This is a genomic window from Streptomyces sp. f51 (assembly GCF_037940415.1).
GTDB lineage: Bacteria > Actinomycetota > Actinomycetes > Streptomycetales > Streptomycetaceae > Streptomyces.
This window is the reverse complement of the sequence record NZ_CP149798.1, coordinates 5,436,496-5,494,166: the sequence shown is the minus strand read 5'-3', so window position 1 is coordinate 5,494,166 and position 57,671 is coordinate 5,436,496. Positions and strand designations below refer to the sequence as shown.

The following is a 57,671-nucleotide window of genomic DNA, read 5'->3' as shown; positions in this document are numbered from 1 at the left end:
TCGTCGGCCTTCTTCTCGCCCTCGAGCAGGTCGCGCTCCCACGCGGCGAGCGGCTCGCCCGCGGCCTTGTCACCAGCGGCCTTGCCGGCGCCGGAGCGGGCGATGAGGCCCTCGGCGACGGCGTCGGCGATCACGCGGGTGAGCAGGGTGACGGAGCGGATCGCGTCGTCGTTGCCCGGGATCTTGTAGTCGACCTCGTCGGGGTCACAGTTGGTGTCGAGGATGGCGACGACCGGGATGTTGAGCTTCCGGGCCTCGCCGACCGCGATGTGCTCCTTCTTGGTGTCCACGATCCAGACGGCGCTGGGCACCTTCTGCATCTCGCGGATACCACCGAGGGTCTTCTCCAGCTTGGCCTTCTCGCGCGAGAGCACGAGAAGCTCCTTCTTGGTGAGACCCGAAGCGGCGACGTCCTCGAAGTCGATCTGCTCGAGCTCCTTGAGGCGCTGGAGACGCTTGTAGACGGTCGAGAAGTTGGTGAGCATGCCGCCCAGCCAGCGCTGGTTGACGTAGGGCATGCCGACGCGGGTGGCCTGCTCGGCGATGGCCTCCTGCGCCTGCTTCTTCGTGCCGACGAACATGACCGTGCCGCCGTGGGCGACGGTCTCCTTGACGAACTCGTAGGCGCGGTCGATGTACGACAGCGACTGGAGCAGGTCGATGATGTAGATGCCGTTGCGCTCGGTGAAGATGAAGCGCTTCATCTTCGGGTTCCAGCGACGGGTCTGGTGACCGAAGTGGACGCCGCTTTCCAGCAGCTCCCGCATCGTGACGACGGCCATGGCCGTTCTCCTCGGTTTTCTCGGTTGTGCCGCGTGTGCCGGACGGCACTCGCGCCTGACGCCCGCGACGCGCCTTGCCGCAAAGGACCGAGAGGCGCTGACACCGGTGGTGACCGGATGTCGGGGCGTGCGAAGTCGACCCGATGACCCGGGTCGCCATCAGAAGTGTACGGGACCCGAGAGGGCGCAGGTGACGCCGCTGTCCACAACCGGCCGGTACTCCACAGATCCCGGCCAAGATCCGTCCGATGCGGGACGGTTCCCGCATGCGAGTGAACCGATGTGCCCGTATCCGACGGTGCTTCCTGCTGTGCCTGGTCCTGACCGTCCTCGGCGCCCCGGCCCCGTCCGCCCTGGCCCGTGCCCCGAGCCCCGCGCCGAGGGCTCCTGCCTCCCCGCCGACGGCCGACCCTTCCGTGCCGGCCGTCGCCCGCGTCTGGCCCGTGGGGGTCAGGCCCTTCGTCCTACGGGGCTGGGAGCCGCCGGCGACGGCCTACTCCCGGGGACATCGCGGGGTCGATCTCGCGGCCGTGCCCGGAGACCCGGTGCGGGCGGTCGCACCCGGCCGGGTGTCCTTCGCGGGCCGGGTCGCGGGCCGCGGGGTCGTCTCGGTGGAGCTGTCGGGCACGGGGACGCCCCCGCTGCGGACGACGTACGGCCCGGTGCGGGCCTCGGTGCGCAAGGGCGACGAGGTCCTCGCGGGCCAGGTTCTCGGCACGCTGGAATCGGCGGACAAGCACTGCGGGCCGGCGCCCTGTCTGCACTGGGGCCTGCTCAGAGGCACGGTCTACCTGAACCCGCTGTCCCTGCTTCCCGCCCGGCTCCTGCGCGCGGGCCCCTCCCGCCTGCTGCCGCTCGACGGCACCGGTCCCCCGGTCCCGGGTCGGCCGGAAACCGGCGGGACTCAGCCCCGGACGCCCCGGAGGGCCATCGTCACGGCCGCCTCCGTGATGGCGGAGGGATCCTCGGCGGCGCCCAGTTCGATGCGCCGCGCCGCGGCGTCCACCACGCCCTGGAGGAGCATCGCGGCCAGCCGAGGCTCGGCGTGCCCCATCTCCGCGAGGGCCTCACCGATCATCGTGACCAGACCGCCGTGCGCGGCCCGGATCTTGTCCCGGGCGCCCGCGTCGAGTTCACCGGCGGAGATGGCGACCACGGCCCGGTGCCTGCGGTCCCCTACGAGGGCCAGCTGCCGGCGCACATAGGCCTCGACCGTGGCCTCGGCGCCGTCCGCCGCAGCCATCGCGGCCGAGACCTCGGCCGCCCAGACGGGGAAGTCGACCTCGCACAGTTCCTCGACGACGGCCGCTCTGGACCGGAAGTACTCGTACACGGACGACCGCGCGAGGCCCGTGCGCTCGGCGAGCGCGGGGAAGGTCAGCGCCTCCGTCCCGCCCTCGGACAACAGGGACCGCGCCGCGTCCAGCAGGGCGGCTCGCTGCATCGACCGGTGCTCGGCCACGGAGGCCGCTCGAATCCTTGGCACGTCAACCACTGTACGGACGCGGTGCCGCCGACGGGAACCACTCCGGCCGGCCCGCCGCGGTGGCGTCGGCCGCGCCGGTTCCGTCGCCGGGACGCCGCGGCGACCGGGCCCGATGTCGGGGCGGGGCCCGCTTCAGCGTCCGAAACTGGCCAGCTTGGCGCGCAGCTGGAGCACCGACTTGGTGTGGATCTGGCTCACGCGACTCTCGGTCACCCCGAGCACGTTGCCGATCTCCGCGAGGGTGAGTCCTTCGTAGTAGTAGAGGGTGACCACGGTCTTCTCGCGGTCGGGCAGCGTGTTGATCGCCCGCGCCAGCAGCCTCCGCAGCTCCCGGTCCTCTGCCACCTCGACCGGATTGTCGGCGGCGGTGTCCTCCAGCGTGTCCATCAGGCTCAGCCGGTCGCCGCCCTCGCCGCCTGCGTGCAGCAGCTCCTCCAGGGCGACCACGTTGGCCAGCGACAACTGGCTGAACACCGCGTGCAGTTCCTCGACGCCGATCCCCATCTCGGCGGCCACCTCACCCTCCGAGGGGGTGCGCCGCAGCCGCGCCTCCAGCGTCGCGTAGGCGCGTTCCACATTGCGCGCCTTCTGCCGCACCGACCGCGGGATCCAGTCCAGCGCCCGCAGTTCGTCGATCATCGCGCCGCGGATACGGGTGATCGCGTACGTCTCGAACTTGATCTCCCGTTCGATGTCGAACTTCTCGATCGCGTCGATCAGCCCGAACACCCCCGAGGAGACGAAGTCGGCCTGCTCGACATTGGCCGGCAGACCCACGCTGACGCGGCCCGCGACGTACTTCACCAGCGGCGAGTAGTGCAGGATCAGCTGTTCCCGCAGCCGTTCGTCACCGGTCGACTTGTACGACCGCCACAGCTCGTCGAGCGTCGAGGGCGCGGGCGGGCGCACGCCGCCGCCGTCGCGGGCGGCTGGCGGGATCGCCGTCCGGTCGGTCCCGGAGGTGTGCTGGGGCATTCGTCGCCTTGTGCCGTTCTGCCGTGAACTGGGATTACCTGGGCGTCCTGTCGGCGTCATGCCGAGATCGCGGGTGTGCTTCGGATTCATGTGAGCGTAGCGTGACTGGGCTGTCGCAGTGCGCGAAGAGCGGGCTGTCACCCGCACGCGAAACCTTTCCCCGGGACGTCTCCCGGAGTCACGGCGGTCGCCGTGCGTGACCGCCGTCAGGCGCCAACTGCGCTGATTCGCAGGCGTGTCGGCGTTCCCCCGGACGGCCGAACACGCTCGGTCAGCATCTCTCCCGACCACCTCGGACGGGGCTCGTCGCCTGGCGTGTCAACTTCCAGCCGTCGCCGTGTCGTTCGACGTATCCAAGTGCTCGGAGTTCGTACAGTCGCCCGACCGCGTCGTCCGTGCTGGTCGCCGCCCGCCGGGCGATCTCCTCCGTCCCCGCCGGATCCCGGGCCGGGAGGGCGGCCAGGACCCGCCCCGCACCCGGTTCCAGCAGATCGCGCGGCAGGACGGGACCACGCCGCTCCGGGGCCAGCTCCCCCATGCCGCCCACCAGTTCGGCGACCTCCGCGGCGTCGGACACCAGGACGGCCTCCCCGCGCAGCAGTTCGTGCACTCCGGCGGAGAGCGCGCTGGTGACGGGTCCCGGCACGCCCATGGTGAAGCGGCCCAGCCGCTGGGCCGAGCGGGCGGTGACGAGCGCGCCGCTGCGGTACGCCGCCTCCACGACGACGGTTCCCCTGGTGAGGGCCGCGATGACCCGGTTACGGAGGACGAACCTGCTCGGGGTCGGATGCTCGCCCGGCGGCAACTCCCCCACCACGAGACCCTGTTCCGCGATTCTGGTGATCAGCTGGGTGTGTCCGCTCGGGTAGGGGCGGTCGACGCCGCAGGCGAGCACCGCGACGGTGGCACCGCCCGCCCCAAGGGCTCCCCGGTGCGCGGCGCCGTCGACGCCGTAGGCGCCGCCGGACACGACCACCCAGCCCCGTTCCGCGAGCCCGGCGCCGAGGACGGCGGCCATGTGCGCGCCGTACTCCGTGCAGGCACGGGCGCCGACGACGGCGACGGACCTGAGCGCCCACAGCCGCAGGCCGGCGCTTCCCCGTACCCACAGTCCGACGGGCCGGGCGTCCCCCAGGTCGTCCAGCTGGGCGGGCCATTCGGCTTCCGTGTCAAGTCTGTGGGTGTTGCTGCGTAGCGCGTCAGGCCCCGCGCTCTCTGGAAGCAACGATGGTTATCTAGGGCGCGAATTGAGCGTCAGGCACATCTGTTCGGACGAAACGGTGCCGGTCGCGGTCTGCTTTGGGGGTGTCCTTGGGGAGTTCTAAGGCCATCAGCAGGGCGATAGCGAGGAGCATGACGGCGCCGAACCAGGCCAGGGCCCCGGAGGCGCGCAGGCGGTACCCGAACAGCGCCCAGTACGAGGTCAGCAGCCCCCCGTTCACTGCAGGGAATGTCGCTGGCGTAGCGGCGCATCTCCATCTCCCCCGTATTAGAAGTCCGCAGCCCCGGGCTCGCGCTTGCCCTCTTCGAAGGCCTTACGCAGCGCTCGGTACACATCGGCGCCAGCTGCAACGGCCCGGCCCGCCCGGCGCCAAGGACCGCCACGTTCCAGGCCGCCCCGCGCCAGGCCGGCTGGCACGCCAGTGGTGTTCCTCAGCCAGGACACGCCTCGCGGTGAACCGCACGGGTGGCCAACGCCGCCAGTGCACGGCTGGCGGCGCCGTGTCGAAGGTGCAGGCCCCATCACCGACGGTCTGCCTGCCGCCTCTTCGCGCGTCAGTACTTCCACATCAACTTCCCGGGGCCGCTACAGTTTCGGCCCAACCCTCCCAGGCGCCGGAGCCTTACGGCTCCTGCGTGTCACGGACGACGCCGGGGACCCAGATACAGACGACGTATAGGCGCCGCCAGGCATAGGCCCAGACCGAAGAGGGCCGCAGCAGGTTCGCGGACTCACCGACAGTGGCGTGGTTTCTGCGGGTTTGCTCCAGGAGAAAAACAGATACGTCCCCTCCGAAAAGCAGCGGAGGGGAGATGACAAGAGGGGGATCGTGATGGGCAGCGTAAGCGGTTCGGACGAAGAGTGGATGGACCTGGCGGACGCCATCGCCCTGTTGCGGGACCAGATCGCCGAGGCCCAGGACCGGATCGCTGCCCCTGCGGGCGCCGGCCACCGGGGGGTGCTGTTCACGCTGGGGGAGATCACGCTGGACCTCGGCCTGGAGCTGACTGGCACCAAGGGGGTCAACGGCGGCCTGAGGTGGAGCGTGATCAGCCTGGGTGGCAAGAAGGATAGCGGCAGGAAGACCACCCATACGGTGACCGTGAAGCTGCAGCCGCACCGGCCCGGCGGCAGCGACATCGACGTCAGCGACGAGGAGTAACTCAGTCCACGACCAGCACAACGCACGGCAGGAAGCGAAAACCGGGGGACCGTCGTGGAGTTCGACCGCCGGGTACAGATCCGGATACGCAAATCAGGCGGAGACAAGCAGGGCTTCGGCTCGGGCTATCTGATTGCGCCGCGGCTGGTGCTGACTGCCTCCCACGTTGTGGACGGCATGAACCACGCCGACCCCGACGCGCTGAGGGTGAGCCGCCCCGGTGCTAGCGGGCAGGAGTTTCCCGCCGCCGTACGCTGGCGGCGCTTGGACGAGATGGTGGACGCCGCGCTGATCGAAATCTGCGACGGCCACGACTGGCAGGCGCCGGAGTCCCTCAGCGATCGGCTTACCCAGCCGCCGCAGCGGTACGGCCTCCTCATCGGCACCCAACCGCACCCGGTCGCCCTCACCGGTTTTCCCCGCATGCAGAAAGACCTCGACGACGGCCGGCGCCTGGACGAACAACTCACCGGCCGCATTACCCCAGGTACCGGATCCCTCGCCGGCCGCTACGAGATCTCCAGCACCGACCCCACCCTCCCCGCCGGACTGCCTGCGGGCATGCCAGGGAGCCGCTGGTCGGGAATCTCCGGAGCCGCCGTCCTCACCAACGACGGCTTCGGCGGGGACATGCTGTGCGGCGTCGTACGCCGCGACCGCCAGGCCGAAGGTGGCACCCGCCTGACCGCCTCCGCCACAGCTCATCTCCTCGCCGACCCAGAGTTTCGCAACCTCATCACTCAGCACACCGGCTGGGAACCAATCCTCGAACCCATCGAACCTGCTGCACTGCTCACCTCCGCCGCCGTCGACCGCACCTTCCGCTCCCCGGCCGCGCTGCTGCGCGCGGACGCCGAGGCCGTCGCCTTCCAGGGCCGTGACGCCGAACTCTCCGACCTGCGCGACTGGTGCGAGAACAAGCCGGACGCCTTCGCGATCCGGGTCATGACCGGACCCGGCGGGCAGGGCAAGACCCGCCTCGCCCGCCGCCTTGTCGACACCCTCGGCCGGGAGGGCTGGGCCACTGGACACCTGCGCTCCGACCTCACTGACGACCCTCCACTCGACGGCACCCCACCGGACTTCACCACCCTGGCCACGTCCCTGTCCCTGCTCCTGGTCATCGACTACGCCGAAACTCGCCCCCGCCTGCTGCGCCGCCTCATCACCCACCTGCACCGCTGCCGGAACCGGGTGCGACTGCTGTTGCTCGCCCGCTCCGACGGCGAATGGCGCACCGGATCCTTCCAGGCCGTCCCCAGCGTGCGGGACCTATTTGAGGAAGCCCAGGTCGTTCCGCTCGGTCCGCTCGTGCCCACGAGCAAGATTGCTCAGGACCGGCACAACGCCTTTCAGCGGGCCGTCGGCGATCTCGCCCGCCTGTTGCCCAAGGTACCCACCCTGCCCGACCACGACTGGCAATCTCTCGCCACCGTGCTCCGGCCCCCCAACGACCTGGACCACCCGCGCTACGACAACGTCCTCACTCTGCAGATGACCGCTCTAGTCACGCTCCTCCAGCATGGCCCCCGCCCCGCCGACGCACCCCCCGGGGCCCCTCCGGAGCGCACCCTGCTCCAACACGAAGAACGCTTCTGGGAAGCCAGCGCGAGAACCCCCGCCTACAAACTCGACCTGCCCGCACCCACCCTGAGAGGCGCCGTCGCAACAGCGGTCCTGTGCGGGGCCAACACCCGAGACGAGGCCATGGGGGTCATCACCGCTCTGCCAGGCCTGGCAGACCATCAGCAGGCATGCGCCGCCGCCTGGCTCGCGTCCCTGTACCCAGGCGGCCCAGACCTCTACTGGGGACCACTGCAACCTGACCGCGTCGCCGAGTACCACGCCTCCCAGGCCGTCGAGGAACACAGCATCGCGCTGCCCTCCCTCCTTGCCGCGAGCAGCCCCAACCAACAAGCCCAGGCTGTCACCGTACTGACCCGCGCCGTTATCGCCCACTACAACGCTGAACGGACCACCGACAGCGCTCGCGTCCTGCACATCGTGGACACAGTCCTGGACACCACACCCCTTGCGTACGAAGCCCTCCAGACCGCCACAGCTGCACTCCCCTATCCATCTCGCCTCATCACCCCCCTCGCCCTACGGCTCACCGGCACCCTCGCACGTACCAACCAGCAACTCCTGCAGAACAACTTGCTTGATCACGAACCCGAGCTTGCACGCTCCTTGTCGAACTTCGGCATCTGGCTGTGCGAGGCGGGACACCGCGACCAAGCTCTCACCACAACTACGAAGGCGGCTGAGCTCTACCGTCGGCTGGCGGCCGATAACCCGGCTACCCACGAACCCGACCTCGCACGCTCGTTGGTCAACCTCAGCCAGATCCTGGCGGACGCGGGGCGCCACGATCAGGCTCTCGCCACAGTCGAGGAAGCAGTGGAACTCCACCGTCGGCTGGCGGCTGGCAACCCGGCCGCCCACGAACCCGGCCTCGCCGCATCACTGTTCAACCTTGGCCTGCGGCTGACGGAGGCGGGGCGCATACGTGAGGCCCTCAACGCTGTTGAGGAAGCCGTGCGGCTTTACCGCCGGCTTGCGGCCGAAGACGCGGTCGGCCACGAACCTCAGCTTGCAAGCTCGTTGGTCAACCTCGGCAACGGATTGGCGGAGGCGGGGCGCTTGGACGAGGCCCTCCCCACAACTGAGGAAGCCGTAGGAATCTGGCGCCGGCTAGCGGCCGACAACCCAGCCGCCCACGAACCCGGCCTCGCCGCATCGTTGTCCGATTTCGGCGTCCGACTGTTGGAGGCAGGGCGTCCCACCGAGGCCTACCTCACAACTGAGATAGCGGTGGCGCTCTACCGCCAGCTGACGGCCCACAGCCCGACCCGCCATGAACCCGGCCTTGCACACTCGTTGGTCAACCTCGGCAACGGATTAGCGGAGGCGGGGCGCTTGGACGAGGCCCTCCCCACAACTGAGGAAGCCGTAGGAATCTGGCGCCAGCTAGCGGCCGACGACCCAGCCGCCAACGAACCAAAACTGGCCATCTCGTTGTCCAACCTCGGAAACCGACTGTCGGAAGCCGGGCGACATGCTGAGGCCCTCACCGCCGAACAAGAAGCGGTCGAAATCTCACGCCGCTTGGCGGCAGGCAACTCTGCTGCTCACGAACCCGGCCTCGCCGCGTCGTTGTCCAATCTCGGCGCCCGGCTAGCGGAGGCGGGGCGCTTGGACGAGGCCCTCCCCACAACTGAGGAAGCCGTAGGAATCTGGCGCCAGCTAGCGGCCGACAACCCAGCCGCCCACGAACCCGGCCTCGCCGCATCGTTGTCCAATCTCGGCGCCCGGCTGTTGGAGGCAGGGCGTCCCACCGAGGCCTACCTCACAACTGAGATAGCGGTGGCGCTCTACCGTCGACTGGCGGCCCACAGCCCGACCCACCATGAACCCGACCTCGCGCGCTCGTTGGCCAACTTGGGCGCACAACTGGCAGAGACTGGGCGGCCCACCGAAGCACTCCCCAAGGTCAAGGAGGCCGTGGAGCTCTACCGTCGGCTGGCGGCCGACAATCCGGCCGCCCACGAACCCGGCCTCGCACACTCGCTATCTATCTTGGCCATGCTTCTCTCGACCGGGCCCGATAAGGTGGAAGCGCTGCATGCGACTGGGGAAGCTGTGAATCTCTACCGCAGCCACGTTGCCACGATGCCCTCCGTTTTTCCGCAGCTACATACGATCCTGAGTCTGCAGGCGAATCTACTTGAGACGCTCGGGCGCAACGATGAAGCGCGACAGGTCCGTCGCTGGCTAGAAGGTGCGTTGGGTCCTGACATGACAGGTCCACCCCGTGCCGCGCCGTAGCAGCCACGTGGGGCTAGCTCTCCGGCTGCCTGATGCGGCACTGGACAACGACCGACTCGCAGAACGCTCTGTACCTACTCTTCTGGAGTACGCCAGAGGGGATGCTGTCGGATGGTGGGGAGCCACTGAGAGGGCAGCGCCTGGTGCTCCCGGAACACCGCCGCTAGTTCAGTGGTGCTCATCGTTTCTGGGCCACGGGCCCGCGCGTCTTGCCAGGCACGCGCGAGCGTGTCGAACAGTGCAAGAACTCGAGGCGGCCGTACCCAGTAGAGGTTCTCTTCGGCAACGTTGTACGCGCCATCGTTCACCTTCTTCTTGGGGGAGGTCAGGACACAGATGGAATCTCCTGGTGCCACAACGCCTTCCACCTTCTCCGTGGTTCGCCGGTGGCCGCCAGCCTGCCGCGCCTGGTCAGCACCGATCTCACCGGATTCCGTTGCTTGGTTCTTCGCTTCCCAGATAACCCACCGGGCACTGTCAAAGACCCACACGGCATCCGGCTTGGCGGCGCTGCCGTCGCGAGGATCTCCATAGCTCTTACTGGCGCCGGCAAGGCGCCCGAGGTGGACCAAGCCGTCCTCGTACGGGTCGGGATCCGTCTGCTGGAGTCCCGCCCTGGTCGAAAGCGCCGCTTGGAAGGCTTCAGGACGCCACAGGTCCTTCGCAGCCAAGATAGTGCTCATGGCTGCTTCGTCCGTCGGATCAAGTTCTTCCACCCCGGCTGCGAGAGGGGTGACAACTGGGGCGACACGATCAAACCATGTTGTGCCGAGGCTGTTCCGCCGCGCTTCTCTGAAATAGCTGGCTGCGGTTGCCTGGAACTGCGTCTCTCCGGTTGCCTCAGCCAGACGGTGTGCCACGCAGAAACCAAGGTAGCTCCACAGCGAGCTGTACCGCTTCGGCGTTTGAGCGTTGCGCAGTTGGTCGGTCACGCTCTTGATAGAAGCGAGTGCGAACTGGTGGTCTCTGGACCAGAGAGCGTTGGCAGCCGCGACCTCACTACGGACGGCTTTCTGGAGCGCTGCGGCACCAGGCCCGTCCTGCCGGTCATAAGTTTCTCGATTTCGGACGATGTCCTCTTCGACCCCCTGCCAGTCAGGGCCCTGGTTGTTGAAGATCGCCAGGTTGCCCCACACGTCGTCCGAGGACTGGCCGAGTGATGCATCGACTCCGACTTCCAGCTCAGCGTGGATTTCGGGATGCATCGACGCCTGGATGTCCCGGCGGGCCAGATAGGACGTCAGGCTGCTGCCGAGAACGAGAACTGCAGCGTGATCGCGGAGGTTGCGTGTGGCCCGGCCAGCACCCTGTTGGATACGCGCACGAATGCGTTCGCGAAGCACTTCATCGGCGCCGACGGATTCATGGAGGAAGCGCTCCTGAAGGTCCCCCTTGGCCGGTAGGCCGTTGAACACCACCAGTCGGCAGTCCTCGTCCGGGAGGTCTACTCCGTCGTAGCGGTTTGTCAGAACCAGCGCGGCTGCAGGTTGTGACGTGAAGGCAGCGAGGTCGTCCTCGACCTGCTTTGCGGTGAAGGTGCGGTAGTTCTCCGGCAGGTAGTGCTCGCGGAACCTATCGGCCACTCGGGTCTCGGGGGTCAGCACAACTGCGCGTCCCGCCTGCTCGATGACTCGCCGAACGAACAGCGTGAGTGCCTCCGGATCCGATGCCAGGTCCCGGGCGATCTCTGGGAAGACGAAGAACCTCCGCCCGGTGCCTTCCTTGTCCCACCCTGCGGGCACAGGAATGCGATGGATCCTAGGCCGCCCGAATGCGCGCTCGAGCTCTCCGCCGGCCCCCAAAGTGGCGCTCATGAAAATGCGCTGCTTCGGACCGTTGAATGCCTCGTGTTGGAACGTAGGGACGATGAGTGGGCGAATGAGGATCTCGCGGTACGACACGTACGCCATGCAGTCGGCCACGTGGGTCTCTAGAAACTTCCAGGCGTACGAGGCGTCGTCGCTGACCTTGCGGTGAGCAACAGCATCCCGGATGACCGATTCGACGTGGTTAGCCCGGGCAGCAACAGCCGCGGGGGAGGCCAGGTAGATCCCCGTTCGATACTGGTCCCCGGGATTCTCGGACCGCAGGTGCGGTAGCAGGAGAGGGTCCAGGGCGGGGCTCAGAGCTGCAAGCACATCCTTGTATGCACTCTCGTGGAAGCGTCGGCGGATCCGCAGGCTCCATGGCTTGGCAACGTAACCCTCGGCCGCATGGGCGTCGTCAAGGATCAGGACGTCGGCGACATCAATCCTCGGCCGCGCGTTGAAGACGTGGCTGTAGGTGCTAACGGCGATCGAGCCCCCGGCCTCAAAGCGCGTACGGTCGACTTGGTCCCAGTCCTTCGACTGGCCGATGAGAAGCGACGGCGGGATACCGTAGTCGTCCAGCTTCCGCGCCGTCTGTACAGCCAGCTGCCGCGTGGGACACAGGTAAGCGACTCGCCGCCCTTCCGCCCGTCGCAGATACTCGGCAATAAGACCGCCGACAAGGGTCTTGCCCGCACCGGTCGGTAGTTCAAGCGCCACGTCACTCTTGTCGCGGAACTCCTTGTGCCAGTGCTCCATGACCTTCGACTGGTGCCCCCAGACAGACGCTGGCCCACGGTTCCCGCGCGCCAGCAGCCGGTACAACTGCTCCGGATCGCTCGGAGCTCCAACCGAGTCCGTCTGCCCTCGCTTGAATGCCACGCCGCCCCTCCGCCCCATGACTCTTGTCGGGAGATCAGACTCCCGCTGAACCGCGGCCCATTCATAGCAGTTCGCATGGCTACCGCATGAGGGACTCGTAGATCTCCCACCCGCCTGGGCACCCCAGGCCCACAAGACGCCAGCGGGAGCAGCCACCATCTCGGTGGGTGCACTGGACCTGTCGACTGGTCGACAACAGGACCTCCTCCACCTTGAGACAAGCCACCGTCACGCTGCTGCTGCGTCAGGCGCCCGCATGCCGCATCGACTTCGGAATATTTTAGGGCGTTAGGACGAGGAATGATCGTGTGTATACTGGGCGGACAACCTGAGGATGGGGGGTGGCCGATGAAAGCCCACGAGGACCTGGTAGCCGTACCCGCCATGCTTGCGCTGGCTCGCGAATCCCGAGGGATGACGCAAGCAGACCTCGCAGTCGCGATGTCGCGACTTGAAGGCGTCAACCGGGTCTCCCAGGGCTACGTGAGCCGAGCCGAGGCTGGCCGCCTGCAGGTGAAGGATGATCGCCTCGTCCTGTACGCGGAAGCTCTCGGATATACACCTGAAATGCTATGCCGCACCACTGACACTCACGGCGTAGGCGTTGGCCTGGTCCACCACCGGAAGCGTGCCTCGATGGGGGCCACAAGCCTCCGCCGCGTCCACGCGACACTGTCGTTGACCCGCCTGCAGGTCGAGTCCCTCACGGCGCCGCTCACGGACCTCGGCAACCACGGGTTCCGACATATCGACGTTGACGACCTGGACACCCCCGAGGACGCGGCTGCCACGCTGCGTGAAGAGTGGGGTACCAGCCGCGGGCCCATCGATGACCTGGTGTCGGTGATAGAGGGCGCCGGCGCCTCGGTGGTCGTCCGGGACTTGGCGACGGCGGATCTGGACGCAGTTAGCCAGTGGCCGGTCGGTAGCCCGCCACTTTTCCTGCTCAACTCGACCGCGCCCGGTGACCGTTTTCGCTTCAGCCTGGCGCACGAGCTTGGGCATGTCGTGATGCACACCGAACCCGGGGATGGGCGCCTCCAGGAACAGCAGGCTGACCGCTTTGCGGCCGAGTTCCTCATGCCGCACGATGCGATCTTCCCCGAGCTCAAGCCGGGCGTTGACTTGCAGCGACTCATGGAGCTCAAGAGCAGGTGGGGCGTCTCGATGGCAGCACTCATCAGGCGAGCGCTCTCCCTCGGGGTCGTCAGCGAGTGGCAATACCGCAACCTCATGGTCGAGATGTCGGCGCTCGGCTACCGAACCGTCGAACCCGTCACCGTTGAGCGCGAGACTCCGCGCCACATTGCACAGGTCGTAACCCGGCTTGAGCAACAGCACCACCTCGACCTGACCCATGCGGCCCATCTGGCCGGACTGGGTCACGAGGAGTTCCACGAGATCTACTTGTGCGCTTCCTCTTCGTCCGGGGCCGTTGTGACTCCGGCCCACCTGTGAGGTGACCTCTTGAGCAACCCCGCACCCTTCGGACAGCGCCCGCCTGCTCTGCGGGTACTCGATGCCAGCGTCCCTGCCACTCCGATCCTTGCGGGGCGGGTGTTGCTGCACGAGCACTCACGCTTCATTCCGCGCCAGCGCGAGGCGATCGACAACGACCTCGGTGGCGTAGTGATGACTGGCGACAACGCCGAAACCCGGGCGTTCAAGCTCCGCACCGAGGCTGGCTTCACCGGCACCATGCTGATCGACAGTGCCCCATACACAACCTATACGGCGACCGAGGACGAGCCCTTCCTCCTGCCTCACGATCTGATCTTCGCAACCCTCGATGACACGCTCGGCTTCCAGAAGGCCGCAGGGGCTAGCGCCGCTCTGACGCCCACGGGCTACATCGCACCCGGTGCCTCCAAGCCGCTGAAAGCGGTGATCCGTGTAGCGCAAAGCATTGAGCGCGTTGACACCGTCGTGACCCTGCCCGTCGACGTCACCTGGCTCGGCAATGAGCGTGTCGGCCAGCTCATCGCCGCTTGCCAACGCATCAACCAGCCCAAAGCCCTGGTACTGGTCGGCCAGTTCGATCCGCTGCAGCACGCCAAGGTCATCCCAGCGAACCTCCGCCGCGTCATCTCCGAGGTCGAGGACATGATGCTACTGCGGACAGACCTCGCAGCCCTCGACGCGATGACCCACGGCGCCCTCTGCGCTGGTATCGGCGTCTCAAGCTCCGTGCGGCACAGCGTGGCACCCGGTGAGCGAGCGAAGGTCAGCAAACCAAACGGCCCGGTATACCCGAACGTTTTGATGCCTGAGCTCATGTGCTTCAAGGGCGCCGAGTCGCTCGCGAACCGCTATGCAAACGCGGAGCCGGCGACGTGCCCCTGCGAGGTTTGCAACGGGCGTGGGCTCGACCGCTTTTTCAAGACCGATGGTGAGACACGTGTCGAAGCCGAGGACCACAACATCCTCACCTGGAGCACGTGGGTCGGCGAGATGGCCAGCTACGAAGCTGGGCCAAAGCGGAAGTCTTGGTGGCAGGAAAAGTGTGCAGCTGCCATCAACCGCTACCCACTCGAGAACCAGCGAATCGAGCTCTCAACAAAGCGGGGTTTCCAGCCGCCGCCGCCCTTGACGGCATGGGCGACGCTGCCTGCTTCATAGCTCGGTCACTCCGACCGTGCGCGAGTCCCGGCCCTGCACTCCCGAAGCTGCGGCGAAGTGACAAGTAGCTGAGAGTGAGGCTCTAGGCGCCGCTCCCCTTGGTCGGGTTTTCTCCCCTATAGCCTGCTGCCAGAAGACCTGGCAGCAGGGCGGAACAGTGGCGATGCGGTGGGTCCGGCCGACTCCCTGCGTTACATCGCCGTGCCCGAGGACCTGGTGGCGAAGTGGGCACGCAGGGGGCGGCTGGCGTCGACAGGCCAGTACACCGCGGCCGAGCCGAACGGATGGCCCTCGGAAGCCGTTCAACACCCTCCCCCGGGTTGGATCGTTCCCAGCTACGGTAGACGCCCATGAACGCCTACGACCGAGCCGTGCAACGCGCCCTCGCCGCCACCGGCCACACCCACCTCACACCCCGTCAGCTCGCCGCGCTCCTCGACCGCACCGAGGAAGCCACCCCGAACGCACAACACCTTCAACGTCTCCACCCCGGACACGCCACCACCCGCAACCGCCTGCACGCCGCCGGCATGACCTGTGCACAGATCGGCCTCCACGACGACGGCGACCCAGAGTTCCTCGACGCGCTACTGGAGGAACTCGCCCACTCATAAGCCCGGCAACAACCCAACACGGCCCGGCACTCCCGGAGCTGCGGGAGTACCGGGCCGTCACGCGGGAGCCGCTGCGCTAAGCCAGCTGGGCGTACAGGTCTTCGAGGAATTTCCAGCCAGCCACCGTGTGCCGACGCTTCACGAAAGGCCGCGGCGGAACCAGGACGTCCAACTCATTGCCGATCAGAGCCAAGAGGCCGATACCGTAGAAGTCCGCCTGCAGTATCGCGTCATCCTTGCGGCGCAAGGGGCGCTCCACGAGAACTGCACGCGCGCAGAACGGGGTGAAGAGCTCCGCCTTCTCCATGGCCGATTCCCAGCCTCTGCCAGGCACGATGGCAAGATCAACACGCAGGGGCTGGACGACCCGCCTGGTCACGGTTCCACCGCTTCGAACGACCACACCATTCGGCGCCGCCTTGAGCGCGCGCCGTTCGGGTGAACTCAAGGTATTGACAGGCACAGCCTCACCCACGGGCAGCCCCATGAGGAGATCCAGCACGTCTGGCCGGGTCAGCGGGGGCGTACCTTCAGCAGCACGCCTCTCACACTCGGCAGCGTCGCGTCGATAGGCGACGACGGCCTGCACGCCGAACGCGTTCACGGCTTGCACCTTTGACTCTCGCGGAATCAACGTTCCAGACGGGACTGACTTCGAGAGCACATCGACTGGTCCTCGCGACGCAACCGCCATGACTCACCCCGTCCTCACCCGAAACTCTGTCCCCATGAGGGGCTCTGACTCACGCACCGGAAGGGCAGAACCGCCCTCAGGCACTGGATCCGAGCCCCGGCCCTCTCGTAACTCCCCAGAAGCCCGCCTGGGCCGTTCGGCAACATAGCCCTAACCGAGCCAGCCCGCGCAAGGACACGGAAATTGAGCGCCAGGGCTCGCCAGCAGGCTAGAAACGAAGAGGCCCTCACCAGACCAAGATCGCCACGACGACCCTAGTGCGGCCAGCATCTACACCGCAATGCTCGCGCTCGACCGGTCGCCAACCTGACTGCGACACGTCCGATCGTAAGGCATCCGATCGCGATTGACTCACATGTTCGATTCTTGACTGGATCCCGTTGTCCCTAAACCGCGCTACCCCCGTAGGCGCTGCGACACTCCGTGACCCATGGCAGCGCCCAAAGGCGTGACCTACCTGAACAGATGAACTTGCTGGGGGAAGGAGGTGCCGATGCGTCCCGAGCCGGCCTTGCACCCCCGAAGCTGCCGCGAAGTGTCAAGTAGCTCTCTGTAGCCAATCTGGCGACCCGCATCTGGATCATGATGCTTTTTCAGGATTCATGAAGAAGCATCATGATCCAGACAGCCGCACTACCCCGCTCCAGCCCATCGGCCTGCGGCAACGTGCTGCGGCCACGGCGGAACGAACCCACGGGGAATCGCGCACAGGCATAAGCGGAAGAGGCAAGCCGATCTGGGTGGAACTGGGGATGCGGCAGCACCCGACCACGGTGGCCGCCGTGGTCGGGACGTTGACCGACTACGAAAACAACGGCCCGATCTGGGGCCGCTGGGGTCGGGGCCTGTTGAGCAGAGCGCGCCTCACAGAAACGTGCGCCGGCTGACGCAGAAGAGTGTCGTCGCCCAGCTGGAACAGGTGGATGGGCCACTTCTCTCCACGCTTGGCGTAGGAGGGGAAGTCGACCAGTTTCCCGTCGGAGCGCCGTCTGGGGTCCGCGACGCGCTGGATCAAGCCGAGGCGGTCAAGCATCAGGTGGGACTCGTAGACGTCCCGGGTCAGGAAGTACTCGGAGGTTCGCGCCTCCGGGGAGAAGTAGGCGCCCGCCCTCCTCAGGTAGCGCTTCTCCAGGTGGCGGAAAGCGAAGTAGAACCTGATCTCGGCGGGAGTCAGCAGGTAGAGCCAGCCCTGTGTCACGAACTCCGTGGGGATCGTGATGACGCTTTCGAAGGGATCAGGGACGTGGTAGTAGGCCGTCTCCTTGCGCTGCTTACCGGACTCGTCGAGCGCCATCACCGCCCGGGGTGGAGTGCCGACGTTGCGCTGGATCAGTCCCTCGTCGGCCAGCCGTTTCAGGGCGGAGCGGACTTGGCGCTCACGGTTGGCCCGAGCGGAGATGGGGGCTTTGAGCCCGTCGTTCTGCGTCGCCTTCGAAAACGTGAGGCTGGTCCAGGAGTGAACTTCCTCGCGACTGTTAAGGGGAAGCGGGCTGGGCCCAGCGAAGCCGTTGCGCTTCCGGCACTGGGCCTCGAAGAGGATCAGCAGGTACAGCTGGAGGTTGACCCCCCGGGGTGCGGCGATTCGAACGATGGGGGGTGTACCTGTCTCGTCGGGCTCGGTGAAGAAGAAGCTGCTCCGGATCATGAACTTGTTCAACCGATGTGTCGCGGCAGTATGCAGCGATGAGCACAGGCGCGTCGTCCGCTCCAAGTGCGACTCCATCTCCTCCAGGTCCGCCAGGCGCGCCGCTCGCCGGTCTGCGATCCTCGGCACCACAACCCCCTATTTCGACCCTTTGGCCGCATGCTCACGTCTCGTTGACCTGCAGAAATGGCTTAGCAACAGAAGGCTTTATGCGGGCCAAAGGGTTCTCGGCCCTGACGGATCGACCATCGACCCTTTGGCCGCATGCTCACGTCTCGTTGACCAGCAGAAATGGCTTAGCAACAGAAGACTTTATGCGGGCCAAAGGGTCGCCCACGGCGACTTCGATTGCTGTCCCAGATGGAGAAATCTAGTGGTGCCGGGGTGCTCCCGGTGCCGGCCTGGGCAAGGTCGGCGAGATCAATCGAGGGGAAACCGTTCCAGTGGCCAAGAACAGGAAGAAGAGCAACCGCCCAGGACGGGCTCCTGCGGGCCGTGCCGGGCGTCGGCCGAGCATGAGTCGCTCGACGGCCCGGAGGCCCGAGGGCCGCCGCAACGACAAGATCACTATCGTTTCCACCGTGATCCAACTCCTGCGGCTGGTCTGGGAGATCAGCCAGAAGATCAACTGACCAGCGCCCGATGACCTGCCCGGCCGGGGACCTGCTTGCCCGCGGCCGGGCTGGGCGCTGAGGCCTCAGATGCCGCGGCCGTCGAGTACCCTCTGGCGCCCCAACTGAAATGTTGGCTTTCCCTCGCTGGAGTCACCGGCGCGGCGGGCCCGGCAGACCATCGACTACACAGAGCTACCTGTCACTTCGCGGCAGCTTCGCGAGCAGAGGGCCGAGCCGGAGCGCTCCTTCTTCCTGGATGACGAGGACTGGGACCTCATCGCGCCGCGGAGGACGGACAGACACCGTCTCGGAATTGCCGGGGCCAGATCGCCCGCCCTGCGGCTACCGGTCACCGGGGGCTTCTGTTCAGGCGTCCTGCGCCGCGACCGCCAGGCCGACGGCGGCGGCACCCGCCTGACCGCCACCCCCGCCCGCCCACCTCCTCGCCGACGAAGCCTTCCGCGCCAACGCCGAAGCCGTCGCCTGCAGGTGTTGCCCGGCGCTGAAAACGCCAATGAAGCAGGCGTTCACGGTTGTCGACGAAGATTCCGGCGAAACGAACGTGATCGGCAAGGTGTCGCGGTAGAAGAAAGCTCCATGCGACCCGGAGCGGTTCAGCCACCGCTCCAGCCCTAACTGTCGAAGACCGCAAGGAGCGTGGATGGCTCGGCCTGCAAGCCGCGGGCAAGCTTGATCAAGGTGGTCAAGCTTGGGTTGCGACGTCCGTGCTCGATGTAGACCACTCCGCGGAAGCTCATACCACTTCTACTGGCGAGCTCCTCAAGAGTGAGCCCACGAGCCTCACGCAACCGACGCACATGCATGCCGAAGGTGTGGAGTTGAGGGTCAGGCGAATCAAGGCGAGGCACGAACTTGACTTGACATCCGCGCTCATTTGACTGCCATGAACAGTTGTGCATAATCGGCGCTAAGTGCTGTACTTCAGTCTTGTCGAGTCCAGAAGCGACCGTCGACAACGCCAGGTTTCTTGGAGAGGACGCCGCTATGCCGGCCCCGAGGAAGTACCCGCCAGAACTGATTGAGCGGGCAGTCCGGATGGTCATTGAGACGAGGTCGACCAGCCCTGGACGCTCCAGCCGCGTGCGACAGGTGGGGGAACTATTGGGGGTCCACCCAGAAGTACTACGGCACTGGGTTAAAAAAGCCGATGCGGAAGCTGGTCGAAAGGCTGAAACTTCCGCTGGCACCACTGCCCGAATTCGTCAGCTTGAGAAGGAGAACGCTGACCTGCGCCGCCTCAACGGAATCCTTAAGGCAGCTGCCGTCCTGTTCGCGGCGGATCTCGAACCGAGACAATGAACGGCTATACCGGTAACCCCTAATACTGCACATGAGCCCCGATGTTCCGTCGGTTACATGCCTTACGCGTCAGAAGCGAAACAGAGAAACCTGACAACCACGGGAAATTATCGTCACCACCTTGCGGGCGCCCGTCGGTCCATCTCCCAAGCGAGTGCACCATGAAAGGCCAGCCAGTTTCGCACGCGACCCAGTGGGTGATTCCGGGCGGGAGCAGCAGCCGTCAGCGGTTAACACTGAGATTGGTCATGCGTCCGGCTTCGAATCTCCGTGTTCAGGGGGCTGGGTCTGGAGGTCCTCACGGAAGTCGGCCTCCTCGAGGATGAGCAAGTCCTCGGGCCGACGGATGCGCACGGGTTTGGGCCGTAGCTGCCGGCCGTCGTCCACCGCGGCGGTCTCGGTCTCGGCGGGCACCCGTTGGAGCGAAGCGGCCGAGGGGTTCTTGGCCGCGCTTTTCGCCGTCTTAGTGATCGGTTTCTTCGCGATCTCAGGGACGGGTGGGCGCTTGCCCTTCAGAGCTGCGGCGAGGGTAAACATGTCACGATCCGTCCGGTCCGGAGGATGATTTGGTCCGCTGCCAGGCAGCATCGAGCCAACCCCCGAAGGGATCACCTGTTCGGAATCGACATGTCTGGGTCGCAGAAGGGGAGGTCGGCTGTCCGCAGGTCAGGACCTGCCTTGTCCGCCTACGAGGATCTTGAGCTGTCCGCTCTCAGCCGCGGAGATCAACCCGTGGGCGCAGTCGTCTGATCATCTTGGCTCTCTGGTCTCTTCCGCTATGTCGCCAGAGGATCAGTGGTGGCGGCTTTGGCGCCGCTCGGGAACACGCGGACGACCCCGCCAGCCCCGGCCGACTGTCGCAGTTGGCGATTCTCCACTTCCAGGACGTGCACGACCCTGACAAGCTGTTTGACCTGTGTTTCCAGCGTCGAGCGAGCTTTGACGGCTCTCTTGAGTTTCTCCTTGAGCTGCTCGTTGCGGTGCTGCAGATCGTCCGCGATCCGTGGCCGGCTGTCCTGTGACTTCACCAAGGCATAGAAGAGGTCCTTCATGCCCGTGTGCTTGTGGGTGAGCTTGTTGCGCTTGAGGCCCGCTTCTTCGGCGAGCGACTTCACGGTCAACTGCCCGTCCGATCGCAATGGCACTCCGACCAGTAGGCGGATCATGGCATCGGTGATGGCTTGGATCTCAGCGGCTTCCTCGGTGGTACGGGCCTGGGCTGACTGAGCAAGCACCGTGCCGATCGTGGTGGCGATGGTGGTGGCCAGGTGCGGTTCGGCCGCGGGAGGCTCCTCGTTTGCCTGCGTCTCGGTCACGTTTCGGTCTCCCCGGCCGCTGTAGCCAGCGGAACGCGGCTGGCTTCGTGCTGGGTAACGATCTCTCCGAGCATTTCGCCGCGCTGTTGCAGGCGCGTTCTGAGTGGCTGTGGCAACGCGTCATCCGTGAGTTCGCCGCGGATGCTGTCGATCTCGTCCTGAACGCGGGTCATATGCGTGTCCGAGCGAGAAATGTTTGCGCATGCCTTGTGGCAGCGGTCAAGGCTCGGCGTTCGCTGGCCAGAGGGGCCAGGAGCCCGGTCGCGATGACACAACGCCTTGAAAGGGTCGTAATTGCAGGTCAGGAACGCCTTAGGGTTCTCATAGATCCGCAGGCTGGGGTCGGTCGGCAGAGCCTTGATCTGGTTCTTGGTCAGGAAGACGCCCTCGTAGCGGGCCTTGAATTCGCGGACTGCGTCGACGTAGCGACCAGCTGCGGTTCCGCTGACGTGGTCGCCTTCCTCCAGTCGATCGGCTGCCTCGGCCAGGGTGTCCGCCATCGCCAGGCCTTGCTCAAAGTCCAGGACGTCGAGCATGTCGAACCGGGTCCGGGCGCCGTACGACTCACTCATCGAAGCGCCGACATGTCCGTACTGAATCCCGAGAGCAACTCGCCCGCCGGGCTGGCGGTAGATGTGCCAAGCGACCGTGCGGCGGAACCGGCCCAGGGCCACGATTCCATTTGGATCCGGCGGGATCAGCTCATGTGAACGACCGTGGGCAGCGGCAAGTCGGTTGGCCCAGGACATGAAGGACTGAATGCGGTCCTTCGCCATCTCAGCGGAAAGGGCTTCGCCTTTGTGTACTGCTGTTGTGCGGTGGGTGGTCAGCGAGCGCGGGAACAGCAGCCTCTCGTCGGTCAGCTCCTCGGCGACCGCGATGGCTCGGTGGACCAGGTCAATCACAGTCCAAGGCTCGGGCCGCATCTCCCCCTCTGGGATCGTGTTGCCGTCCTCACCAGTCACACCCTTGAAGTGGCGCCCTTTCACCCGGTAGCGGACCGTCCCTGCCTCTCCCTCCTCCCTGGAACAGCAGCCGCGCTCAAGGTGAAGAGCCTCCTCGGAACGCATTCCAGAGAGGTAGGTGATGACGATCAGCGCCGCTGTAGAGAGGCGAGGGGCCAGCTCGCGTGTCTGGTCAAAGGTGATCTGTGGTGTCCAGGGGCGTCCGTCGAGAGCTGCGATCGGAACGTCCAGTGGGGAGCCCGCAGCGAGGGTCAGCCCGTCGAGTTCCTCGGGGAAGTCCCGCGCAAATACGTAGACTTGTGCCGCGCTAACGCCGAGTATGCCCGCGATGAAGGTCCAACCGATGGGGAATCTGTCCTTCGGGTTCCGTGAGCCGCGGGTAAGCGCGATCGTTGGCGCCCCGGGGCCTTCGTAAGTCGGGATCGGCCGGCCAGTCGACCGTAACTCCTCGAAGTAGTCCCGGATCAACCGCCTGGCCTCGGCTGTGGGCCTGGCATTCCCCTTCTGGCCGGTCCGGACGACGTTGCCGAGCAGGCGTCGCCGCTCGCGGACGGCGGCCAGGATGCCGGGGGCGATGTCGGTGATCATCCGTAGGGCCCAGATCAGCAATGGGGCCATGGTTGCAGGATGGATCACCTCAGTGGAGTTCTCACCACGGGGCGGATCGTCGTTCTCGCCCAGAAACTCGGTCAGCTCCACCTCGGGGTTGTCCCAGGGGGGCATGCAGAGCCGGTCGCTCGGCAGAAGGAACGGGCTGTAGGCCCACATTCTGGTGATCGCGAAGAGCCAGTTCCGGTCGTGTGCCCAGGTACGGCCGAGTCCTCGCAGATGGCCCGCGTAGTCCCGCAGGTCGGATACGGTCACCTGGTCGAGGCTGGTGATCTGTCGGGCCACAAGCCAGCGGGCGAAGTGCCTCCAGGCAACCCAGGCCGCCTCAACCGTGCCAGCTGCAATTGAAGGACGGGCCGTCGACCCAGGTCGCTTCAGCACGAAGTCCGGGGTGGGGAGATTGATCAACGCCCAGGTCACGTGCTTTAGGGATGCCCGCAGCGGCTCCGGAACCGTACCCCAGTGGAGTGTCTTCCCTCTCCCGCTCTCCTTCTTCTCCATGTCGGAAAGGCACCAACTCGATTCCGCGAAGCGGGACATCATGGCGAGATCGATGCCAGGCCGGGCACGCTGCATCGGGATGACCAGGGCGTCCGGGGGCGGGGCCACCAGGACAACGGGCAAGGCATCGGTCGTCGTGATCACGAGTCCAGCCTTCTTTCCAACATGCGGTCGATGAGTTCTTTTTCGCGGGCCGTGAGGCCTTCCAGCAGTGCTGGCCATCGCTCGGTGCTGGTGTGCCTGTCCAGCAGGTCCTTGACCCGCGTGTGATGCTCCAGCCAGTCCGTCGTCCATGCCTCCGCCGCGACCACCGATCTCAGAGCGTCCAGAGACTGGAAGAGATAGACGATCCTCGGCAGGTGGCGGCCGGTGGCAAGCGCGTTGGGGCAGGCAAAGCACATCAGGAACGACACCGAGCAGGGCCCGGACGGGGTGAAAATGCTGTGCTCGTAGTCGGTGCAAGCTGACGCCGCCGTATCCAACTGTCCCTGGACTGCCGCACGGGCGGTCGCCATCGGCAGGCCCGTCTGCTGAGCAACGTGCTCGACATCCTGCTCCGAGTCGCCCGTCACCTGCTCGATCATGGTGATCCGCAGTTGAGCGCTGGCTGCGGCGACCGCCTCGGTCAGGCCTTGCGTGACAACATCCGCAGCCTCGTCACGGACGGTGTCGTCCTGCATGAGGTAGGCGTCGCGGTAGACCTTCGGGGTGTTGTTGCGGGGGCCGCCATGGATCACTTGCACCGAGTGGCGCAACCTGCTGGCGTTGACCCCAATAGGGAAAGTGGCGTCGGCCGCTGCCGTGGCCTTGATCCACGAGTAGACCGAGAACTCCAGGGAGCGGTCACTTGCAAAGGCGCCCGTTTTTGAGGTGCCAGGGAGAATCCTTCGAGCCAGTAGCAACAAGGAGGTCGGCTGACCGAGCCCTGCCAGTGTCTCGCGGCAGTGCCGGGTCATCGCGACGGCCTGGCGCATAGCCCAGCCCGCGCTCGACGCCCCGGTATCCACGAGATTGTTCGACTGGTGGCGTCGTAGCCGCCCTCTGCGGGCCTTGTCCGTCTCCACCCAGTGGATGGCTGGCTCTGGTTTCTCTCCGTCGGCGTTCGGCCAGAACTCGGGAACCTGCATCTTCCTCAGGACCGACAGATTCCAGGCGTCGTAGCAGATCAGCAGGACGGCAGCCGCCCCCGTCTCCTGCGGGGTGGGAAATAGCCGTGCAACGAACCGACCGAAGCCTTCGTCCTTCATCACCGCCTTGGTCATGCCCGTGACCTGGCCACAGGGATATCGCGGCAGGTCAGCGGTCCGGCTCAAGCAGTCCAGCAGTTGTCCCCGTCGCCACTCCGCAGTGTCCTCGGGAACGACCCCCTCTCGCCAGCGGGCGAGTTCGCGACTGTTGTCCTCGATGCGCAGGCAAGCCGTACGAACCGTTCTCGCAGCTGCGTCACGGACCGCCTTCAGCTCGCCTCGGGTCAGGGCCCTCTTGCTGACGCGCTTTGGTGCCCTGCCCGACCGGACCTCAACAGCCGCCTGGGTAGCAGCAGGTAGTCGGCCCGTCGCCACCAGCACGGTCGGAATCCGGCGGGCCGTCGTCTTGTGGGCCAGGCGAAATGCCTTCCAGCCAGATGGTGTCAGCTGTTCCAAGGATTCCAGCCGTAGATCATCTTGGGCCGTGTCGCGGAGAAACATGCCCAGATACTTGAAGTAGGTCTGGCAGGTGTCCTCGCTGGTCCAACTGCTTCGCGCCCGCGCGGCAAACCCTGCGGCGAGTTCTCGTCGTAGCTGTTCCGAGCCCTTCAGCTGACCGAAGTCGAAGACCCCCAGTGGCTGGCCTGCTTGGCCTACCGGGCGGACCACCAAGCCGGTCTCATCCACGGTCGAGGGACGTCGGTAAGCCTGAGGCGGCAGCGTTGCCCGGCGCCCCGGCCCGCTCACGCAGCGTCCAAGATCAGGCCGGTCCGCTGGGCCAGGTCGGCCAACAACTGATCGCTGTAGGGGTTGTCGTCATTGAGCAGCGACTCCAGCTGCAGGCCCCTGACCGGCTCCAGGTAGATATCCCTCGTGGTCTCCTCTGAGGCGTGTCCTAGCAGGTCCTTCACCATCTGCCAGACCTCGCCGAAGACCTCTTGGTAGCGACGCCGCTCGTCCGTCGTCAGGCCGAATCTGCGGTCAAGAGCGTGGTTGAGCGACAACAGCATCCGCAATGCCATCGAGTGCCGGAGCATGTGCGGGGTGGCGAACACGCTTAATCCCAGCCGGGCGCAACGGTCGTTGGCGCGCTCGAAGACTTTGCTCCAGCTGCGGTAGCGGAACGGCATCCCACTCTCCGTCAGCCAGAGCATCGCCGGCTCCAGACCATCCTTGGTCTCGGTAAACAACAGGAGCCGCTGCCTGTCATCGAGCTGGTCCAGGTTCGCCTCGCCCCGGCGGCCGTCCGCCTCGCGCCAACGGACTTTGCCCTGCCGAGAGATCGCCTCGATCACCCTCCGGCCCGGAACCTGCTCGTAGTCCCCGCGCTGTTGTGCCTTACGGACGACCTGAGCCCTCGTGCTGATCCGGTAGGCCTCCACCGACTTCAGTGCCGTGTGACCGACGTAGAAGTAGCGCCCTGCCCGCTTGGCGACCGCCCTAGCGACGCTACCCGAGCTGTATCGACGCTGGTCTGCCTGCGGGAGTTCGGCCGTCAGCAGTGTGCCTGCCTCACGACGACGCAGGCCTGACGAGTAATCGAAGTCCGCGAACGCGACGTCACGGCCGTCATTCCGCCCCCGCCACCCGGGGTCTTCCAGGCCGTCCGGACCCAGGCCCCCCAGACCGACATCCCTCCAAAGGCGGAAAGCCCGCGGTGTCAGCCACTTGACGTGCGAGGAGCGCGTATCCCGCGCGGCCAGATCGGCGGCCTGGAGGACCGCCCCCTCCATCGTCACCACGGTATGCGTACGAACCGGGTTGGCCGCCAAGTACTTCCGGGCCACGGCGACGTCGTAGAGCAGACGCAACGCCGCCAGTTCTCGGTTCCACTTCGAGCCACCGATCAGCCTCGGATTGCCCACTCCGCGAAGCCGCCACTCCTCCCAGTCCTCAAGGTCCTCCGCCGTCGCTTCGTCCCAGTTCCGGCCCCGCTGCCACAAGAACGTGAAGAACAGCCGGTAGTCCGACATGTACGTCTCCTGCGTACCAGCGGACTTCGCCGAGAACTTAGACCGACGGAAGATATCGCTCAGACGCCAGTCCACCTGGCCGAGCGGTGACAGCAAGATCGGCTGTCTCTCCCTGAACCCGAGCTCCCGCTCACGCTGGTGAAGCTCTTCCCACCCATCGAGCCCGCTCTGCGTTCCGTCCGGTGTACCCCCGCCGCCGACCCAGAACAGGCGCCATCGATCCACAACACAACACCCCGCGCATACAACTCGCCCTGTAGCAACACGTGGAACGTATACGGAACCCCGCCTCACCGGGACAGACGAACCTCACCCCGGCGTCCCGCGCGAGGGCGAGGTCGCGCTCCGGGTCGGCCCGCGCGGCCCTGGCCCGCAACCCGGCCCACCGCCTGTCGGTCATCCCCGGGGGCCGCCCCGCGTCCGCGTACAGGCTTCGGACCGCTTCCGGCGCTCCCACCTCCCGGATCCAGCGTCCGCAGACCTCGTCACCCGGTTCGACGACCCGGGACAGCGTGACGCGGGCCCCGCGCTCGGCGGCCGTCATGCCGGCGAGCCGATCGCCATCGGTACCCCGCGCGGGACGCCGGTGCGCAGCTGGAGGGCCAGGGCGACGTCCCCGGCGTCGGGCCGGTCGTGTCCGGACAGGTCGGCGACCGTCCACGCGACCCGGAGCACCCGGTCGAGCCCGCGGGCCGTCAGCAGTCCCCGCTCCAGGCCCCGCTCGGCCTCGTCCATCGCTCCGGCCCGCGCCTGCCAGCGTCCGCGCAGCTCACGGCCCGGTACCTCGCTGTTGGTGTGCCAGGGCGTTCCCTTCAGGCGCTCCGCGGCCCGCTCACGGCCGGCGAGCACCCGGTCCGCGACCGTCCTCGTCGACTCGCCCCGGGCGCCGCCCGCGGTCAGTTCGGCCCGGGTGACCGGTTCGACGTCCACCCGCAGGTCGACCCGGTCGAGGAGCGGCCCGGAGAGCCTCGACTGATAGCGGCGGATGACGGAGGGCGGACACTCGCAGAAGTCGTTCGTCGTGCTGAAGCGCCCGCAGGGGCAGGGGTTGGCGGCCAGTTTATGGCTAGGTGATTTTCATGTCCGTTGTCCACGACTCCCCTGTCCACGACTCCCCGAACAAGGGTTGACGGGTTGACGAGGTTGACGGGTTGACGCACTCTGGAGATGTGACAGAAGCCAGAGAAGAAATGATCAAGGGGTTCATCGAAGAGGTGAGCACTCTCCCTGAATCCGCCTTGGACCACATGCGTCCCATGGTCGCCCGGCATCTGGGGCAGCAGGCCGCTCAGTCGGTACTTGCTCCGATGATCTGGGCCGAGAGTGTTGGCGAGATGATCGACACCTCTCGCTTGAGTTTGATGATGGGAGTGAGCCGACAGGCGCTCGCCAAGCGGGTTGCAGCTGGGAGGCTGCTTGGTCTCCCCGGCCGAGGAACCACACACTTTCCCGTGTGGCAGTTCCGACCAGATTGGTCCGTGTCTCCCGACGCCACCGACATCTTCAAGATCTTCCGCGAAGCCCTCGGGCGCCTCGACCCCTATGCGGTGAGTGCTTGGATCAACACCGCGTCCAGCGAGCTGAACGGCCTGACGCCAGGACAATGGCTGGCTCGAAAGCCGGACTCGGAGCCTGTTCTCGCTGTGGCTCGTCGTGCGGCAGAGAGGCTCGCGTCGTGACAAGCAACTTTCCTCCGGAGGATCCGCGCGAGCTGGCTGGCTTCCCGACAGCGGAAATTCAGCACAGCCTTTTCCGCATCCACCGGGCCACCCGGGACGCAAGGTACTTCGGCATGAAGGGTCTCTTCCGTTGGGACGACCCGCGTGGAACGAACAGCGAGTTCGGCACGTGTTATCTGGCTGAGAGTGAGACCGGCGCCTTCCTGGAGACGCTCAGCGGTTTCAGTCCGCTCTCCGAGCAGCTCGTGAACGACCGCCGAATGAGTGAGCTGCAGTTCGTTCCCGGTGCCGTCGGTCGCATTGCCGACGTCACCCATGAGTCAGTCGTCGGCAACTACGGCATCTTCGGTGATCTTTCTGCTGATGGCAGCTATCAGCTGTCGCAACAGTGGGCCTTGGCTCTCTGGAAAGCCGGGTTCAACGGCGTGCAGTATCGCGCCCAGCATCACCCAGGGTTCTCAGAAACTGCAGTCGCCTTGTTCGGTCCGCCTGGCGAACAAGGCCCTGGCCCCGGACTTCTTGAGTATGGCAAGCCTGAACCGGACGGCGGCCCCGAGCCGATCTCCGAGGCGCTTCTGGACGAGATGAAGAGGCGCTTCAAGATTCTTGTCGTCCCGGCGGTTCCTCTGCCGTGGTGAGGAGTAACTGGTCGGTGGGCTCGGCTGCCGCGTGCAGTTGAGCTCACCAGCTGGCCGATCATTGGTGGGAGCGATAGTCAGAGAGCCGGACGACGCCACTGAACTTGGCCAGCTCGTTCTGCATCCTCCTGTTCTCGATGGTCAGACGGCGGATGTGGTCCTCGTAGATGTGCAGGTGCCTGGTTAGTTCGTCCTTCTCGCGCCGGAGGCGGGCGATCGTCTCGCGGTCGCTGGTCGGGTCCTTGGCGGGTCGCGGTTGGCGGGTGCGCCGTGCGGCGTCTCGAGACAGGTAGTCGGTGACGGCGGGACCGAAGTCGCGGTAGAGAGTCTGGCGTTGGACGCCCAGCTGTCTCGCGAGAGCGGTGACGGTGGCAGCCTTCCCGGCTTCGGCGGCCTGGGCCAGAAGACCTTCGATGACTTCAGCGACCGTCTCGGTGGTCAGCGCGTGCTTCCTCATGCCGAGGTCTCCGCTGGTTCGAGGGCGCCGGCCCGGGCGAGGAAGGACCGGATTTCAGCGCGGTCCTCTTCGAGGCGGACGCGGACGCGGGGCGCCAGCGTGTCGGCGGCTTGGAGTCGTGTGTCCTGTTCAGCTAGACGCTGGAGCCATGCCTGGATGTTGGAGTCGGTCAGGGCGACGTTGCGGCAGGCCAGGGGCTTGCACTGGCCGGGGTCCGGGGTCGTGTCGCTCTCGCCGGGCAGGCGGCAAAGGCGCCGGTTGGCGTTGTCGGTGCAGGTGATGAAGCGGCCGGGGTAGATCTTTGGGTCGTCGCGGGCCATGAGCTTCTTCATCTGTGCGTCGTCTGGTGTGCGGCCGAGGAAGCGGATCCGGTCACCGAACTTATCCAGACGGGAGCGTGCCTCCTCGGCCGAGGGACCTCGCAGCTGCTCGTGGTCGTGGCGGTCGACCATGATGGAGAGGCCTTCGCCGCGGGCGAGAAGGGCTTCTTGCTGGGCTTCCGCTCGGAAGCCAGCCTTCGATGTTCCGGCGTATCCCTCGAACATCTGAACACTGAGATGTCGGTATTGGATGGCGCCAGCGATGCTGCCGCCGGGGCGGCGGCCGATGAACCAGGCCAGGGTTCGGCGGAACTGTGCTGTGCTCAGTCGCCAGGGCAGACCCTTGACATTCGGGATGCCGTCGTCGCGATGGGTGCGGTGGCAGTAGTCGTTGACCCACGTGATCAGCAGGTTCAGGTCTTGGTTGGTCCCCTTGGACGTCTTAGCCCCTGTCGAACGGGGTTTGAGATGCGTCGGCGAACTAGGGGGAATCGCGAACAGCCAGCGCTGGCGCTTGGGCTGCAGCCTCTCAAGCACGGCAACCGCAGCCGAGACGGGGTGGCCGACGACCCACGTCGCACGGACTCCCATCGGGCTGCCTTCGCCCTTGAAGGCCATGCTCGTGATCTTCCTCCGTGTGATCCGTCCCGTCCGATCGGCATCCACTGTCAGGCATCCGCGCTTCAGATGCTTGACCTCGCTGTCACGCATTCCGGAGAGGTAGGCGATGACGGTGTAGGCGGCGGCAGTCAGGACACGGATGAGATCAGTTAGATCAGTGTCGTAAGAGATCTGCTTCAACCAGGGCTCACCATCCAGCAGGCCCCGGACTCGGGTGTGGAGGTATGCGTTGTCGGCGACGCCCACCTCCTGGCGGGTTTGTTCGATCAGCTCCCAAGCCTGGGGCTCGGTCAGCGAACGCCGATTGCAGTCGAGCTCGCGGGCCAGGTGGCTGACGTTGATCCCGTGTGGGCCGCTTGTTCCACCGGGTAGAGGCCTGCCTTCGTCCCGGTAGCGCCGCAAGAGCGTCTCGAGCCGGCGGCGGGCACCGCGGCCGGCCCTGGCATCGCAGAGCGTCCTCTTCTGGAGGGCCAGCCATTCGTCCTGGGCGGCCAGGATGTCGTCGGCGAAGTCGTTGACGAACCGCATCGACCAGACCAGGAGCGGGCCGATGACCGATTCCGGGATCCGACGGCGAGCGTTCTCCCGCCTCCTGCCTTCCGATGCTTCGTGCCAGTCGTCCTCGAGCCGCTCAGGATCAAAGAGAAGGTGGTCACCGTTGAGTGACTCCCTCCAGGTCCAGAGCAAGCGGACGGGTCGGCGATGCTCACCTCGTCGTCCGGAGGAGGTCACCGTGGCCAGCAGGTGCTTCTGGAAGAGGCGGAGCATGTCGGGCGTGAGCGAGTCGAGGCGAGGCGAGTTCTGAGCCGGCTTCTCCAGCCAGTCGAAGAACTCCTTGATCGCCTGGAAGTGGCCGTGGATGGTCACCACTCCGCGGTTGCTTTCACCCACTGGTGGCGTCCCCGCCAGCAACGCGTAGAAGAGGTGCTTGACGATCAGCCGATAGGCGGCAGGAATCGCCCGGAAGTTCAAGATCAGGGACTGCTGCTGCTGTTGCAGCAGTGCCGGCGTCAGCCTCCAGACGTCGTCGGCGAAGCGCGAGGTATCGCCTCGGCGGACCCCCTTTCGCAGACGGCGGCGTCCCAGGACCAGGGCGTCGGGACGGACCGGAGAGTATGGCGGTGCCAACTGCATCAGACCCATGCGGTCTCGTCCTCCTCGGGACCGTTGAGGAGGGAAAGCACCCGGTCGGTTGGCTTGGCGTCCTCGGCCGCAGCCCGTTCCTCCGGAGTGAACCTGGGCAGAATGTCCTCGTTGATGGCCAGCCATGCCTGTCCGTAGTCGCGCCACCAGGTGTCGCGGTCGGTGCCTTCCCACCGCTCGGCAAGCTCATCGAGCAATGCAAGCTGGGCGGGCAGGTGGGCAGCTGTGGCGACAGCATTTCGGCAGGCGAAGCAGGTCAGGAACGAGTCCCGGCAGCCGCCGTCGGACTCAGCGCATGCCGCGAACGCGGTGTCACGCTCTCCTGCCAGAACCTGGCGGGCCGTCTCCTCGTCCAGGCCGACGTCAGCGGCTGGACGGCTGGGACCATCCTCGGTTGGGCCGGGCAAGATCCTCATTTCGCCCTGGTCTTTGCGGGCCCGCTGGTAAGCGGCGCGGGCAGCAGCCTCGGCGTCCTCCAATGCCTCGGTGACAATCTCTTCGGCCCAGTCCTGAACGTCGGGATCGCCTCTGAGGTAGTTCCGGAAGAGCACGTCCTGGGTGTTCGACACAGTCGAAGAGGGCAGATGCCCGCCTGCCGCCCGCGTGTTCATGCGATCGACCGTGGTCTTGAGCCGACCGAGATCGAGTTTGAAGTTCGGCAACCGTGCTAGCTCAGGACAGGTGTCAACCCAGTCGACCAGGGCGTAATTGAAGCCAAGGCGCTTGTCGAAGGGGTTCTTGTGGCCGTGGGTCTCCCCCTTGCCGTTCATCGATCCGTTCGTCCAAACCGACCAGACCAGCGGTGAATGGCTGATCAGCCGGCCTCGTCGGGCGAGACGCTCGCAAAGCAGGTAGTACCCACCAGACGTCTTCAACCGTTCGCTTTGGCGGCCGACGTCCCAGGTCACCTCCTCAAACCAGCGGTCCGCTCCGCGACGACGTTTGACGATCTCCATCGCGACCGCATGTCCGTCGATCAGTCGGTGTACCGCCGGAAGTTCCTTGATCGTTTCCGCGTTGCGGCCAGTAACCGCGACCCCGAGCACCACCAGCGGAATCATGTCGTCATGGGTGAGGAACAGCTGACGCGCCAGTCGAAGGCGGGCCGGCAGGTCGGGCGCGCTGCCCTTCTCACCCCGGCTCGTCGTCCGCAGGACAGTCGGAATCCGGCCGGTTCGAGCTACTTCCGCCAGTACCGCCCCGCGCTCTCGCTCCGGGCCCGTTAACTCGGTCGGAGCGCTGGTGTAGCGGGCCAGCAGAGTCTCCCCATCCCGGATTCGCCGATAGATGTCCACGACCGCGCTGCGGGCGGCTGTCACAACCTGGTGGAACGTTGCGTCGTCGTAGCCGGGCAAACTTCGGACCTTCCGCTGGTCGATGCGCTCGACCTGCCAGATCATGTCGAGCACGTCCGGCCGCAGGGTGCCCGGCGGAACCTTCCGCAGAAGGCTATGCAGCAGTTTGAAGTGGTCGAACAGCCCTCGCTCGCGCATGCCGGCTTTGACATGCAGCCTGTAGCGCTTCATGTGGGAGCCCGTCAGGCGGGATAGATCCCTCGGTGGTCGGGGCAACGTGTTCAGGAACCGCAAGAACCTCTGGATGACGGTCCATTGCCCGTTCGCGCTGGCCACCGTGTTGAGCTGATTGCCACCAAACCGGGCGGCGAAAGCCCGGGCAACGACTTCGTGCAGTTCGGGCAGCGGTAGGTCCTCAAAGCTGTAGACCGCCTTGCGGTGATCCCGGCCCGTGAAGTTGACGACAAGTCCCCGGTCACCGTCATGGGCAACGACCGGAGGCGGTTCGTAGAGCCCTGCGGGCTGGGGTGACGAGCGACCCGGAGCCGTGCGGGGGCCTGGCAATGAGACCGCGTCGGAGTTATCACTCATACCCACTCCTCCGCCAGGAAGGAGTCCTCGTCCCAGGCGTCCTCGATCGTGCGGCATTCCTCGGCCTCCACGGCCTTGGCCATGTCGTCGAGGTAGGGCCGGTCGGGATGCTCCCAAAGGTCGGGCACCAGCATCAAGCGAGTCTCCATCTCGAGCTCCCGCAACGTGTGCAGGTAGTTCTGCGTCGTCTCAAGAGATGCGTGTCCAAGTCGAATGCGGACCCAGTCCAGCGGGTCGCCCCAGATCATCCGGTAGTGCCGGCGCTGAACCATGTCCATCGCACTGAGGGACTCAAGGTGGGCCCGCTGAAGCTGTTCCAAGGTCACGACCGCGAAGCTGTGCCGCAAGGCATGCGGATGCCCGTGGATCTTCACTCCGAGCAGGCGGCAGCGCTTGCTCGCCTCCCGGAACACCCACTTCCAGGCGTGCAAGGTCAGCGGCGTGCCGTCTTCTGACAGCCAGAGTGCGGCCGGCTCGAGCCCTCGTTCGGTGGTTGTGAACAGCCGCAGTCTTTCCTCCGGGTCCAGGTCCTCCACCAAGTGCCACTTGTCCCCGATCCGAACCCGCGTCGTCCCCGGCTCAACCACCAGCTTGTCCTCGACCGCCTCGTAGCGGCCCGCAGCCTGAGCTCTGGCCACGGCGTCAGCCCGGTCGATCTCGACATAGTCGACGATGGCCCGCAGGCCTCCATCGGGAATGTAGACATCGCGGCAAGACCCACCCTTGGCGATCGCCTCCGGCAGCCAGAACCGGTAGTAGGCGCTCAGGCCGTCGTGGTCGGGGAGCTCGAACAAGGTCAGCGCTGACTGTTCCTCCAGCCTCAACCCTGTGCGAACCATGAGGTCGGTGTAGGCCGAGTTCCTCGCGATCCGCTTCCCGCGGAAAGACGGATCCTTCAGCCCGGTCGGCAGATAGCCGCGAATCCCGACATCCCTCCAGCTTCGGTATTGCTCCGGTGTCAGCCAGACGACTTTCTTCCTGCGGGCATCCGGCCGCTTCTCCGCAGCAGTCTTTCCCGCTTCTTCGCCCCGTCGAGGCCGACGGCGAGACTCGCCAGCACGGCGACGGCACGCTCGCTCATCGATCGGATTCGAGGCCGTGTACTTGCGCTTGCCAGCCCATCTGTAAAACCCGTAGGCCATCGACACCGCATGGTTCCAGGACGACCCAATCAGCCTCGACCCCTGCGGATCATCGCACCGCCAGAACTCGTAGACCTCACGATCACGGACGGTGGCGTCCCGCCACCCACGAGCCCGGCCCGGTGCCGCCGATTCGGTCCCTTCAGTCCCGTCAGCCACCGGCGGCCTGTGATTCCAGAGGAAGTCACAGAACGTACGCATCTCACGCGCAGAGCCAGACCTCGTATGACGAGATCCACCGATCATCTGCGTCGACGTCCAATAGCCATTCAGCTCGATGTCGTAGGAGCCATCAGGAGCGATCAGGAAGGGCGTACCCTCGCCGATCCCCTCGCTGTCCAGCCAAGCGGCCATACCGGCCGCACTGAACTCCTCTGAGAGCTCCCGCAGCAGCGGCCTCGGCTCCCGAGGAGGTCGCCTCCGTCGTTTCGTCACACTCATGCGCCACTTGGCGTCGTTCCCCTCCACACAGGAGACAACGACGCACCGAGCGTGCGGACACTGTCCACCAACGCATAAAGCACCACCAGCAGGAACTTCGCGGGGAATCGCACGACACCGGCGCTGCGCGCGATCACCACGTGCCCTGCCTCCAGCGGCTGCCGGAGGGCGTCCAGCGCGAAGCCGCTGAATTCCGGTGCCTCGTCCAGGAAGAGCACGCCCCGGTGCGACAGGGACACCGCGCCGGGCCGGGCGAGGCCCTTGCCGCCGCCGACGAGCGCCTGCATGGTCGCGGAGTGATGGGGTGCGCAGTAGGGCGCGACGTCCACCATCGGTTTGCCGGGGGGCAGCAGGCCCGCGACGGAGTGGATCGCCGTCACCTCCAGGGATTCCTGCCGGGTGAGGCACGGCATGAGCAGGGGCATCCGCTCGGCCAGCATCGTCTTGCCCGCGCCGGGCGGCCCCTGGAGGAAGACGTGGTGGCCCCCGGCCGCCGCCACTTCCATCGCCGTGCGCGCCGACAGCTGGCCGACGACGTCACCGAGGTCGTGGCCCCGGTCGTGCTCCGGCACGGCGACACCGCACAGGCCGGTGGCCTCGCCCGTGCCGGGCAGGCGCAGACCGGCCGCGAGCGGGTCCGGGCGCCCTCGCTCGTCCGGTTCCTCCTCGGGCACCGGTTCGTCCGCGAGGACCGCGATCAGCTGGCGCAGGCTGCGGACGCCGAGCACCGAGACTCCCGGCACGAGCGATGCCTCGGCCGCCGCGCATTCCGGCACCACCACCTGTTGGTAACCGGCCTCGGCCGCGGCGAGGACGGCCGGCAGGATGCCCCGGACCGGCCGGACCCTGCCGTCGAGCCCCAGCTCCCCGATCATCACGATGTCGGCGAGCACACGGGGATCGATCCGCTCCGCGGCGCCCAGCACGGCGCTCGCGACGGCGAGGTCGAATCCGGAGCCGCCCTTGGGCACCGAGGCCGGGCTCAGCCCCACGGTCAGCTTCTTCTGCGGCCAGGCGGCGCCGGAGTTGACGACCGCCGCCCTGACCCGGTCCCGGCTCTCCGTCAGGCTCTTGTCGGGGAGCCCTACAAGTGCGAAGGCGGCGATGCCCGGCTCCAGGTCGGCCTGGACCTCGACGACGACGCCCTCCACCCCCACCAGGGCCACCGAACACGTACGCGCGAATCCCATCAGGCCACCCCCCGCGCGTGCTCGACCACGGGGGCACCGCGTTCGGGGATCAGGACGCCGACCAGGTCGATGCGGACGCCGCCCGGCGGGGCTCCGCCGTGTTCCTGGAGCCAGCGTTCGGCCAGACCGCGCAGCCTGAGGGCCTTGGCCGGTGTGACGGCCTCCATCGGATGCTGGAACGCCCGCGCCCCGCGGGTCTTGACCTCGCAGACGACCAGTGCGTCGCCGTCCCGGGCCACGATGTCGATCTCGCCGGTCCTGCCGCAGCGCCAGTTGCGCGCCAGGACCGTCATGCCGGCCTCGGTGAGCCCTCGCGCGGCCAGTTCCTCGCCGTAGGCGCCCAGTGCGTTGCGTGCCTCGGATGTCTTCATGTCGGCACCACCTCCGGCACCGACACTGAGGCCGTCCCACCCAAGTGTTGGATCTTGGTGGACGAGCGGGTGACTGGGGAAAACCCAGTCACCCGAACGAGTCACCACCACGATCGCCCCTCCGTCCACGGATCACTCCCGGTGCACGGAGGGCGGTCCGCCGGGGTCTCAGCCGCCCGGCAGCTCCAGATCGCTCTTGTTCAGCTCCTCGATGTTCACGTCCTTGAATGTCAGGACGCGCACCTGTTTCACGAAGCGGGCGGGCCGGTACATGTCCCACACCCAGGCATCCGCCATGGACACCTCGAAAAACACCTCACCCTGGACCGAGTGCACCTGCATCTCGTAGTCGTTGGTGAGGTAGAAGCGCCGCTCGGTCTCGATCACATATTTGAACAGACCGACGACGTCGCGGTACTCCCGATAGAGCTTCAGCTCCATCTCGGTCTCGTACTTCTCGAGGTCCTCGGCGCTCATGGCATGTTCCCCTTCAGCCGTGCGTTCCCCTATTGTGCGCCAGCACCGGGAGCCCCTAGACGATTTCCGTGTCGAGGACCTCGGGCGTGGCCGGGGGACCCTCGTCGAGCACCCTGCGCAGCAGCCCGGCGAGCTTGGTCGGATACACCGTCTCATGTGCCTCGGTCAGTTCCCGGCACGTCCACCAGCGCGCTCCGGCGACGCTGCGCCGCTCCAGCTCCGTCAGCCCCGTGGCGGCCGTGGCCGTCTGGGTGGTACGGGCAAGGAAATACCATTCGTCCTGGTCCCAGCGCCTGCCCGCGAACGGGAACGAGCAGATCCGCCGCCACAGCACGGGGCCCAGTTCGACCTCGGTGATACCGGTCTCCTCGACGAGTTCCCGCAGGGCCGCCTGCTCCCGGGTCTCGTCGCCCTCCAGACCGCCGCCCGGTGTGAACCACCAGTCGTCGGAGGGATCGTCCGGCTCGTGGCCGTGCAGCAGCAGGACGCGGTCCTGCGGGTCGAGCAGCACGACCCGGGCGACCTTGCGCAGCCCTTCCGGGCCGGGGCCCTCGTTCGACGCGGGCGCCTCAGCGGGCACCGGCGGACTCCTTGCGGGCGCGGGAGCGCCCGGCCAGCTTGGCGACGGGTCCGTACGCCGCTCCGCCCAGCACGAGGACCGCACCGGCGATCACCACGGCGATCATCGTGGGAAGCGGTCCCGGCCGGGACAGGGCGCCGAGCGTCTTGAAGCCGTCGGGACGCGCGAGCATGCCGTTCATCGGCCACGCGATGGCGTCGACCCGGGCCCTCACGGCGCCGCGCGCCACGGTGCCGCGGGCCGCGTCCGTCAGATGCGCGGTGGAGTCCAGGGAGCCCCGCCGCTCGTCGCCCAGGAGGAACAGCCGCCCCGCGGGGACCTTCACGGTGGGGAAGCCCGTGAGCTCGGCCAGGCTCCCCTCGGGCAGATACGATTCGTCGATCTGCTTGCCGTTGACGGTCAGCTTGCCGCCGGTGCAACAGGAGACGGTGTCGCCGCCGACGGCGACCACACGCTTGACCACGGACGAGCCCGTGACCCAGGTCTTGTCGTCGAAGACGACGACGTCACCGCGGCGTACCTCGGTGCCGTCGATGCGCTGCGCCAGCACCCGGTCACCGATCTTGATCGTCGGCGCCATCGAACTCGTGGGGACGGTGTACGGCCGGTAGACGACCGCCGCCCAGGCGAAACCGACCAGGAACAGCACCAGACCCAGCGCGACCGCGACCCCTGACAGCCGCTGTCCGGTCCTGCTCCCCACCGGGGCCCTGCCCGTGCCGCCGCTGCGCGGGGCCGTACGTGTTGCGCTCTCGCCACCCATGGGGCCGCACCTTACCCGGGGGTACGGTCCGGGGTCAGCCCCCACCCGATCACGATCGCCCGAGCGGGCCGGATCCGGGCGGCTCGCACGGGAAACGAGCGGGGCCGGTCTCCCCGGACCTGTCCGGGGAGACCGGCCCCGAAGGCCGAGAGGTGTCTCAGTCGTCCTTGGACGCCTTGCGCCTGCGGCGCACCAGCACGAGCGGCACCGCGCCCAGCAGGGCCACGGAGCCCGGCGAGGTGACCGCCGCGGCCGCCTGGTCGCTCAGACCGGGCTGGTCGAAGGTGTCAGGCACCGGGAGGGTGCCCCAGCGGTTGATGGGCCAGGCCTTGACGATCGCGCGGCCGACGACGTCGTTCACCGGCACCATGCCGTGGTGCTTGTCGGTCTGGTTGTAGCGAGAGTCCCGCGAGTTCTGGCGGTGGTCGCCCATCACCCAGATCATGCCCTTGGGGACCTTGACCTTGAACTGGCCGCCGTCCTCGTCCTGGCTGCACGGGGTGTTCCCGGCGTACACGTACGACGTCTCGTTCAGCGCCTTGCCGTTGACCTTCAGCGGGCCCGTGCCGTTGCACTCGACAGTGTCACCGCCGACGCCGATGACCCGCTTGATGAGGTCCTTCTCCTCGGCGGACGGCATCAGGCCGATCCAGCTGAGGACGGTCTGAAGGGCGTTCGGGTTGGCCGTGGGCTCGCCCGCCAGCCAGTTGTCCGGGTCGTGGAAGACGACGACCTCGCCCCGCTGCGGCTCGGAGCCGAACCACGGGGTGAGCTTGTCGACCAGGACGCGGTCACCCTGCTGGAGGGTGTTCTGCATCGAGTCCGAGGGGATCGAGAACGCCTGCACCAGGAAGGTCTTGATGATCAGCGCGAGGACCAGAGCGATGCCGATCAGGATCGGCAGCTCCTTCCAGAAGGAGCGCTGCTTGGTGGACTTCGGGTCCCGTCCGGAACGCCCGGTCGAGACGTCACCGTCCTCGGAGCCGCTCCCGGAGCCCGCATCGGGTTCTACGGCCGGGACAGTCGCATCCTCGGGCCGCTCGGGCTGCCCTTCGGGACCTTCGTGCCCAGAACGCGCGCCGACCGCCACATCCCCCACATCCACTCCTCACTCCGTGCCGCCGCCCGCGCCGTATTCGGCGCAGGCCCACCACTCCCATAACGAGCGGGAGTTCCGCAGGGCTCGGGAGCGGGATCAATCCGTCTGGATCCGCAGAGGCCACCCTATGCGACGGAGCTGGAGCGGAAGCCGACCCTCCAGGCGCGTCGGCCACCGTCGAGAACGTGTTCGGCTCCTGGAGACGGGTCCAGTGGCCGATGGGCCAGCCGATGACCATCGCACGGCCCACCACCGACTTCTCGGAGACGGTACCGCTGAACTTGTCGCTCCGGTGGTACCGGGAGTCCGCGGAGTTGCCCCGGTGGTCGCCGAGCACGAACAGGCGGCCCGCGGGCACCTTCACCTCGAAGGCGAACTCCGACGGTTTGTCCCCGGCGTAGATGTACGGCTCGGTCAGGGGAGTGCCGTTCACCGTCACCCGGCCCTGTGCGTCGCAGCACTTGACCGTGTCCCCGCCGAGCCCGACGACCCGCTTGATCAGGTCCTTCTCGTTGTCGGACGGGAGCAGTCCGATGAAGGTCAGACCCTCCTTGAACTGCTTGACGACCACGGGGTCGTTCTTCTTGTGGGTGTCCTCGGCGGTGAGCCAGCCACCGGGGTCCTTGAAGACGACGACGTCACCGCGCTTGGGCTGGGAGCCGAACCAGGGGGTGAACTTGTCGACCAGGACGCGGTCGCCGATCTGGATCGTGTTCTCCATCGAGCCCGACGGGATCACGAAGGCCTGCACGAGGAACGTCTTGAGGACCAGGGCGATCAGTACGGCCACGCCGACGAGGAGAGGGATCTCCTTGACCGCCGAGCGGCGCCTGCGGCGCTTGATCTTGCGCGCGAGCTTGCGGCGCTCGACCCGGCTGGGCCGGGCGGCGCCGCCGGCGGCACGCCGCATCCCGGTGGGCAGCAGGTTGTCGGAGGCGGCGGCGGAGACCCCGCGCGCCCGTCCACGGTTACCCACGGGCACCCCCGGCGGCCGGCACGCGCGCGTAGGCGGCGGGACGCGTCAGGCGGGTCCAGTGGCCCGCGGGCCAGGCGATCCAGTCGGCCCTGCCGATGACATCGCCGACGGGGACCATGCCGCCGCCGGGCGAGCCCAGATGGTCACGGGAGTCGCTGGAGCGGCTGCGGTGATCCCCCAGGAGGAACAGGGACCGCTCGGGCACGACGATGTCGAAGGGCACCTCGGAGGGGCTGTCGCCCCGGTAGAGAAATGTCGACTCGTCGACCGATCGGCCGTTCACTTCGAGTCTCCCCTCCTTGTCGCAGCAGACCACGTGGTCTCCCCCTACTCCGACGACGCGTTTGACGTAGTCCGCGTTCCCGAAATAACCGGTGCCGTCGAAGACGACGACATCGCCCCGCTGCGGCTCGGAACCGAAACGGTACGCCAACTTGTTTACGAGAACGCGGTCCCCGATCCTCAATCCGGACTCCATGGAGCCGCTGGGAATTTCGAAGGGCTGCATCACGAAGCGGCTGACCAGCAGCAGAAATCCCAGACAGATCAGCACGGTCAGGGTGATCCGGCCCCCGGGGAGCCACGCGGCGATCTTGTCGGCGAACGCAGAACGCGACCGCTCCTCCGGCCCCGCTGTGTCCGAGATCTCCTCGGAAGCGGAAGGGCGGGAGGAGCGGTCGCGCTCCACGGGCTGTGCTTCGGTGTCCATCGGGGCGAGATGTTATCCGGCCCGTCTGAGACACCTTCTTACCGGCTCGGCGACCGACGGGTCACCGCTGCGGCGAAGCTCAGTTGTCGCGCTTCTCCTTGATCTTCGCGGCCTTGCCGCGCAGCTCACGGAGGTAGTACAGCTTGGCGCGACGGACGTCACCGCGGGTGACGAGCTCGATCTTCTCGACGATCGGGGTGTGCACCGGGAAGGTGCGCTCGACGCCGACGGAGAACGAGACCTTGCGGACCGTGAAGGTCTCACGGACACCGGAGCCCTGGCGGCGGATGACGACGCCCTTGAACTGCTGCACACGGGAGCGGTTGCCCTCGATGACGCGGACGTGGACGTTGACGGTGTCACCCGGGCGGAAGGCCGGGACGTCGGTGCGCAGCGAGGCGCCGTCGACGGTGTCGAGCAGGTGAGACATTTTGTCTGCTTTCTTCGCCGATGCCACAGGTCATCAGCGGGAGAGAGGTTCGAAGATGATGCTGTCCCGTCGGGACGGACGTCATGTCCCCCTGTGGCAGGGGCGCACGCCGGACGACGTAGAGCAGCGGCCTATTCTTCCACGGGCTCGGGCCTGCGCCAAAATCGGCCGTCGGGGGCCGGGCTCCAGCCCAGGATCGAGAGCATCTCGCGGTCCTTCTTGTCGAAGGAGGAGGCCGCGCAGCGTTCGATGAGGTCAGGCCGGTTCGCCGCGGTGCGGCGCAGGGCCTCGTCGCGGCGCCAGCGGGCGATCTTCCCGTGGTGCCCGCTGACCAGCACGTCGGGGATCTCACGGCCGCGCCACTGCGGGGGCTTGGTGTACACCGGGCCCTCCAGGAGGTTGGCCATCGCGCCGGGGGCGAAGGAGTCGTCCCGGTGGGACTCGGCGTTGCCGAGGACGCCGGGCAGCAGCCTGGCCACGGCCTCGGTGACGACGAGGACGGCCGCCTCGCCGCCGGCGAGGACGTAGTCGCCGATGGACACCTCGTAGACGGGCATCCTCGTCGCGTACTCGACGATGACACGGCGGTCGATGCCCTCGTAGCGCGCGGGCGTGAAGACCAGCCAGGGGCGCTCGGAGAGCTCGACGGCGAGCTGCTGGGTGAAGGGGCGTCCGCTCGGGGTGGGGACCACGAGGGCGGGGCCGTGGGCGCCCGTCTCGTATCCGTCGGCCAGCGCGGAGTCCAGGGCATCGCCCCAGGGCTCGGTCTTCATGACCATGCCGGGACCGCCGCCGTAGGGCGTGTCGTCGACCGTGTTGTGACGGTCGTACGTCCAGTCCCTGAGGTCGTGCACGTGCACGTTCAGCTGTCCGCGCGCGCGGGCCTTGCCGACCAGCGAGACGTTCAGGGGTTCCAGGTACTCGGGGAAGATCGTGACCACGTCGAGCCGCATCAGGCGTCGGCCCCCGTGGCGTCCTCGCCGGAACCGGACGCGGAACCGTCCGGTCCGTCGCCGGCGGACCCGGTCTCGGCCCCGCCCGACGCGGCCTCCGCGTCCCTGGCGGAGGCGACCTCGGCCCGGTCGTCGATCAGGCCGGGCGGCGGGTCGATGACGGCCCGCTGCTCCTCCAGGTCGATCTCGACGACGATCTCCTCCACGAACGGAATCAGCACCTCGGTCCCGTCCGGGCGCTCCACCACGAACAGGTCCTGCGAGGGCAGGTGCGAGATCTCGGTGATGCGTCCGACCTCGGCGCCGTCGACGGTGACCACGTCCAGGTCCATCAGCTGGTGGTCGTAGTACTCGTCCGGGTCCTCGGGCGTCTCGTCCGGGTCGACCTCGGCGATCAGCAGGGTGTTGCGCAGCGCCTCGGCGGCGTTGCGGTCCCGCACGCCCGCGAAGCGCAGCAGGAGACGGCCGCTGTGGACACGGCCCGTCTCGATGGTCAGCGGTCCGGTGGAGGCCGGATCGGTGAGCAGGACGGCACCGGGGCCGAGCCGCAGCTCCGGCTCGTCGGTGCGGACCTCCACGGTGACCTCGCCCTTGATGCCGTGGGCGCGGCCGACGCGAGCGACTACCAGCTGCACTGTGCTTGATCTCCTGTCGTGTACCGACGGCAATGCTTCGGATGCGGATACGAGGGGCCGGACGTCCGCGGGGCGGACGACTCCGGCCGTACAGACGACTACGGGCCGGGGACGGCTCGTAAGCCCTCCCCGGCCCGAGCCGGTGCTGCCTGTTACGTCAGCGGACGTGGTCCACGTCGACGAGGTCGACGCGGACACCGCGGCCGCCGATGGCGCCCACGACGGTACGCAGAGCACGCGCGGTGCGGCCGTTGCGGCCGATCACCTTGCCGAGGTCGTCCGGGTGGACCCGGACCTCGAGAACGCGCCCGCGGCGCAGGTCGCGCGAGGCGACCTGCACGTCGTCGGGGTTGTCGACGATGCCCTTCACGAGGTGCTCGAGAGCCTCCTCGAGCATGCTCAGGCCTCGGTCGACTCGGACTCGGCCGCAGCCTCGTCCTTCTTCTCAGCCTTCTTCTTCTGGGTGATGGCCTCACCCTTGCCCGTGTCCTCGCCACCGAGGGCGTCGAACAGCGGGCGCGCGGCCTTCGGCTCGGCGACGAGCAGCGGAGCCGGGGCCGGCAGGCCCTTGAACTTCTGCCAGTCACCGGTCAGCTTCAGGATGGCGAGCACGGGCTCGGTCGGCTGCGCGCCGACACCCAGCCAGTACTGCGCACGGTCCGAGTCGACCTCGATGCGCGAAGGGTTCTGCACCGGGTGGTACAGACCGATCTCCTCGATGGCCCGGCCGTCACGGCGGGTACGGGAGTCGGCGACGACGATGCGGTAGTGAGGCGAACGGATCTTGCCCAGACGCTTCAGCTTGATCTTGACTGCCACGGAAGTGGTGTCTCCTGGTCTTGACGGTGTTGGGCACGCAGAGATGGCCGCGTGGGGTTGCGGTACCCGAGTGCCCGATGGACGCGTCAGCCGGAGGAGAGAGGGGTCCTATGCGGCTGTCGAGTACAGCTGACCATTCTGCCACATCCTGCGGTCCGCCCGGACCGAGGGTGCGCGGGCTCACGCCGGCCACGCGCCGGTGTGGTCCGGCCGCCGGGGCGTCGGAGAGGTGCCGTCCGCGCGCACTCGTGCCTCCTGAATTCCCCCACCCGCCCGAGGGCGATGAGGGAGGCACGACTGCTCACGGGCCGTGCGAACTCGTCCGGCACCCACGAGACGCCGGTGGAGCACGCACCTCAGCCGGCGGCCGCCCCGACCACCTCCGGGATGCGGAAGGGCTTGCCGCAGCCTCCGCACACGATCGGTGCCTGCGCGAGGACGGAGGGGACGACGCGCACGTTGCGCCCGCAGTCGCAGACCGCTTTGACGCGGACACCTCCCCCGGAGGAGCCGTGGCGGGCCGCCGGGCCGCGGAAGGAACGGGCGGTGTCGGCGGACGTGGCGGCCGTGTGGGCCTTCAGCGCCCGCTGGAGCCGCTCGATGGTCGGGCGGTAGCGGCGTTTCGCCTCGGGGTTGAGCGTGACCAGCGAGAAGCCACTGCTGGGATGCGGCTCCTCGGGGTGGTCGAGGCCCAGCTCCTCGGCGATCGCGAGGAATCTGCGGTTGTGATAGCGGCCGGCGCGCGAGGTGTCGCGGACTCCTCGCGCGGCGGCGATGCCGTGGACTGCTTCGTGAAGCAGTCGTTCGAAGGAGAGCTCGTGTCCGCAGGCGGACGACGATTCTCCGATCAGGGACTCTGGCGCGGCAAGATCGGGCAGTTCGGGGTGGTGCCGCTGAATATCGGCCCACGCGCCTGCCAGCTCTGCGGCGAGAACAGGTGGTGTCGTGCTCACGTAATGAGAACGAGCGGGAGTGCCTCCGTGTTCCTATTACGGGGCATCCCAAATAATTTGCACGTACCCGTCAGTTGCCACTGATGCGTCCCGACGAGGGCGGGTGCGCTGATCTGCGGAGAAGCGTCACAGCTCATCCCAAGGCAGTACGTAGGCACACGTACGCCCCGGCGCGTAGACGTTCTCCGCACGCCGGGGCACCTGTGGTCGGCAGATGCGCAAGAGGTGTTTCGGCCGCCCTGTGATCCCGCTCAGTAGGCGCGGGCGACGACGGCGACGTTACCGGGTGCGTCGTCGGCGTCGGGCACCGACCCGTCCTCGGCGACCAGACACCGTACGGTCACCGCGTGCTCGGCGAGCCTGGCCTCGCCCTCTTCGCCGAGGTCGGCCCAGGGGATGCGGGCCCAGCCGCCGGCCAGCGCGGCCTCCACGGCCGCGTCGATCGTCGACACGTCCGACGTACGGGATTCCCGGCGCTCCCGGGACTGCCTCAGGAGCAGCGCCTGGTCCTCCTCCAGCATCGCGGGGAGCAGGGCCGCCAGCGCGTCGACCGCCACCGGCTCCTTGCCGCCGGGGATGCGGCGGGCCAGCATCGCCGTGCCGTTCTCCAGGTCACGGGGGCCGACCTCGACGCGTACGGGCACGCCCTTGAGCTCCCAGTCGACGGCGCGGCGTCCGAAGGGGGTGTCCGTGCGGTCGTCGACCTGGACCCGCACACCCGCCGCGGCCAGCCGGTCGCCGATCTCGCGGACCTTGGCCAGAACCGCATCGTCGCCCTTGATCGCGAGGACGACCACCTGTACGGGGGCGAGCCGGGGCGGCACCCGCAACCCGCTGTCATCGCCGTGCGACATGATCAGGCCACCCACCATGCGGGTCGAGCAGCCCCAGGAGGTCTGCCAGACGAGCTCCTGCTTCCCGTCCCTGGACAGATACCGGGTGTTGAACGCCTTCGCGAAGTTCTGCCCCAGCTCGTGACTCGTGCCCAGCTGGAGCGCCTTGCCGTCGCCCATCATGCCTTCGAGCGTGAGGGTGTTGACGGCGCCCGCGAACCGCTCGCCCGCCGTCTTCCGGCCGAGGACGACGTCGATGCCGAGGACGTTCACCATGAAGTCGGCGTAGACCTCCTTGTGGATGTGCGCCGCGTAGTCCCGCGCGTCCTCGTACGTGGCGTGCGCGGTGTGGCCCTCCTGCCAGAGGAATTCGGTCGTTCTCAGGAACACCCGCGGGCGCATCTCCCAACGGACCACGTTCGCCCACTGGTTGATGAGCAGCGGCAGATCGCGGTAGCTCTGCACCCACTTGGAGAAGTACTCGTTGACGATCGTCTCGGAGGTGGGGCGGACGACGACCGGCTCCTCCAGCTCCTTGCCGCCGCCGTGCGTGACCACCGCGAGCTCGGGGGCGAAGCCCTCGACGTGCTCCGCCTCCCGGGTCAGGTACGACTGCGGGATGAACAGCGGGAAGTACGCGTTCTGGGCACCCGCCCGCTTGATCCGGGCGTCCATCTCCTGCTGCATCCGCTCCCACAGCCCGTACCCGTAGGGCCGGATGACCATGGTGCCGCGCACCGGTCCGTTGTCGGCGAGCTCGGCCTTGTTGATCAAGTCCTGGTACCAGCGCGGGAAATCGTCCGCCTGGGGCGTGAGAACGGGTGCCTTTGCCATGCGGGTGATGCTACGGGCACACGTTGCCGGTATGTGAATTCTTGCGCCTTTCGCGGCCGGGGCACAAACGGGTCCCCGCAACCCCTGGACGGCACGTCGAGGGCGGAGTTACCTGACATACGGGGGGAGTGCGGGCCTTACGCGCGGGGGCGGAGGAAAGGAGGCCCGGCGGCAACTCTCGGCGGATTGGGGCACTTTCGATGACACCTACGCTCGTGCGGCAGCGCCCTCCTCATGCGGGCCCGTCGCCCCACGCGGAACGGGGTGCACGCGCGCGTGACTGGGCCGAGATCCAGGAGCGGATGCTGGTGCCGCTCTACGAGGCCGTCTACGACCGGCTCGAAGTGGGCGGCGGGACGCGGCTGCTCGGGCTCGGCTGCGGGTCGGGGCTCGCCCTGCTGATGGCGGCCTCCCGCGGCGCCGCGGTCACGGGTGTCGACTCCTCGTCGCCCGAACGGCTGGCCCTCGCGCGGGAACGGCTGCTGCCCCGGGACGGGGACACCGAACCGCGTGCCGGAGCCCGGATCGTGGCCGGATCCCCGCGGGACTCGGCGGCCGAGGGATCCCCTGCCTACACCCTGGTGACCGCGTTCGAGCCGATCGGCTGCGTGGCCGGGGACTCCGAGGGACTCGGCTCGCTGCTCGGGGAGGCGGCGCCGCTCGCCGGCCGGGGGGCGCCCGTGGTGCTCGTCGGGTGGGGGCCGCCGGAGCGGTGCGCCACCTCGGCCGTGCTGCGGGTGGCCACCAAGCTGGCCGATCCGCTGCGCGGTGCGGCGAGTTGGCGTGCCGCCCGCCGGGACGACCTGGAGGAGGTCGCCCAGCGGGCCGGGCTGCGGCCGGACGGCTCCGGGCGGGTGGCCTCCCCGTTCGGCTACGCCGATGTGGACAGCGCCGTACGCGGGCTGCTCTCCACGGGGCTCTTCGACGCCGCGGTGGACGCCACCGACCAGGCCCAGGTCGACAAGGAGGTGGCCGAGGCGCTGCATCCTCATCTGCGGCGGGACGGGACCGTCTGGATGCCGAACGTGTTCCGGTATCTGATCGCCCGTACGCCCTGAGAGCGGGGCGGGGCGGGGCGCTGCCGTGCCGTGCCGTGCCCTGCCATGCATCAGGCCCGTCGCCGAAGACCGGTGGGTGGGTCGGGGCCGTGCCGGTGCATCAGCCCGTCGCCGTTGGGTGAGGCGTGGGCGTCGGTGGCGACGGGCATCGATGTACCGGCACGGCCCCTCGCGTCGCATTCCGGCTGCGGGCGCGCGGTGGCTTGGGCGCGGTGGCTTGGGCGCGGTGGCTTGGGCGCGGTGGCTTGGGCGCGGTGGCTTGGGCGCGGTGGCTTGGGCGCGGTGGCTTGGGGGTGGTGGCTTGGGGGTGGTGGCTTGGGTGTGGTGGCTTGGGTGTGGTTTCGGGCGCCTGGTCACGCCTCCTTCGTCGTGCGGGGTACTCCGGCGATGCGGTATGCCTCGGCCTCCTCCAGGGTCTCGTTCGCCAGGAGGGCCTCCGCCAGGGCGTCGAGCTGTCCTCGGTGTTCACGCAGCTTCCGGCAGGCCTCCTCGTAGCACTCGTCGACGATGCGGCGCATCTCGTGGTCGATCGAGTCGAGGGTGCCCGGGGCGGCCGAGAGGCCGTACGCCTGCTGGGCGTCGCCCGGCAGCGCGGACAGCCGGCCGACGCGTTCGCTCATGCCCCAGCGGGCCACCATGCCGCGGGCGAGGTTCGTGACCTGTTCCAGGTCGTTCTCCGAGCCCGTGGTGATGACGTCGTAGACGACGTGCTCGGCGGCCATGCCGCCGAGGGCGCCGATGATCCGGCCGCGCAGATACTCCTCGGTGTACGCGTACCGGTCCGCGTCCGGCGTCGAGAGGGTGACGCCGAGGGCGCGGCCGCGCGGGACAATGGTGATCTTGCGGACGGGGTCGGCGCCCGGCCGCAGCATCCCGAGGAGGGCGTGGCCGCTCTCGTGGTACGCGGTGCGGCGGCGTTCCTCGTACGGCATGACCAGGGAGCGTTCGGCGCCGAGCTGGACCTTTTCGAGCGCTTCGGAGAGGTCGCCCTGGGTGACCTCGGACTGCTTGCGCTTGACCGCGAGGAGGGCGGCCTCGTTGGCGAGGTTGGCGAGATCGGCTCCGGTCATGCCCGGGGTCGTACGGGCCACCTGGGTCAGGTCCACGTCGGGGGCGAGCGGGATCTCGCGGGTGTGGATCTCCAGGATCGCCTCCCGGCCGCCGCGGTCGGGGGGCGAGACGTTGACGACACGGTCGAAGCGGCCGGGGCGGGTGAGCGCCGGGTCCAGGATGTCCGCGCGGTTGGTGGCGGCGATGACGATGACGCCCTCGGCGCCCGAGAAGCCGTCCATCTCGGTGAGGATCTGGTTGAGCGTCTGTTCGCGCTCGTCGTGGCCGCCCATCGCGGAGCCGCCCGAGCGCGACCGTCCGATGGTGTCGATCTCGTCGATGAAGATGATGGACGGGGCCACCTTGCGGGCCTCGGCGAACAGTTCGCGGACGCGCGAGGCGCCGACGCCCACGATCATCTCGATGAACTCGGAGGCGGAGGCGGAGAAGAAGGGGACGCCCGCCTCGCCCGCGACCGCCCGCGCGAGCAGGGTCTTCCCGGTGCCGGGCGGCCCCGCGAGCAGCACGCCGCGGGGCATCTTCGCGCCCATCCTGCGGTACGCGTCGGGATTCTTGAGGAAGTCGACGACGTCGTTGAGCTCGCCGGCCACCTCGTCGATGCCGGCCACGTCCGAGAACGTGGTGCGCTTGCCGCCGGGCACGAGTTCGACCGGTTTCGGGGGCGCCTTGCGGCCGAGCATGCCGCCCGCGCCGCCCATGCCGGAGCCCATGCGCCGGGCGATGAAGATCCACAGGACGACCAGCAGGATCATCGGGGCGAGCGAGATCAGCAGGTTGAACAGGAAGCTGCGCTCCTGCACGACCGGCGAGGCGGTCACCGTGACGTCGTGCTTCTGGAGGTTGTCCCAGAGCTTGTCGTCCGCGAAGACCGGGCGCTGTGTCTTGAACTTGGTGTATTTCCCGCCGCCGTCGGGCTTCTCCTGGGAGTTCTTGAGCTGTCCCTGGATCGCGTCGCCCTTGGCGTAGATCTTGGTGACGTTGCCGTCGTCGACCTGCCGGCTGAACTCCGTGTACGAGATCGTCGGTTCGTTGCCCTTGTTGTAGAAGGACAGCACCAGGTTGGCGATCAGGAACACGATGAGCGCGGCCAGGGCCAGGCTCCACCAGCCGCCGGGCAGCTTCCGCCGGCCGCCCGGCGGCGGTGTCGGCTCGGGTGGCGTGCCTTCGGTACGCCACGGCTGGTCCGGTGCCTTGCGGGGCGGCACGGGATTGCTCATACAGGGACGTTACGACACATGGCGGACACCGGCACCCGCGGTCGTGCCGCTGGGGGCGCCTCTCGGTGAGAGGCGCCCCCAGCGGGCGTCACGACGGCGTTCCCGTACGGGACGGGAGGGTGGTCCGGGGCGTCAGCCCATGAACTTCTTGAACTCGTCCGGCAGCTCGAAGTTGTCCTGGGCGTTCTGCTGCGGGAGGCCGAAGGCGTTGCCGCCCTGCGCGCCGGCCTCGCGGCGGGCGGCCTCCTCTTCCTCCTGCTGCTTGCGCTTCATCGGGTTGCCGGAGCGCTGCTTGCCCTTGGCCACCTTCGGCTTCTTCTTGGCGCGGCCGGGGCCGCCGCCCATGCCCGGCATCCCGGGCATGCCCGGCATCCCGCCGCCCTGGGCCATGCGGGACATCATCTTGCGGGCCTCGAAGAAGCGCTCGACCAGGCCCTTGACCGCGCTGACCTCGACGCCGGAACCCTTGGCGATACGGGCGCGGCGCGAGCCGTTGATGATCGTCGGGTCCTGGCGCTCGCCCGGGGTCATCGACTTGATGATCGCGCCGACGCGGTCGACGTCCCGCTCGTCCAGGTTGTTGATCTGGTCCTTGATCTGGCCCATGCCCGGGAGCATGCCGAGCAGCTTGCTGATGCTGCCCATCTTCCGGACCTGCTCCATCTGGGCCAGGAAGTCGTCCAGGGTGAAGTCCTGGCCCTTCTTGGACGCCAGCTTGGAGGCCATCTTCTCGGCCTCTTCCTGGCTGAACGTCTTCTCCGCCTGCTCGATCAGGGTGAGGAGGTCACCCATGTCGAGGATGCGGGAAGCCATCCGGTCCGGGTGGAAGGCGTCGAAGTCGTCGAGCTTCTCGCCGTTCGAGGCGAACATGATCGGCTTGCCGGTGATCTGCCGGATCGACAGGGCGGCACCACCGCGGGCGTCACCGTCGAGCTTGGAGAGCACCACGCCGTCGAAGCCGACGCCGTCGCGGAAGGCCTCGGCCGTGTTGACGGCGTCCTGGCCGATCATCGCGTCGACGACGAAGAGGATCTCGTCGGGGCTGACGGCGTCGCGGATGTCCGCGGCCTGCTGCATCAGCTCCTGGTCGATGCCGAGGCGGCCGGCGGTGTCCACGATCACGATGTCGTGGACCTTGGCCTTGGCGAACTCGATGGAGTCCTTGGCGACCTTGACCGGGTCGCCGACGCCGTTGCCCGGCTCGGGGGCGTACACGGCGATGCCCGCGCGCTCGGCGACGACGCTGAGCTGGTTCACCGCGTTCGGACGCTGGAGGTCGGCGGCGACGAGGATCGGGGAGTGGCCCTGGTCCTTGAGCCACTTGCCGAGCTTTCCGGCGAGCGTGGTCTTTCCCGCGCCCTGGAGGCCCGCGAGCATGATCACGGTGGGCGGGTTCTTGGCGAACCGCAGACGGCGGGTCTCGCCGCCGAGGATCGTCACGAGCTCGTCGTTGACGATCTTCAGAACCTGCTGGGCGGGGTTGAGGGCCCTGGAGACATCGCTGCCCATGGCCCGTTCCTTGACGTTCTTGATGAACGTGCGGACGACGGGCAGGGCGACATCGGCTTCGAGGAGCGCGATGCGGATCTCGCGTGCCGTGGCGTCGATGTCCGCCTCACTGAGGCGCCCCTTGCCGCGGAGGTTTTTGAACGTCGCGCTGAGGCGGTCGGAGAGGGTATCGAACACGGTGGCTTCGGTCCTCGGAGTCGGGGTCGTTTCGGGCTGCCCTCCAGGGTATCTGTCCCCGCAAGCGATTCGTCCCCGCACACCGCATTCGGCGGGCTGGGACGGCCGCCGCGGCGGCCGGGACGGGTCCGCGCCCGGGAGGGAGCACGGGTCCGCGCCCCCGCGCGGACCGCGATCCGCCCACCGGATCGCCCCGGGGGTCGCGGAGATCACATGCCCGCGCGGCGGGGCGGGCGCCGGGTCAGGAGCGCAGGGCCTCCTCCAGGGAGCGGGCCACCGAGGCGGCCTCCTCCCCCGGCAGGGGTTCGCCCTTGGTGCCCGTCACGTAGAAGGCGTCCACGGCGTTCGCGCCGAGCGTGGAGACGTGCATGCTCCGCACCCGCACCCGCGCCGTCTCCAGGGCCCGCCCGATGCGGTGCAGCAGGCCGGGTGCGTCATGGGCGCGGACCTCGATGACCGTGGCCAGGCGGGACGCGGCGGGGGCGACGGTGACCCGTGCGGGGGGCGCGACGACGCCCCGGCGGCGCGGGTAGGCGGCGTCGCGCTCGGCGAGGCGGGCGGCGATGTCGAGGGAGCCGTCGAGGGCGCGGACGAGGTCGGCGCGCAGCCGGGCCGCCTGCGGCAGGGAGCCGTACTCGGCGGCGACGCGCCAGTTGAGCAGCAGGACCGAGCCCTCGACGCCGTCGGGCAGGTCCAGGGCGCGCAGCTCGGCGGTGCGGACGGTCAGCCGGTGCATGGCGAGGACGCCGGCCACCGAGGGGAGCACGCCGGGCTGGTCGGGGACGGCGATGAGGAGTTCCACGCCGAGCGGCTCCGGGTCCTCGGGGCCGGTGCCGGGTTCGGCGTCGGTGTCGACGGGTTCGGTCTGGGCGCGCAGGGACAGCACGGGTCCGCCGGTGCGGCACGCCTCGATCGCGAGGCGTTCCATCTCGGCGGTCGGCGCGACGGCCTCGGGTTCCTCGGGCGCGTCCCCCGCGAGTACCGCCGAGACCCGTTTGACCAGGTCGGTGACGAGGGACCCGCGCCAGGAGGACCAGGCGGCGGGCCCGGTGGCCAGCGCGTCCGCCTCGGTGAGGGCGTGCAGCAGCTCCAGGGTGCCCTGGGAGCCGACGGCCTCGGCGACGGAGCGGACGGTGGCCGGGTCCTCCAGGTCGCGCCGGGTCGCGGTGTCGACGAGCAGCAGATGGTGGCGTACGAGGGTGGCGAGCACCGCGGCGTCCGTGCGGTCGAAGCCGATACGGGTGGCCACGTCACGGGCGATGATCTCGCCGGCCACGGAGTGGTCGCCGGGCCAGCCCTTGCCGATGTCGTGGAGCAGCGCGGCGACGAGGAGGAGGTCGGGGCGGCCGACGCGGCGGGTCAGTTCGGAGGCGCGGACGGCCGTCTCGATGAGGTGGCGGTCGACGGTCCAGATGTGGACGGCGTTGCGCTGCGGCCGGCAGCGCACCCGCTCCCAGTCGGGCAGCAGCCGGGTGATCAGCCCTTCGGCCTCCAGCGCCTCCCAGACCTCGATGGTGGGCCGGCCCGAGCCGAGGAGGGTGACGAGCTGTTCGCGTGCCTCGGCGGGCCAGGGCGTGGGGAGGGGACGTACGGAGGCGGCCAGACGGCGTACGGCGTGCAGGGACAGCGGCAGGTCCGCCTGCGCGGCGGCGGCCGCGGCCCGCAGCGGGAGCACGGGGTCGCGTTCGGGCCGGGCGGCGCGGGCGAGCACGACCTCGCCGTCCTGTTCGACGACTCCCTCGGCGAGGGGGGAGCGTTCGGCGACGGGCTTGCCGCCGCCGAGCATGGCGCGCAGCCTCGGCCGCACCGCGCGCGAGCGCAGGACGCGTCCCACCTCGCGCCAAGTGACGTCGGACGCGTACGAGACGACGCGGGCGGCCTCGTAGACCTGGCGCAGCAGGGTGTCGGCGTCCAGCAGTCCGAGTTCGGCGGCGACCTGGTCCTGTTCCTGGAGGGCGAGGCGGTCGGTGGCGCGGCCGGTGGCCAGGTGCAGGGCGTCGCGGACGTCCAGGAGCCGGCGGCGGGCGTCGGCGAGGCCTTCGCGGGGTGCGTCGGCGAGCCAGGACGCGGCGACGGCGCGCAGCGCGGTGGCGTCGCGCAGTCCGCCGCGTGCCTCCTTCAGGTCGGGTTCGAGGAGGTACTGGAGTTCGCCCTGGCGTTCGGCGCGTTCCGCGCACAGCTCCTGGAGTTCGGGCAGGCGCTTGGGGGCCTGGTTGCGCCAGTCGGCGAGGACGGCGGTGCGCAGTCCCGCGGTGAGGCCGAGGTCGCCGGCGAGATGGCGGGCGTCGAGGAGGCCGAGCTGGACCTTGAGGTCGTCGGAGGCGGTCTTGCGGGCCTCGGCCGGGGTGCGGACCGAGTGGTCGAGGGCGAGGCCGAGGTCCCACACGGGGTACCAGAGGCGGTCGGCGAGGGCGGCGACGGCACCGGAGTCGGAGCCGTCGTGCAGGAGGAGCAGGTCGAGGTCGCTGCGGGGGGAGAGCTCGCCGCGGCCGTAGCCGCCGACGGCGACGAGGGAGACTCCGCGCAGGCCCTCGGATCCGGCGGCGAACAGCCCGGTCAGCCAGTCGTCGGTCAGTTCGGCGAGGGCGGCACGGCGCGGCGGCCCGGACCGCGCCCCCTCCTGGAGGAGGCGCAGCCGGGCCGCCGCGTAGCCGCTGGGTCCCGAGTCCTCGTCTTCCACTCGCGTGTCCGTGCTCGTCACCCAGCGACTCCTGTCTTTCTGTTCCTGCGGGCCGGTCCCGTCAGAGTGCGTCGGGGCCGCGCTCGCCGGTGCGGACGCGGACGGCCGTGTCGACCGGTACGGACCACACCTTGCCGTCACCGATCTTGCCGGTACGGGCCGCCTTCACGACGACGTCGACGAGCTGTTCGGCGTCGTCGTCCTCGACCAGCACCTCGATGCGGATCTTGGGGACGAGGTCGACCGTGTACTCGGCGCCGCGGTACACCTCGGTGTGTCCCCGCTGCCGACCGTAGCCGCTCGCCTCGGTGACCGTCAGTCCGTGGACGCCGAAGGCCTGGAGCGCCTCCTTGATCTCGTCGAGCCGGTGGGGCTTGACGACGGCGGTGATGAGCTTCATGCGTCCACCTTCTTGGCGTCCGTGTCGGCCGGGACGGGTGCGGCGGTCCGGGCGGAGCCGCCACCGGCACCGCTGAAGTCGTATGCGGTCTCGGCGTGCTCGGCCTGGTCGATGCCGGCGATCTCCTCGTCCTCGGTGACCCGCATACCGAGGGTCTTGTCGATGACGAAGGCGAGGATCGCGGAGACGACCAGGGAGTAGCCGAGGACGGCGAAGACGCCGGCGCACTGCTTCCAGAACTGCGTCAGGCCGCCGCCGTAGAAGAGACCCTCGACCGTCGACTGGCCCTTGCCGCTGGCGAAGAGGCCGATCAGCAGGGAGCCGATGACTCCGCCGACGAGATGGACGCCGACGACGTCCAGGGAGTCGTCGTAGTTGAACCTGTACTTCAGGCCGACGGCCATGGCACACAGGACACCGGCGATGGCACCGACCGCGATGGCACCGAGCGGGGAGACCGCGCCACCGGACGGGGTGATGGCGACGAGACCGGCGACCGCGCCGGAGGCGGCGCCCAGCGTGGTGAACGCGCCGTGCCGGATCTTCTCGTAGAGGAGCCAGGCCAGCATGGCGGCCGCGGTGGCGACCTGCGTGTTGACGAACATCAGCGCGCCGACGCCGTCGTCGTTGCCGAGCCACGAGCCGGCGTTGAATCCGAACCAGCCGAACCACAGCAGGCCGGAGCCGAGCATCACCAGCGGGAGGCTGTGCGGGCGCATCGGGTCCTTCTTGAAACCGACACGCTTGCCGATGACCAAGATCACGCCGAGTGCCGCGGCGCCCGCGTTGATGTGGACCGCCGTACCACCGGCGAAGTCGATCACGCCGAGGTCGAAGGCCCAGCCGCCGGTGCCCCACACCCAGTGGGCGACCGGGAAGTAGACGAGCGTGGCCCACAGGGTGATGAACAGCGACCACGCGGTGAACTTCACCCGGTCCGCGAGCGCACCGCTTATCAGCGCGGGCGTGATGATCGCGAACATGAGCTGGAAGACCATGAAGACGAAGACCGGGATGGTGTATCCGGGCCAGAGTTCCGTCAGACCGATGTTGCTGAGGCCGACCCAGTCGGAGGTCCAGCCGATGAACGATCCCTTGTCCGTGCCGAAGGCGAGGGAGAAGCCGTAGAGCACCCACAGGATGGTGATGATGCCCATGCTGATGAAGCTCATCATCAGCATGTTCAGGGTGCTCTTGACCCGGACCATGCCTCCGTAGAAGAAGGCGAGGCCCGGCGTCATGATGAGCACGAGGGCGGAAGCAATGAGCATGAAGCCTGTGTTCGCGGAGGACAGCTTGGGTGCCTCCGCGGCAAGCGTGATGGCTGGTGCCATCGGCGTCTCCTCGTCGTTGGTACGGCCCCGTGCGGGCGAAGCCTGGATGGTCGTGAGGGGTGGGCCGGTTATGCGCCATGAGATTGACGCAGCGCCGTTTCCGTGGACGCCCCTCGATGTTTCGCACCCGTGACGAAGGCACTCCGCGTGTTACACGTTCATGAACTGACCCATTGCGGTCGAAGCGATCGTTATCGTGACGCAATCTCCTGCGGGACGCCCACGGCGTCCGGGGCGGGGCCGGCCAGGGTTGCCGTACGGGCTGTCCCGGCGGTGGCCGGCCTCCCGCGCGGGAGCGGCGCGGGACGGGGCCGCACACAGCGGAACCGGCCACGGCGGGCCGTCCGATGACCTGGCATGGGGGAGCCGGTCGGGCAGTTCGGGACGGCCGGCCGCAGCCGGGGTACTGGGCGGGGCCGCCTCGGCGGCCGGGGGTCAGACGGCCTCGGCGGTCTCGGGCAGGTCGACGGCGAGCTGGTCGGTGAGGTCGATGACCTCGGCGAGGTCGCCGAACTCGCGGACCGCGGTGTCGACCGTCTTTCGGATACGAGTGTTGACGCGCTCGGAGCGCACTTTCTTGCCGACCCTCAGGGCTTCTTTGGCCAGGACCGCACTCTGCTCGGGCTCACGCTGGAGCAGGTGCACGGTGGCCATGCCGATGAGGTTGAGCGCGTACGACCGCTGGTGCTCGGAGTCCTTGCCGAAGCGGTCGACCGCCTGCTGCATGAGGGGCTCGGCCATGGAGGCGTACGTGGGGCTGCGCCCGGCGACGTAGGCGAGGTCGCGGTAGGAGTGCGAGTTCTCGCCGTACAGCTCGGCCTTGGAGAAGAAGCGGATCCAGTCGGGGTCCGGCTCGTCCCACTCGTGCACGTCGGTGAAGGTGTCCTCGGCCATGCGGACGGCCCGCTTGCACTTTCCCGGCTGGCCCATGTTGGCGTAGGCGCGGGCCTCCATCGCATACAGCATCGACTGCGTGCGCGGGCCCGCGCAGTCACGGCTTCCGTACTGGGCGAGGTGAATCAGCTCCAGCGCGTCCTCCGGCCGCCCGAGGTGGATCATCTGGCGGCTCATGCTGGAGAGGATGTACGAGCCGAGCGGTTTGTCGCCCGCCTCCTTCGAGGCGTGCAGCGCGAGCACGAAGTACTTCTGGGCGGTGGGCTGGAGGCCCACGTCGTAGCTCATCCAGCCCGCCAGCTCGGCGAGTTCGGCGGCGACCTTGAACAGCCGCTTCTCGGTGGCGGCGGGCTGCGGTTCCTGGAGCAGGTCCGTCACCTCGTGCAGCTGGCCGACGACGGCCTTGCGGCGCAGTCCGCCGCCGCACTGCGCGTCCCACTGACGGAACATCACGGTGGTGGATTCCAGGAGGTCGAGCTCCGGCTGGGAGAGCCGGCCGCCGCGGCGGGTCGAGGCCGGCGGCTCGGCCGGCTCGTACGGCGCCGCGGGTGTGGGGACGAGCCAGCGCTGCATGGGCTCGATGAGGGCCGGGCCCGCGGAGAGGCCCAGCGAGCTGCCGAGGAAGCCGCGCCGCGCCAGCATCAGGTCGCTGCGCGAGTACTCGCTGATCAGCGCGACGGTCTGGGGGCCGGTCCACGGCAGGTCGATGCCGGACACGGAGGGTGCCTGGTGGGCGGTGCGCAGACCGAGGTCCTCCACGGCGACGACACAGCCGAACCGCTCGGAGAACAGCTCGGAGAGGATCCGCGGGATCGGCTCGCGCGGGTTCTCCCCGTCCAGCCAGCGGCGCACCCGCGAGGTGTCCGTCGAGATGTGGTTGGCCCCCAACTGGCGGGCCCTGCGGTTCACCTGACGCGCCAGCTCGCCCTTCGACCAGCCACTGCGCACGAACCACGAGCCGAGCAGCTCGTTCGGGCGCTTGTCAGCGTTCGTCCCGCCTCCGCCGTTGCCGCCCACTGGAACGCCCCCACTCCCCGAGACCACTTGTCGCCGCTCTGCGCCAAGCCCTATCAGAATGCCCGTAAACACGGCTGCGCGTCCGGTAGTTCTCACCCTTCGAACGGGAACCCGCCTTGCCCTTGGCATACTCACGAGTAAACAAGAGCCCAGGACTCATGCA

The 57,671-nt window shown here is 68.0% G+C and carries 45 protein-coding genes and 5 pseudogenes (1 of these 50 running past the window's edge); 9 read left to right on the top strand and 41 right to left on the bottom strand.

All coding sequences use genetic code 11. From position 1 onward, the window contains the following. Positions 1-782 carry the 5' portion of a 30S ribosomal protein S2 gene (rpsB, locus tag WJM95_RS24060; protein WP_339131871.1) on the bottom strand. It extends 136 nt beyond the left edge of the window, so the window shows 782 of its 918 coding nt (coding positions 1-782); the start codon lies at positions 780-782; its stop codon lies off the left edge, out of view. A 248-nt stretch (positions 783-1,030) separates the two neighbouring features. Here rpsB and WJM95_RS24055 point away from each other — a divergent pair. After that, a pseudogene (locus tag WJM95_RS24055) lies at positions 1,031-1,663 on the top strand (M23 family metallopeptidase); the annotation flags it as partial. Between the two features lie 23 nt (positions 1,664-1,686). Here WJM95_RS24055 and WJM95_RS24050 read toward each other — a convergent pair. The 4 genes from WJM95_RS24050 to WJM95_RS24035 form a co-directional block, all read right to left on the bottom strand. Further along, positions 1,687-2,244, bottom strand: a complete 558-nt coding sequence (locus WJM95_RS24050) for a helix-turn-helix domain-containing protein (RefSeq protein ID WP_339135798.1) — start codon at positions 2,242-2,244, stop codon at positions 1,687-1,689. A 156-nt stretch (positions 2,245-2,400) separates the two neighbouring features. Beyond that, complete coding sequence (gene whiG, locus WJM95_RS24045; RefSeq protein ID WP_339131870.1) at positions 2,401-3,243, bottom strand: RNA polymerase sigma factor WhiG; 843 nt, start codon at positions 3,241-3,243, stop codon at positions 2,401-2,403. Between the two features lie 271 nt (positions 3,244-3,514). Continuing rightward, complete coding sequence (gene dprA, locus WJM95_RS24040; protein WP_339131869.1) at positions 3,515-4,468, bottom strand: DNA-processing protein DprA; 954 nt, start codon at positions 4,466-4,468, stop codon at positions 3,515-3,517. Between the two features lie 10 nt (positions 4,469-4,478). Next, positions 4,479-4,685, bottom strand: a complete 207-nt coding sequence (locus WJM95_RS24035; RefSeq protein WP_339131868.1) for a hypothetical protein — start codon at positions 4,683-4,685, stop codon at positions 4,479-4,481. Positions 4,686-5,297: 612 nt separating this feature from the next. Between WJM95_RS24035 and WJM95_RS24030 the strand changes: the two genes are divergently transcribed. Next, complete coding sequence (locus WJM95_RS24030) at positions 5,298-5,627, top strand: trypco2 family protein (RefSeq protein WP_339131867.1); 330 nt, start codon at positions 5,298-5,300, stop codon at positions 5,625-5,627. A gap of 54 nt (positions 5,628-5,681) precedes the next feature. Next, positions 5,682-9,455, top strand: a complete 3,774-nt coding sequence (locus WJM95_RS24025; protein WP_339131866.1) for a tetratricopeptide repeat protein — start codon at positions 5,682-5,684, stop codon at positions 9,453-9,455. A 74-nt stretch (positions 9,456-9,529) separates the two neighbouring features. Here WJM95_RS24025 and WJM95_RS24020 read toward each other — a convergent pair whose 3' ends face one another. Further along, positions 9,530-12,163 (bottom strand): DEAD/DEAH box helicase, encoded by a 2,634-nt coding sequence (locus tag WJM95_RS24020; protein WP_339131865.1) that lies wholly within the window; start codon positions 12,161-12,163, stop codon positions 9,530-9,532. Positions 12,164-12,493: 330 nt separating this feature from the next. Between WJM95_RS24020 and WJM95_RS24015 the strand changes: the two genes are divergently transcribed. The 3 genes from WJM95_RS24015 to WJM95_RS24005 all read left to right on the top strand — a co-directional run bounded on the left by WJM95_RS24015 (position 12,494) and on the right by WJM95_RS24005 (position 15,378). Further along, positions 12,494-13,603, top strand: a complete 1,110-nt coding sequence (locus WJM95_RS24015) for an XRE family transcriptional regulator (RefSeq protein ID WP_339131864.1) — start codon at positions 12,494-12,496, stop codon at positions 13,601-13,603. Positions 13,604-13,612: 9 nt separating this feature from the next. Next, positions 13,613-14,764: a hypothetical protein gene (locus tag WJM95_RS24010; RefSeq protein WP_339131863.1), complete on the top strand. Its 1,152-nt coding sequence runs from the start codon at positions 13,613-13,615 to the stop codon at positions 14,762-14,764. Positions 14,765-15,114: 350 nt separating this feature from the next. Next, on the top strand, positions 15,115-15,378 hold the full coding sequence (locus tag WJM95_RS24005; RefSeq protein ID WP_339131862.1) for a hypothetical protein: 264 nt from the start codon (positions 15,115-15,117) through the stop codon (positions 15,376-15,378). Positions 15,379-15,454: 76 nt separating this feature from the next. Here WJM95_RS24005 and WJM95_RS24000 read toward each other — a convergent pair whose 3' ends face one another. The 10 genes and pseudogenes from WJM95_RS24000 to WJM95_RS23955 all read right to left on the bottom strand — a co-directional run. Continuing rightward, positions 15,455-15,982 carry a hypothetical protein gene (locus WJM95_RS24000; protein ID WP_339131861.1) on the bottom strand — a complete coding sequence of 176 codons (528 nt, stop codon included), beginning with the start codon at positions 15,980-15,982 and terminating at the stop codon, positions 15,455-15,457. 892 nt (positions 15,983-16,874) lie between these two features. Then, positions 16,875-17,846 carry a hypothetical protein gene (locus tag WJM95_RS23995; protein WP_339131860.1) on the bottom strand — a complete coding sequence of 324 codons (972 nt, stop codon included), beginning with the start codon at positions 17,844-17,846 and terminating at the stop codon, positions 16,875-16,877. Between the two features lie 1,117 nt (positions 17,847-18,963). Beyond that, positions 18,964-19,155, bottom strand: coding sequence for a helix-turn-helix transcriptional regulator (locus WJM95_RS23990; protein WP_339135797.1), 192 nt, complete (start codon positions 19,153-19,155; stop codon positions 18,964-18,966). Positions 19,156-19,897: 742 nt separating this feature from the next. After that, positions 19,898-20,188, bottom strand: coding sequence for a hypothetical protein (locus WJM95_RS23985; RefSeq protein WP_339131859.1), 291 nt, complete (start codon positions 20,186-20,188; stop codon positions 19,898-19,900). Positions 20,189-20,427: 239 nt separating this feature from the next. Then, positions 20,428-20,967, bottom strand: coding sequence for a hypothetical protein (locus tag WJM95_RS23980; RefSeq protein ID WP_339131858.1), 540 nt, complete (start codon positions 20,965-20,967; stop codon positions 20,428-20,430). Further along, positions 20,964-23,186 (bottom strand): hypothetical protein, encoded by a 2,223-nt coding sequence (locus tag WJM95_RS23975; RefSeq protein ID WP_339131857.1) that lies wholly within the window; start codon positions 23,184-23,186, stop codon positions 20,964-20,966. The genes WJM95_RS23980 and WJM95_RS23975 overlap by 4 nt, the downstream gene beginning before the upstream one ends. Continuing rightward, positions 23,183-24,916: a hypothetical protein gene (locus tag WJM95_RS23970; RefSeq protein ID WP_339131856.1), complete on the bottom strand. Its 1,734-nt coding sequence runs from the start codon at positions 24,914-24,916 to the stop codon at positions 23,183-23,185. The genes WJM95_RS23975 and WJM95_RS23970 overlap by 4 nt, the downstream gene beginning before the upstream one ends. A gap of 56 nt (positions 24,917-24,972) precedes the next feature. Next, the gene (locus WJM95_RS23965; RefSeq protein ID WP_339131855.1) at positions 24,973-26,427 is read right to left on the bottom strand and encodes a site-specific integrase; all 1,455 of its coding nucleotides are present in this window, start codon (positions 26,425-26,427) and stop codon (positions 24,973-24,975) included. A 61-nt stretch (positions 26,428-26,488) separates the two neighbouring features. After that, positions 26,489-26,746 (bottom strand): annotated as a pseudogene (locus WJM95_RS23960) (DNA-protecting protein DprA); the annotation flags it as partial. After that, positions 26,743-27,261: pseudogene (locus WJM95_RS23955) on the bottom strand (ATP-binding protein); the annotation flags it as partial. The pseudogenes WJM95_RS23955 and WJM95_RS23960, both read right to left, overlap by 4 nt. Positions 27,262-27,371: 110 nt before the next feature. Between WJM95_RS23955 and WJM95_RS23950 the strand changes: the two are divergent. Continuing rightward, positions 27,372-27,881 carry a hypothetical protein gene (locus WJM95_RS23950; RefSeq protein WP_339131854.1) on the top strand — a complete coding sequence of 170 codons (510 nt, stop codon included), beginning with the start codon at positions 27,372-27,374 and terminating at the stop codon, positions 27,879-27,881. Beyond that, positions 27,878-28,519 (top strand): RES family NAD+ phosphorylase, encoded by a 642-nt coding sequence (locus WJM95_RS23945; RefSeq protein WP_339131853.1) that lies wholly within the window; start codon positions 27,878-27,880, stop codon positions 28,517-28,519. Before WJM95_RS23950 ends, WJM95_RS23945 begins: the two co-directional genes overlap by 4 nt. A 58-nt stretch (positions 28,520-28,577) precedes the next feature. Here WJM95_RS23945 and WJM95_RS23940 read toward each other — a convergent pair whose 3' ends face one another. The 19 genes and pseudogenes from WJM95_RS23940 to proS all read right to left on the bottom strand — a co-directional run bounded on the left by WJM95_RS23940 (position 28,578) and on the right by proS (position 46,151). Beyond that, positions 28,578-28,976, bottom strand: a complete 399-nt coding sequence (locus tag WJM95_RS23940; RefSeq protein WP_339131852.1) for a hypothetical protein — start codon at positions 28,974-28,976, stop codon at positions 28,578-28,580. Then, positions 28,973-31,060 carry a hypothetical protein gene (locus tag WJM95_RS23935; protein ID WP_339131851.1) on the bottom strand — a complete coding sequence of 696 codons (2,088 nt, stop codon included), beginning with the start codon at positions 31,058-31,060 and terminating at the stop codon, positions 28,973-28,975. The genes WJM95_RS23940 and WJM95_RS23935 overlap by 4 nt, the downstream gene beginning before the upstream one ends. After that, positions 31,051-32,946, bottom strand: coding sequence for a hypothetical protein (locus tag WJM95_RS23930; protein WP_339131850.1), 1,896 nt, complete (start codon positions 32,944-32,946; stop codon positions 31,051-31,053). The genes WJM95_RS23935 and WJM95_RS23930 overlap by 10 nt, the downstream gene beginning before the upstream one ends. Next, positions 32,943-34,442: a site-specific integrase gene (locus tag WJM95_RS23925; RefSeq protein WP_339131849.1), complete on the bottom strand. Its 1,500-nt coding sequence runs from the start codon at positions 34,440-34,442 to the stop codon at positions 32,943-32,945. The genes WJM95_RS23930 and WJM95_RS23925 overlap by 4 nt, the downstream gene beginning before the upstream one ends. Positions 34,443-34,612: 170 nt before the next feature. Next, positions 34,613-35,719, bottom strand: a pseudogene (locus WJM95_RS23920) (ATP-binding protein); the annotation flags it as partial. Further along, positions 35,719-36,090, bottom strand: a complete 372-nt coding sequence (locus tag WJM95_RS23915; RefSeq protein WP_339131848.1) for a YraN family protein — start codon at positions 36,088-36,090, stop codon at positions 35,719-35,721. The gene WJM95_RS23915 and the pseudogene WJM95_RS23920, both read right to left, overlap by 1 nt. A 168-nt stretch (positions 36,091-36,258) precedes the next feature. Then, positions 36,259-36,567, bottom strand: a complete 309-nt coding sequence (locus tag WJM95_RS23910) for a DUF2469 domain-containing protein (RefSeq protein ID WP_003965949.1) — start codon at positions 36,565-36,567, stop codon at positions 36,259-36,261. Positions 36,568-36,622: 55 nt separating this feature from the next. Next, the gene (locus tag WJM95_RS23905; RefSeq protein ID WP_339131847.1) at positions 36,623-37,147 is read right to left on the bottom strand and encodes an NUDIX hydrolase; all 525 of its coding nucleotides are present in this window, start codon (positions 37,145-37,147) and stop codon (positions 36,623-36,625) included. Continuing rightward, entirely contained in the window at positions 37,137-37,910 is a 774-nt protein-coding gene (gene lepB / locus WJM95_RS23900) for a signal peptidase I (protein ID WP_339131846.1), read from the bottom strand. The genes WJM95_RS23905 and lepB (WJM95_RS23900) overlap by 11 nt, the downstream gene beginning before the upstream one ends. A 157-nt stretch (positions 37,911-38,067) precedes the next feature. Continuing rightward, complete coding sequence (gene lepB / locus WJM95_RS23895; RefSeq protein ID WP_339131845.1) at positions 38,068-39,009, bottom strand: signal peptidase I; 942 nt, start codon at positions 39,007-39,009, stop codon at positions 38,068-38,070. Further along, positions 38,987-39,985 (bottom strand): annotated as a pseudogene (gene lepB, locus WJM95_RS23890) (signal peptidase I); the annotation flags it as partial. The pseudogene lepB (WJM95_RS23890) and the gene lepB (WJM95_RS23895), both read right to left, overlap by 23 nt. After that, positions 39,978-40,694: a signal peptidase I gene (lepB, locus tag WJM95_RS23885; protein ID WP_339131844.1), complete on the bottom strand. Its 717-nt coding sequence runs from the start codon at positions 40,692-40,694 to the stop codon at positions 39,978-39,980. The gene lepB (WJM95_RS23885) and the pseudogene lepB (WJM95_RS23890), both read right to left, overlap by 8 nt. Before the next feature lie 79 nt (positions 40,695-40,773). After that, a complete protein-coding gene (gene rplS / locus WJM95_RS23880) occupies positions 40,774-41,124 on the bottom strand; it encodes a 50S ribosomal protein L19 (RefSeq protein ID WP_339131843.1) in 351 nt (116 codons plus the stop codon). Between the two features lie 131 nt (positions 41,125-41,255). Next, a complete protein-coding gene (gene trmD / locus WJM95_RS23875; protein ID WP_339131842.1) occupies positions 41,256-42,077 on the bottom strand; it encodes a tRNA (guanosine(37)-N1)-methyltransferase TrmD in 822 nt (273 codons plus the stop codon). After that, a complete protein-coding gene (gene rimM / locus WJM95_RS23870; protein ID WP_339131841.1) occupies positions 42,077-42,712 on the bottom strand; it encodes a ribosome maturation factor RimM in 636 nt (211 codons plus the stop codon). The genes trmD and rimM overlap by 1 nt, the downstream gene beginning before the upstream one ends. A gap of 157 nt (positions 42,713-42,869) precedes the next feature. Beyond that, complete coding sequence (locus WJM95_RS23865; protein ID WP_005479813.1) at positions 42,870-43,109, bottom strand: RNA-binding protein; 240 nt, start codon at positions 43,107-43,109, stop codon at positions 42,870-42,872. Between the two features lie 2 nt (positions 43,110-43,111). Beyond that, a complete protein-coding gene (gene rpsP, locus WJM95_RS23860) occupies positions 43,112-43,531 on the bottom strand; it encodes a 30S ribosomal protein S16 (RefSeq protein WP_339131840.1) in 420 nt (139 codons plus the stop codon). Between the two features lie 356 nt (positions 43,532-43,887). Beyond that, the gene (locus tag WJM95_RS23855; protein ID WP_037625093.1) at positions 43,888-44,484 is read right to left on the bottom strand and encodes a hypothetical protein; all 597 of its coding nucleotides are present in this window, start codon (positions 44,482-44,484) and stop codon (positions 43,888-43,890) included. A gap of 251 nt (positions 44,485-44,735) precedes the next feature. Continuing rightward, positions 44,736-46,151 carry a proline--tRNA ligase gene (gene proS, locus WJM95_RS23850; protein WP_339131839.1) on the bottom strand — a complete coding sequence of 472 codons (1,416 nt, stop codon included), beginning with the start codon at positions 46,149-46,151 and terminating at the stop codon, positions 44,736-44,738. A 200-nt stretch (positions 46,152-46,351) separates the two neighbouring features. Between proS and WJM95_RS23845 the strand changes: the two genes are divergently transcribed. After that, complete coding sequence (locus WJM95_RS23845) at positions 46,352-47,209, top strand: SAM-dependent methyltransferase (RefSeq protein WP_339131838.1); 858 nt, start codon at positions 46,352-46,354, stop codon at positions 47,207-47,209. A 353-nt stretch (positions 47,210-47,562) separates the two neighbouring features. Here WJM95_RS23845 and ftsH read toward each other — a convergent pair whose 3' ends face one another. The 6 genes from ftsH to WJM95_RS23815 form a co-directional block, all read right to left on the bottom strand. Next, positions 47,563-49,497, bottom strand: a complete 1,935-nt coding sequence (gene ftsH, locus WJM95_RS23840) for an ATP-dependent zinc metalloprotease FtsH (protein ID WP_339131837.1) — start codon at positions 49,495-49,497, stop codon at positions 47,563-47,565. A gap of 132 nt (positions 49,498-49,629) precedes the next feature. After that, the gene (gene ffh / locus WJM95_RS23835) at positions 49,630-51,183 is read right to left on the bottom strand and encodes a signal recognition particle protein (RefSeq protein WP_339131836.1); all 1,554 of its coding nucleotides are present in this window, start codon (positions 51,181-51,183) and stop codon (positions 49,630-49,632) included. A 241-nt stretch (positions 51,184-51,424) separates the two neighbouring features. Next, entirely contained in the window at positions 51,425-53,884 is a 2,460-nt protein-coding gene (locus tag WJM95_RS23830) for a [protein-PII] uridylyltransferase (RefSeq protein ID WP_339131835.1), read from the bottom strand. Between the two features lie 40 nt (positions 53,885-53,924). After that, positions 53,925-54,263 carry a P-II family nitrogen regulator gene (locus WJM95_RS23825; protein WP_037625082.1) on the bottom strand — a complete coding sequence of 113 codons (339 nt, stop codon included), beginning with the start codon at positions 54,261-54,263 and terminating at the stop codon, positions 53,925-53,927. After that, a complete protein-coding gene (locus WJM95_RS23820; protein WP_339131834.1) occupies positions 54,260-55,597 on the bottom strand; it encodes an ammonium transporter in 1,338 nt (445 codons plus the stop codon). Before WJM95_RS23820 ends, WJM95_RS23825 begins: the two co-directional genes overlap by 4 nt. A gap of 435 nt (positions 55,598-56,032) precedes the next feature. Next, entirely contained in the window at positions 56,033-57,508 is a 1,476-nt protein-coding gene (locus WJM95_RS23815) for a hypothetical protein (RefSeq protein WP_339131833.1), read from the bottom strand. Between the last annotated feature and the right edge of the window lie 163 nt (positions 57,509-57,671).

Coding starts and splice junctions, on each gene's coding strand:
- whiG (WP_339131870.1), bottom strand. CDS start 3,243: ATGCCCCAGCACACCTCCGGGACCGACCGGACGGCGATCCCGCCAGCC.
- WJM95_RS24030 (WP_339131867.1), top strand. CDS start 5,298: ATGGGCAGCGTAAGCGGTTCGGACGAAGAGTGGATGGACCTGGCGGAC.
- WJM95_RS24020 (WP_339131865.1), bottom strand. CDS start 12,163: ATGGGGCGGAGGGGCGGCGTGGCATTCAAGCGAGGGCAGACGGACTCG.
- WJM95_RS24015 (WP_339131864.1), top strand. CDS start 12,494: ATGAAAGCCCACGAGGACCTGGTAGCCGTACCCGCCATGCTTGCGCTG.
- WJM95_RS24005 (WP_339131862.1), top strand. CDS start 15,115: ATGAACGCCTACGACCGAGCCGTGCAACGCGCCCTCGCCGCCACCGGC.
- WJM95_RS23990 (WP_339135797.1), bottom strand. CDS start 19,155: ATGCATGTGCGTCGGTTGCGTGAGGCTCGTGGGCTCACTCTTGAGGAG.
- WJM95_RS23985 (WP_339131859.1), bottom strand. CDS start 20,188: ATGTTTACCCTCGCCGCAGCTCTGAAGGGCAAGCGCCCACCCGTCCCT.
- WJM95_RS23940 (WP_339131852.1), bottom strand. CDS start 28,976: ATGAGGAAGCACGCGCTGACCACCGAGACGGTCGCTGAAGTCATCGAA.
- WJM95_RS23935 (WP_339131851.1), bottom strand. CDS start 31,060: ATGGGTCTGATGCAGTTGGCACCGCCATACTCTCCGGTCCGTCCCGAC.
- WJM95_RS23930 (WP_339131850.1), bottom strand. CDS start 32,946: ATGAGTGATAACTCCGACGCGGTCTCATTGCCAGGCCCCCGCACGGCT.
- WJM95_RS23925 (WP_339131849.1), bottom strand. CDS start 34,442: ATGGCCGCTTGGCTGGACAGCGAGGGGATCGGCGAGGGTACGCCCTTC.
- WJM95_RS23915 (WP_339131848.1), bottom strand. CDS start 36,090: ATGAAGACATCCGAGGCACGCAACGCACTGGGCGCCTACGGCGAGGAA.
- WJM95_RS23910 (WP_003965949.1), bottom strand. CDS start 36,567: ATGAGCGCCGAGGACCTCGAGAAGTACGAGACCGAGATGGAGCTGAAG.
- lepB (WP_339131846.1), bottom strand. CDS start 37,910: ATGGGTGGCGAGAGCGCAACACGTACGGCCCCGCGCAGCGGCGGCACG.
- lepB (WP_339131844.1), bottom strand. CDS start 40,694: ATGGACACCGAAGCACAGCCCGTGGAGCGCGACCGCTCCTCCCGCCCT.
- rplS (WP_339131843.1), bottom strand. CDS start 41,124: ATGTCTCACCTGCTCGACACCGTCGACGGCGCCTCGCTGCGCACCGAC.
- trmD (WP_339131842.1), bottom strand. CDS start 42,077: ATGCGGCTCGACGTGGTCACGATCTTCCCCGAGTACCTGGAACCCCTG.
- WJM95_RS23865 (WP_005479813.1), bottom strand. CDS start 43,109: ATGCTCGAGGAGGCTCTCGAGCACCTCGTGAAGGGCATCGTCGACAAC.
- proS (WP_339131839.1), bottom strand. CDS start 46,151: ATGGCAAAGGCACCCGTTCTCACGCCCCAGGCGGACGATTTCCCGCGC.
- WJM95_RS23845 (WP_339131838.1), top strand. CDS start 46,352: ATGACACCTACGCTCGTGCGGCAGCGCCCTCCTCATGCGGGCCCGTCG.
- ftsH (WP_339131837.1), bottom strand. CDS start 49,497: ATGAGCAATCCCGTGCCGCCCCGCAAGGCACCGGACCAGCCGTGGCGT.
- WJM95_RS23825 (WP_037625082.1), bottom strand. CDS start 54,263: ATGAAGCTCATCACCGCCGTCGTCAAGCCCCACCGGCTCGACGAGATC.
- WJM95_RS23820 (WP_339131834.1), bottom strand. CDS start 55,597: ATGGCACCAGCCATCACGCTTGCCGCGGAGGCACCCAAGCTGTCCTCC.